Source organism: Nocardioides ochotonae, from assembly GCF_011420305.2.
GTDB classification, from domain to species: domain Bacteria; phylum Actinomycetota; class Actinomycetes; order Propionibacteriales; family Nocardioidaceae; genus Nocardioides; species Nocardioides ochotonae.
Genome location: NZ_CP061769.1, coordinates 1,704,227 through 1,760,630, shown reverse-complemented (window position 1 = coordinate 1,760,630; position 56,404 = coordinate 1,704,227). Strand labels below are relative to the sequence as shown.

The following is a 56,404-nucleotide window of genomic DNA, read 5'->3' as shown; positions in this document are numbered from 1 at the left end:
AGCGGGATCCCGACCGGTCACCGCCCGCACCCGATGCCATGAATCAAACGGCTGCGGAGGAATCGACTGATACCTTCTCGACCATGAGCAACGGGGCGGCGCTCGCCGATGAACAGCGCCGTTTCGGCGTCGCCGTGGTCGTGGCGGTGCTGCTCGCGGCGACCTTCGGCGCCCTGCTCCTGCCCGGTCTGCCGGAGTCGGTCCGTACGGGCGCGAGCTCGGCCGGCCTGATCACCTCGGCCCTGGTGGGCACGGTCAGCTTCGTCCCCCGCATCCGGAGCACCCGCGGTCGTCGGCAGGGCTCCTGGCTGCTCATCGCCGCGGCCGGGCTCACCGCCGCCTTCGGCAACACCTGGGCCGCCTTCGTCGGCTCGACCTCGTTCGTCTCCGAGCGCACGGTGAGCGACCTGACGATCGCGACCGCCCTGGTGCTGTCGACCGCCGCGCTGCTGGGCTTCCCGACGCCGCGGCGCCGCGGCATCGACCGGTCCCTCCTGGTGCTGGACTGCATCGTGATCACCGGCGGCGTGCTCGTGATGGCGTCGGGCATGGTCTACGAGCGGATCCTCAGCGCCGGCGAGCCCGCCGGCCTGCCGACCCTGGTCATCCCGGCCCTGGACCTGCTGCTCGCGACCGTCGCGCTGCTGCTCTTCCTGCGCAGCAGCCCCGCGGACCGCCGCCAGTTCGGGCTCATCGCCGCCGGCTTCGTCATGTACACGATGTCGGACCTGGCCTTCGCCGTGCTCACCGTCGAGGGGACCTTCGCCTTCGGCACGCCGCTCGACCTCGGCTGGATCGCCGGATACCTGCTGATCGGGCTCGCCGCCTGGTACCCGCGCGTCGAGCGGGCCCCGGACCCCGGTGCCCTGGAGACCTCCGATGCCCGCGACGTGATCTTCGTGTACGCCGTGGTCCTGCTCGCCGGCGTGGTCCAGCTCGTCCAGCCCGTGGAGCACCGCTTCGGCCAGGCCCAAGGGATCTTGTGGTGCGTGCTCATGCTCGCCGTCGGCGCGCGCCAGGTGCTGCTGACCCTCGACAACACCCGGCTGCGCCGCGGTCTCGAGCGCCGGGTCCGCGAGCAGACCGCGGACCTGCGCCGGATGGCGCGGCAGAACCAGGTCCTGGTCTCCTCGGTCGGCGACGGGATCTACGGCGTCGACGAGCACGGCGCGCTCACCTTCCTCAACCCCTCGGGCGCCCGGGCACTGGGCTACCGACCCGACGACCTGCTCGGCCGTGACGCCCACCAGCTCTTCCACGCACCGGCCCTCGACGGCGCGGCGTACCCGTGGAGCGGCTGCTACGTCGCAGAGGCGATCAGCGAGGGCAAGGTGGCCGTGGCCGAGAACGACACCTACGTGCGCGCCGACGGCCACACCTTCCCCGTCGAGATCACCGCCAGTCCGCTGGTGGACCGCGACGACGACCGCGAGGGCGACGAGGTGGTCCGTGGCGCGGTGGTGGTCTTCCGTGACATGACGCAGCGCCGCGAGGTCGACCGGATGAAGAACGAGTTCGTCTCGGTGGTCAGCCACGAGCTGCGCACCCCGCTGACCTCGATCCGCGGCTCGCTCGGCCTGCTCGCGGGCGGCGCGCTCGGCCCCCTGGAGCCCGCGGCGCAGTCGATGGCGAACGTGGCGCTGGAGAGCACCGAGCGCCTCACCCGGCTGATCAACGACATCCTCGACCTCGAGCGCATCGAGTCCGAGAACGTGCCGCTCGACCTGTCGACCCACGACGCGCTCGACCTGATCACCGCCTCCGCCGTCGAGCTCGCGGCCATGGCCCAGGACGTGGGCGTGACCATCGAGATCGGCGAGGCCTCCGGACGGGTGGTCGCCGACCGCGACCGGGTCGCCCAGGCGCTGACGAACCTGATCGGCAACGCGGTCAAGTTCTCCGATCCCGGCAGTCGCGTCACCCTGTGCGCCGAGCCCTCGACCGACGAGGTCACCTTCCGCGTCGTCGACACCGGCCGCGGGATCCCCCCCGACCGCCTCGAGGCGGTCTTCGAGCGCTTCCAGCAGGTCGACTCCACCGACGCACGGGAGAAGGGCGGCACCGGGCTCGGGCTCACCATCAGCCGCGGCATCATCGAGCGTCACGGCGGGCGCATCTGGGCCGAGAGCGCGGTGGGCGCAGGCACCACCGTCTCCTTCACCCTGCCCACCCCGCACGTGAACCGCCCCGGACCGCGGACCCTGCCGACGATCTCCCTGCTCGGCGGCGACCCGGTGACGGTCGCCCGGCTCCGCGCGAGCCTCGAGGACGGCGGGCACGCCTGTGTCCTCGACGGAGGGGCCGGCGCCTCCACCGCGGCGCTCACGGTGCTCCTCGACCCGGTCGACGACTCCGACCCGGTACGCCTGCCCGAGGCCATCGGGACCGCCGTGTCCCGCGCGGGCGGCGCCCACCCGCTCGACGCCGGCCTGGTGGCCCTGGACGACGCCGCCACCCCGGACCCCCGCACGGGGCCCGTCCTGGCCTACCGCCGCGTCGGCACCAGCTCACCCGTGCACGAGCTCCTCGGCACGATCCAGGCCCTCGCGGCCGCAACCCGACACACGAACGGAGAGCCCTCTTGAGCACCACCCCTCCACCGGCGGCCTACCTTCCGAGCACCGGCGGCGTGGACATCACGTTGCGCAAGGCGGTCGGCCTCGGCCGCACCCGCCTGGCGGCGTTCGACCACGCTCTGCTCGGTGCCGGCATCGCCGACCGCAACCTGATCGTCCTGTCCTCGGTGATCCCGCCCGGCAGCCAGATCCGCCTGGTCGAGGACGTCGAGGCGGAGCCGATCGGCGGCGGCCACGGCGACCGGCTGTTCTGCGTGCTCGCCGCGGCGTACGCCGAGGCGCCGGGCCAGGAGGCCTGGGCGGGCATCGGCTGGGTCGTCGACGACGCGACCGGCGCCGGCCTGTTCGTCGAGCACGTCGCCACCTCCGAGGCCGAGCTGGAGCACCTGATCCACGCCACCCTCGGCGACATGGTGGTCAACCGCGGCGGCGGCTACGGCCCCGTGCAGACGCTGACCACCTCGGCCACCTTCGTGGACCGTCCCACCGCCGCGCTCACGGTGGCGGCGTACACCACCATCCCCTGGAGCACCGATGTCCGCTGAGTCCCTGCGCGTGATCGTCGCGACCGACGTCGACGAGGAGACCTCGGCGAACTACTTCAAGCTCTACCGGGAGACCTTCGGTGAGCTGGAGACCCGCGCCGCAGCCCGCCAGGTGCTCCACGAGGATGAGTTCCTCGAGGAGATGCACGACCCGCGGGTGATGAAGTACCTCGCCCTCGACGCCGACGACGAGGTGATCGGGATGACCACCCTGACCCGCGACCTCGCCACGGTGCCGTGGATCAGCCCGGCGTACTTCGCCCACCACTACCCCGAGCAGACCGAGCGCAACGCGGTCTACTACCTCGGTTTCACGCTGGTGCGTCACGCGCGCCGCCAGCAGCACGTCTTTGCCTCGATGATCGCGGTGATGACCGAGCTGATCATCTCCGAGCGGGCCGTCTGCGCGTGGGACATGTGCCACTACAACGACGAGGTCCTCGGCCTCGGGCCGGCGATCTCGCAGATGCTGGCCAGCCGCACGGAGCTCGACGTCCACCCGATCGATCGGCAGACCTACTTCGCCGCGGTCTGCACCGGTGGCGGAAGCGCCGGCCCGAACCTCCTGGGCTGACCTGCCCGCACCTCGTGGCCCGGCGCGCTGGCTAGAATGTCGCAGCCGGATGCGCCGGCGCCACAAGGAGGAAACGGCCATCAACACGCGTGGTGCGCCGCAGGGGATTCCCTGCGTGCTCGTCGTCGACGACGACGACTCGATCCGGGAGATCACCCGGATCGCCCTCGAGATGGTCGGCGGCTGGCGAGTGGTCGTCGCCACCGGCGGCTGCGAGGCCCTGAGCCTGGCGAAGGAGCACCCGGTCGACGCCGTGCTCCTCGACGTGATGATGCCGGAGATGGACGGCCCGACGACGTTCCGGCACCTGCGCGCGGAGCCCGAGACCGCCGATCTCCCGGTGGTGCTGCTCACCGCGAAGGTGCAGACCGGCGACCACCAGGTGTGGGACGGCATGGACGTCGCCGGCGTGATCTCGAAGCCCTTCGACCCGATGACCCTCGCCGGCGACGTCGCCGCGCTCCTGGGCTGGAGCGCTCAGGCGTCGTAGCCGCGCTTGACCCGCTTGAGGGTCTGCGCGGTGAGCAGCGCGGCCGCGGTGGCCTCGTAGCCCTTGTCCTCGCGCGAGCCGGCCAGCCCGGCGCGGTCCAGCGCCTGCAGGTCGTCGTCGCAGGTGAGCACGCCGAAGCCGATTGCGACCGTGTGGTCGAGCGCGACCCGGGTCAGCCCGTCGGTGGCCGCGCTGCAGACGTACTCGAAGTGCGGCGTGCCGCCGCGGATGACCACACCCAGCGCGATCACCGCGTCGTGCCCCTGGGCGGCGAGCGCCGAGGCCACGACGGGCAGCTCGAAGGTGCCCGGCACCCGAACCACCACGGGCGCCTCCACCTTGTAGTCGGCGAAGGCCCGCTCCGCGCCGGCGAGCAGGCCGTCCATGACCTGCTCGTGCCACGTGGCCGCGACCACCGCGACCCGCAGGTCGTGGCAGTCGACGGGGTGCTGGGTGGGTGCTCCGGCGCCGCTCATCGCGGTCCTCCGTTCAGGTCGGACGGTTCTTCGTGGGTCAGGACGGGCGCCCCGGCTGCGTCGGCGAGCCCGGCGACATCATGCCCGGCCAGGTCGGGCAGGACGTGACCCATCCGGTCCCGCTTGGCCAGCAGGTAGGCCAGGTTGTGGTCGTTGGGGTGCGGGGTGAGCGGTACCCGCTCCGCGACCGCGATCCCGTAGTCCTCCAGGTCACCGACCTTGCCGGGGTTGTTGGTGAGCAGCCGGACCGTCGAGACGCCGAGGTCCTTGAGGATCTGCGTGGCGGTGCCGTAGTGCCGCGCGTCGGCTGGCAGACCCAGGTCGAGGTTGGCGTCGACCGTGTCGCGGCCGCCGTCCTGGAGCTGGTAGGCCTGCAGCTTGGCGACCAGGCCGATCCCCCGGCCCTCGTGGCCGCGCAGGTAGACGATGATGCCGCGGCCCTCCGCGACGACGCGCTCCATGGCCTCGTCGAGCTGGGGCCCGCAGTCGCAGCGACGGCTGCCGAAGACGTCGCCGGTGAGGCACTCGGAGTGCACCCGGGTCAGCACGGGCTCGGTCCCGGAGACGTCGCCGTGCACCAGCGCGACGTGCTCGGAGCCGTCCACGGTGATCCGGTAGCCGTAGGCGGTGAAGTCGCCGTGGCGGGTGGGCAGCCGGGTCTCGGCGACCCGGTCGACGTGGTTCTCGTGGCGGCGGCGGTACTTCACCAGGTCCTCGATGGAGATCATCGCCAGCCCGTGCTCGTCGGCGAACTCGCGCAGCTCGGGGGCGCGCTTCATCGTGCCGTCGTCGTTGACGACCTCAACCAGCACCCCGGCGGGGGTCAGCCCGGCGAGCATCGCCAGGTCGACCGCGGCCTCGGTGTGGCCGCGGCGCACCAGCACGCCGCCGTCGCGGTAGCGCAGCGGGAACACGTGGCCGGGGCGGGTGAGCTCCCACGGCTCGGTCGCCGAGTCGGCCAGCACCCGGGCCGTGTGGGCGCGGTCGGCCGCGGAGATCCCGGTGCTGACGCCGTCGCGGGCGTCGACCGAGATCGTGTACGCCGTGCGCAGCTTGTCCTTGTTGTGCGGGGTCATCAGCGGGATCTCGAGACGGTCCAGCATCGCCCCCGGCATCGGCACGCAGATCACGCCGCTGGAGTGGCGGATCGTGAACGCCATCAGCTCCGGGGTGGCCTTGCTGGCCGCGAAGATGATGTCGCCCTCGTTCTCGCGGCCCTCGTCGTCGACGACCACCACCGCCTTGCCGGCGGCGATGTCGGCGACGGCCCGCTCGACGGGGTCGAGGCGGACTCCGCCGTGCTGCGGACGGTCGGACGGCATGCTCATGTGATGACTCCTTCGGGGACACGGTCGGCGAGGGGTGCGACCGGGGTGGTGCGAGAGCTGCGCTCGATGCGCCACCAGCTGATGAAGCCGGCGACGCAGAAGGCGCCGTAGAAGAGGTACATGCCGGCGGTCGGGTAGTAGCCGGCGCGGATCAGCGAGGTGACGCCGACGACGTCGACGGCGACCCAGAGCAGCCAGAACTCGACCCAGCCGCGGGCCATGCCCCAGGTCGCCAGCAGTGAGCCGGTGAGGATCCAGGCCTCGGTGGCCGGACCCCACGACCCGAGCTCGCGCAGCGCGACGTACGCCACGGCGTACCCGACGACGGCGGCGAGGAGCAGCTGGAGGCGCTCGGTGCGCCCCGCCCAGCGGGGTACGACGGCGACGCCGCCCGGGACCACGCCGCGGGTGCGGCGCCAGCACCACCAGCCGTAGAGCGACATCGCCGCGAACACCACCTGGCGACCGGCCTGGCCCCACAGCGGCTCCGCGACGGCGTTGCTGAGCGAGCCGCTGACGAAGACGGTGAACAGCAGGATGTTGCCGAGCAGGCCGACCGGCCAGGCCCAGACCAGGCGGCGCATGCCCAGCAGCGCGCTACCCAGGCCGAAGACGTTGCCGACGACCTCGGGGACGGAGAGGTAGCCGCCGCCGACCGCGATCTCACCGGTGAGCAGCCACTCGAGCATCAGGCCTCCCCGGGCAGGTGGGCGGCGAGCAGCTTCTCGACGTGCTTGGCGATGATGTCGACCTCGATGTTGACCGGGGCGCCGACCGGCTTGGCGCCCAGGACCGTGCGCGCGAGGGTCTCGGGGATCAGGCTGACCGTGAGCCGGTCCGCGCCGGCCTCGACGACGGTGAGGCTGACGCCGTCGATGGTGATCGAGCCCTTGTCCACGACGTAGCGGGTGAGCCCGGCCGGGACGGAGACCTCGACCAGCTCCCAGTGCTCGCTGGGGGTGCGGGAGAGGATCGTGCCCACGCCGTCGACGTGGCCCTGGACGATGTGGCCGCCCAGGCGCTTCTCGGCGGTGACCGCGCGCTCGAGGTTGACCCGGTCACCGGGCCCGATCCCCTCCAGCGAGGTCTTGTCGAGGGTCTCCTGCATGACGTCGGCGACCCAGGTGTCCGTGCCGCGCTCGGCGACGGTGAGGCAGCAGCCGTTGACGGCGATCGAGTCGCCGAGCCCGGTGCCCTCCAGCACGGTGGTGGCGCGGATCGTGAGCCTGATCGCGTCGCCCAGGTCCTCCACCCCCGCGACGGTGCCGAGCTCTTCGACGATTCCGGTGAACATCAGGACTCCTGTCCGGGGGTCGCGCAGCTCAGGGTGAGGCGCACGTTGGGCGGGTCGCCGGCCTCGGCGGGCAGCACCGTCACGTCGGTGACGGTGGGCCGCAGGGCGGCGGAGATGGTGGTGATGCCGAGGTCGGCGACCGCGCTGGTCCCGGCGCCGAGCAGCATCGGGGCGACGTAGGCGACGATCTCGTCGACCAGTCCGGCGCGCAGGAACGCCGCGGCGAGGGTGGGCCCGCCCTCGAGGAAGACGTGCTGACGGTCGCGTGCCGCGAGCGCGGCGAGGGCCACGTGCGGGTCGCGGGTGCGCAGGCGCACGGTCTCGGCCTCGTCGTTGAGGACCCGCCGCGCGGGATCGAGGTCGCGCTCCCCCATCACCGCGCGCAGCGGCTGGTGGGGCAGCGCCACGCCGTCGTCGTCGCGCACGGTGAGCAGCGGGTCGTCGACCGCGACCGTGCCGGTGCCGACCAGCATCGTGTCGCACAGCGCGCGCAGCCGGTGGGTGTCGCGGCGCGCGGCCACCGAGCTGACCCAGCGGCTGGTGCCGTCGACGGCGGCGCTGCGGCCGTCGAGGCTGGCGGCGAACTTCCAGGTCACGAACGGACGGCCGTGCTCCACCGAGAAGCTCCACCCCCGGTTGAGGGCGGCGGCCCGGTCGGCCAGCAGCCCGCCCTCGACCTCGACGCCGGCCACGCGCAGCGTCTGCGCCCCGCCCGCCGCGACCGGGTTGGGGTCGCGCTGGGCGAAGACCACGCGTCGTACGCCGGCCGCCAGCAGCGCCTGGGCGCACGGCCCGGTGCGCCCGGTGTGGTTGCAGGGCTCCAGGGTGACCACCGCCGTGGTGCCGCGGGCGGCTGCGCCGGCGCGGGTCAGCGCGTCCACCTCCGCGTGGGCGGTGCCGGCGCCGCGGTGGTACCCCTCGGCCACGACCGAGCCGTCTTCGGCCAGCAGGACGCAGCCGACGCGCGGGTTGGGTCCCAGCGGGACGCCCGGGGTCGTGGCCAGCTCGAGGGCGCGCAGCATCGCGTCGCGCTCGGCGGCGGAGAACGTCATCGGGTGGCCTGTCGTCCGGTCGCGGACTCCGGGGCCGGACAGGGTGCCCCGGGCTCGCCCACGAGGGGCGAGCGGGGTCACCTGCGTGCGTCTTCCCATCCGGACTTTAACCGTCGGTCCAGGAGTTACACCTGGTCAGCCGGTCACTGGATGTGACCGGGTCGCGGACTTTCACCGCCGGCTCGGAATTGCACCGACCCCAGAGCACGCGAGTTGTGAACTCGTCTGCCCAAAGTCTGCCACAGTCGTTCCGAGGCGCCACGCCGGTTCCGACAAGCGGGAACTCACCGCCGCCGGCGGGCGCCCGGCGGCCTCAGCCGCGGGCTGCCTCCGCCGCGGCACGCAGCTCGGAGACCATGCGGTCGGGGTCCTCGGCGGAGTACACGGCGGAGCCGGCCACGAACACGTCGGCCCCCGCCTCGGCGCAGCGCTCGATGGTCTCCAGCGAGACCCCGCCGTCGACCTGGAGCCAGGTCTCGACGCCGTGCTTGTCCATCAGCGCCCGGGCCCGGCGGATCTTCGGCAGGCACAGGTCGAGGAACTTCTGGCCGCCGAAGCCCGGCTCGACGGTCATGATCAGCAGCATGTCGAGCTCGGGCAGCAGGTCCTCGTAGGGCTCGATCGGGGTGGCCGGCTTGAGCGCCATGCTGGCGCGGCCGCCCGCCTTGCGGATCTCCCGAGCCAGTCGCACGGGCGCCTTCGCGGCCTCGACGTGGAAGGTGACCGAGGAGCAGCCCGCCTCGACGTAGGTGACCGCGTGGCGGTCGGGGTCCTCGATCATCAGGTGGGCGTCGAGCGGGATGTCGGTGCTCCGCGCGAGCGCCTCGACCATCGTGGGCCCGAACGTCAGGTTCGGCACGAAGTGGTTGTCCATGACGTCGACGTGCACCCAGTCGGCGCTGCCGATCCGTCCCACCTCCGCCCCCAGCTGTGCGAAGTCGGCGTTGAGGATGCTCGGCGTGATCTGGATGTGGCCCACGGGTCCGCAGTCTAGTGACCGGACCCGGTCTCCCCCGCCGCGGGCTCGACCCGGCGCGGCACCGCCAGCAGCGGTGCCAGCGCGTCGAGCAGTGCCCCGACGTAGCTCGGTGGGGTGCGCGGGTCGTCCGCGCTCTCCAGCTCGCCCACCTCGATGCCGACCAGCTCGGACTCGGCGAGCACGACTGCGGTGGCGTGGAGGTCGGCGAGGGTCATGCCGTCGGGAACGAGGTAGTCGGTGGGCACGGTACCGGCATCCAGGACGTCGCAGTCGATGTGGACGTAGACCGGGCGGCCGTCGACGAGGGCGCGGAGCTCCTCGGCCATGTTCGGTCCGACCTCGACGAGCGCGATGGTGCCGGCGTCGACGAGGGCTTGCTCGGCGGGATCGAGGTCCCGTGATCCCACCAGGACGGCGTTGTCGGTGCTCAGGCCGTCACCGAGGCCGGAGTCCCACATGCCCAGTGCGCCGCTGTACGCAAGACCGCCGAGGTATCCGGTGGTGGAGGTCTCCGGGGTGTTCAGGTCGGCGTGGGCGTCGAACCAGACCACCACGGCGTCGGGGCGGTGCCTGGCCACGACGGGGAGCGTCGCCAAAGCCACCGCACACCTGCTGGACGCGCTCACCGGCGTGCGGCCGGACCGGAGGACCTGGTCGAGGTGGTCAGCCATCTGGTGAAGGGTGGGAAACGCTGCGTCGAGCTCCTCGCGCCATCCGACGGACAGGCACGGCTCCGGTGAGCCGACGGCCGTGGCCTCGACGCCCAGCAGTGCCGCGAGTCCCTCCGCGAGCTCCCGGGAGCCGACCATCGCCAGGTCGTTGTGGTCGCCGGCGCGGCCCGCGAAATGGGTCAGCGCAAGGCCTGCGGGCACTGCGCCAGCACCCGGTCCAGCGGACGGGGTCGGGGTCGAGGCGGGGTATGCGGTCGACATCAGGCGTCTCCTCCAGTCGAGCGGTGACGATCTTCGCGACAGACGCTAGGAGGCGGCGAGGTGGTGCCGCAATCGCCAACATGTGGGCAATCTGCGCACCGCTACGACGATCTGCTTGGCATGACTAGGCTGCCTGCATGTTGGACGACCTGGACCATCGGCTCATCGCCCTCCTCCGTGCGAACAGTCGCACGCCCGTTGCCGCCCTGTCCCGCGAGCTCGGCGTGAACCGGTCCACCGTGACGTCTCGCATCGATCGGCTCGTGGACAGTGGCGTCATCGAGGGCTTCACCCTCAGGGTCGGCAACGACGTGGACCGCGACGCGATCCGCGGAGTCACCACCGTCGTGACCACACCCAATGAGGGACAAGACGTGGTCCGCGAGATCCGCGGCTACCCCGAGGTCGAGCACCTGCACTCCACCACCGGCGCCTGGGACCTCGTGGTGCAGCTGCGATGCCGCAGCCTGTCGGAGTTCGACCTCGTCCTGGAACGGATCAGGGCGCTGCCCGGCGTCCGCGACACCCAGACGAGCCTGCTGTTCAACTCGCTGACGAGGTAGACGACCTCGAGCCGCCCCACGAGGTCTGCCGGGTCAGGTGCCCCGTCGGTCGGCCCTGTGCAGGGCCAGGCAGCAGCCTGGCCCCGCCGACGTGGGCCGACGGGATCCGGAGCGGGTCAACCTACTCGTCCGGCGGGTGCGCGGTGACGAGGCGGGTGGTGCCCTGGTCCTTGACGAGGTGCAATCCGTGGGGCGATCGCCAGAGGTAGGTCGCGGCGTCGGTCTTGTCGTAGGTCCAGCCCGCATGGGTCTTCGCTCGATGATGTCGCCGGCACAGCGGGGCGAGGTTGCAACCGCACGTCGGGCCACCGTCACCGTGGGCGGTGACGTGGTCGGTGTCGCAGCGTCGGGCGGGGCGTTCGCACCACGGGAACGCGCACACCGGCTGGGCCAGACGGGTCTGCTCGGCGAGCCGGTCAGGGATCGCGTAGGCGTCGGTGTGGTGGTGGGCCTCGAGGTCGATCACCGGCTTGATCGTCACCTGTGCGTCAGTGCCGCACCATTCGCGGACCTGGTCGGTCGAGACGATGGACCGGGTCTCCTCGACGTGCGCGATGCCGGCCTCGTCGCGGGAGATCGCGGCGTGGGAGAGGTGGACGTGGATGACGACCTGCCGCGGCTTCACCACCGACGCGGCGCCGTCGCCGGCTTCGGTGCGCAGGTCGAAGGCGAGCTGGCGCCGGGCGAGCTCACCGGCGGCCATCGAGCGGCGTACGTCGAGGGACTCGGTGCTGCCGAGTGCGGAGAGCTCCTCAGCGCCGTGGCGGATCGCGGCGTCGAGGTCGATCGCGTCGGCCAGGTCGAGGACACCTTCGACGTGGACGATGCCGTCGTGACTGGCTTCGCGGGTGTGCACGTCGAAGCGGCGTCCGTCAGCGGCGGCGAGGCGGTCCTTCTCCGCGCCCTCCGGGTCGAACGCGACGCGGGCCTGGTCAACCAGCCGCTCGATCCCGGCCCAGCTGATCTTGCCCACGAAGCCGGCGAGCTGGCGGTCCACGAAGTCGGCGCCCTCCAGCGGCAGCGTCATGGTCAGCTGCGCGAGTCGCCGGGCCTTCCACAGCGGGACCTTGCCGGCCCGGACCAGCTTCCAGGTGAACTTCAACCGGTGCGCGAGCTCGAGCGCGTCCCCGACCAGCGCTCGGGCGGAGTCGGTCGACATGCCGAGCGCGGCGCCGAACTCGATCGGTGCGAACTCCGCCACCAGCGGGGCACCTTCGCCGGCCAGCGGGACGGCCAGCTCCCCGAACACCAGCCCGTTAGCTGAGCCGGCCCCGTTGGTCGAGCTTGTCGAAACCGACTCCTCCGGGTGCATCGACGCCCACACCAACGCGGCTTCTAAGACGTCGATCTCCGCCCGCTGGGCTGCGGCCCGGCGGCGCTGCGCGAACGCCAGCACGGCGGCTGGGGTGTCGCAGTCGGGGAGCTCGTGGTCGGCCATGCCTCATCCTACTCGAACGTGCGTTCGACGACAAGACCTTTATCGCCGTTGGTCTCGACAGGCTCGACCGACGGGGCCGCCGGGTCCCGGGCACCGCGGGTCCGACCGGTTCAGGCCTCCGCGCCGGCGTCCGGTTCCTCCACGGGGTCCTCGCCGTCGCGCTCGTCGCGGTCGGCCCACTCCAGCAGCGGCGCGGGGTCGAAGACGTGGTCGTCGATGTCCGCGTGCAGGTCGCCGAGCTCGGCGAAGCGCTGCGGCACCGTGAAGATCGTGAGGTCACGGGGGTCGACGTCAGGGACCTCGTCCCAGCGCAGCGGGGTGGAGACCCGGGCGTCGGGCACGCCGCGCACCGAGTACGCCGCGGCGATGGTGTGGTCGCGGGTGTTCTGGTTGTAGTCGACGAAGAGCTGGGCGGGATCGCGGTCCTTGGTCCACCACGCGGTGGTGACGTCCTCGGGCGCACGCCGCTCGACCTCGCGGGCGAACGCGCGGGCCGCGCGGCGCACGTCGGCGAACCCGTGCTCGGGCGGGATCCGCACGTAGACGTGCATCCCCTTGCTGCCGCTGGTCTTGGGGTAGCCGACCGCCCCGAGCTCGTCGAGGACCTCGTGAACCACACCGGCCACCCGGCGTACCGTCGCGAAGTCGCAGGCCGGACCGGGGTCGAGGTCGATGCGCCACTCGTCGGGCTTCTCGGTGTCGCCGCGGCGGCTGTTCCACGGGTGGAACTCCACCGTCGACATCTGCACCGCCCAGATCACGCTGGCCAGCTCGGTGACGCACAGCTCGTCGGCGGTGCGGTTCCACCGCGGGAAGTGCAGCTGCACGGTCTCCACCCACGGCGGCGCGCCGGCCGGGAGCCGCTTCTGGTGCACCTTCTCCCCCGCCAGCCCCTTCGGGAAGCGGTGCAGCATGCACGGCCGCTCCCACAGCGCGTTGACGATGCCCGGGCCGACCGCGAGGTAGTACTCGACCAGGTCGAGCTTGGTGGCACCGCTCTCGGGGAAGTACACCCGGTCGGGGTTGCTCACCCGAACGACGCGGTCGTCGACCTCGATCTCGACCGCGGGCGGCTTCGACGCTGGCATGGGGCCAACCTAGCCGGAGGCAGGCCCTACGGTGTCGACGTGGAATTCGACCAGCCGCCCGTCGTACGCGTCGACGTCGAGCCGGGTGAGGGCCTCGACGAGGAGAGCTGGCCGATGACGATCCCGGCCGTGGCCCAGCTGGCGCGCGAGGGGCTGGACCTGCCGCGCGGGGTGACGTTCCTGGTCGGCGAGAACGGCTCGGGCAAGTCGACGCTGGTCGAGGCGATCGCCGCGGCGTACGGCCTGAACCCGGAGGGCGGCTCCACCGGCGCCCGGCACCGCACCCGGGCCAGCGAGTCACCGCTGGGACAGCACCTGCGGCTACGCCGCGGGATCGGGGCGGGACGCTGGGGATACTTCCTGCGCGCCGAGACCATGCACGGCCTCTACTCCTACCTCGAGGACAACCCCACCGGCCTCGAGCAGCGCCCCTCCGGCCGCGAGGCCGCCCTGCACGAGATGAGCCACGGCGAGTCGTTCCTCGAGGTGCTGCGCACCCGCTTCGACTCCCCCGGCTTCTACTGCCTCGACGAGCCGGAGGCCGCGCTGTCCTTCTCCTCGACCCTGGGCCTGATCGACACCCTGCACCGCGTGGCCCAGGAGGGCGGGCAGGTGCTCTGCGCGACCCACTCGCCGGTGCTGGCGGCCCTGCCCGGCGCGACGGTCCTCGAGGTCGGCGAGTGGGGCTACCAACAGGTCCGCTGGGAGGACCTCGAGCTCGTCCAGCACTGGCGCGCCTACCTCGAGGCCCCGCAGCGCTACCTGCGCCACGTGCTGGACGACTGACCCCGAGCGGCCCAGCGACCGGCCCCGCAACCGCCCAGCGACAGGCTCAGCCCCGGCGCAGCAGCGCCAGGAACATCGCGTCGGTGCCGTGGCGGTGCGGCCACAGCTGGAGCGTGCCCGGCAGCGGGCCCGCGGCGTCCGGCACCTGCGGCAGCAGCGGCGCGGCGTCCTCGAGGGTCACGTCGTCGCGCCCGGCCAGCACCGAGCGCACCACCCCCTCGGTCTCGGCCAGCACCGGCGAGCAGGTCGCGTAGAGCACCACGCCGCCCGGACGGACCAGGTCGAGCGCGCTGCCGACCAGCGCGCGCTGGAGCAGCACGAGCTCGAGCAGGTCGTCGGGCTTGCGCCGCCAGCGCGCCTCGGGGCGGCGCCGCAGCGCGCCCAGCCCGGTGCACGGAGCGTCCACCAGCACCCGGTCGAAGGACCCCGGGCGGTACGGCGGGCGGACGCCGTCGGCGGCCACCACCCCGAGCACGCCGTCAGAGCCCCGCAGGGCGCGTGCTACCAGGCGGGCCCGGTGCGGCTGGCGCTCGGAGGCGACCAGACCGGCGCCGCCCTCGGCGGCGATCGCGGCGAGCAGGGACGCCTTGCCGCCGGGACCGGCGCACAGGTCCAGCCAGGTGCGGTCCGGACCCTCGAGCGGCGCGGCGGCCAGGGCGACGGCGACCAGCTGGGAGCCCTCGTCCTGCACCCCCGCGCGGCCCTCGGCGACGGCGTCCACCCCGCCGGGGTCGCCGCCGTCGAGCACCACGCCGTACGGCGAGTACGCCGTGGGCTCGCCGGGCAGCTCCGCGGTCGTGGCGCGCCCGGGGCGGGCCACCAGCGTCACCCGCGGCGCCTGGTTGTCGGCGGCGAGCAGGTCCTCGAGCTGGTCGGGGCCGACGGCCTTGCGCAGCTCATCGACCACCCAGCGCGGGTGCGAGTGGGCGATCGCGGCGTGGCCGGAGGGGTCCTTCGCGCGGTCCGGGGCCACCTTGTCGACCCACGTCTCGAGGTCGTGCTCGGAGACCCGGCGCAGGACCGCGTTGGTGAAGGCAGCGGCGCCCGCTCCCACCCGGGCGCGGGCCAGGTCGACGGTGGTGCTGATGGCGGCGTGCGGCGGCACCCGCATCGACAGCAGCTGGTGGGCGCCCAGGCGCAGCGCGTCCAGGACCTTGGCCTCGACCTTGTTCAGCGAGCGGTCCACGCAGGCGCCCAGCACGGCGTCGTACGTGCCCCGCATCCGCAGAGTCCCGGAGACCAGCTCGGTGGCGAAGGCCGCGTCGCGCCCGCTCAGGTCGTGCTCGCGCAGGGCGGTGGGCAGGGCGAGGTTGGCGTAGGCGTTGTCGACCCGCACGGCCTGCAGCACCGCGAGCGCGGCGGTGCGGGCCGGGTCGGTCGCGATCTTGGCCTTGCCCGCGGGCCGCTGCCCCGGCCCCTGGCCGGGTCGCTGTCCGGAACGCTGACCGGGTCGCTGGCCGGGTCGCTGGCCGCGTCCGCGGCGGCGGGGCTCAGCCATCGTCGGCTCCCAGGTGCTCGCGCACGAGCCGCTTCGGGGCACGTGCGGCCCACGCGTCGGTGATCACCTCGGCGAGCTCGCGGCGCGAGATCTCGCCCAGACGGGACTGCTGCACGAGCACGGCGTTGGTGCGGGCGAAGTGGTCGATGGTGAAGAACGGCAGCCGCGGGTCCTCGACCAGCGCGGCCTTCTCGCCGGGCCCGGGAGTCACGACCACCAGCAGATCGTCGTAGGGCTCGCCGGTCGCCGGGTCCAGCGCCGAGGAGTGAGGCTTGCGGAAGAGCACGAAGCCGCGTCCTCCGACGAGATACGTCGGCACGTCGCCCCAGGACGTGCCGAGCTCCACCTGCGGCAGGCCCAGGCAGATCTCGTCGACGTCCGCCGGACGCGCCGGCCGGTCGTCACTCGGCACCGAGGACGGCACCGGTCTGCACCCGCGTGCCGCGCGCCCAGTCGGCGGCCTGCATCTGCTTCTTGCCGAACGCCTTGACCTCGCCGAGGCGCACCGGGACGGTGCCGGTGCCGACGAGCACGGCATTCTTGCGCACCTCGAGCGTGCCCGGCGCCAGCGCGGGGGCTTCGGTCGCCTCGCCGGCGGGATCCTCGATGCTCACCGGTCCGATCTTGAACCGCTCGCCCTCGAAGGTCGACCAGGCGCCGGGGCCGGGGGTGCAGGCCCGCACCTGACGGTCGATCAGCGCGGCCGGCTGGGTCCAGTCGATGCGGGCGTCCTCGACCAGGATCTTCGGGGCGAAGCTGACGCCGTCCTCGGGCTGCTCGCGTGCGACCAGCGAGCCGTCCTCGATGCCGTCGAGGGTCGCGACCAGCAGGCCGGCGCCGCCCTCGGCGAGGCGGCCGAGCAGGTCGCCGGCGGTGTCGGTGGGGCGGATCCGCTCGGTCATCACGCCGAACGTCGGGCCGGCGTCGAGCGCCTTCACGATGCGGAACGTGGTCGCGCCGGTGACCTCGTCACCGGCCCACAGCGAGTGCTGCACGGGCGCGGCGCCGCGCCACGCCGGCAGGCAGGAGAAGTGCAGGTTGACCCAGCCGTGCTCGGGGATGTCGAGCGCGGACTGCGGCAGCAGCGCGCCGTACGCGACCACCGGGCAGCAGTCCGGCTCGAGCGCCTTGAGCTGTGCCTGGAACTCCGGGTCGCGCGGGTGCTCCGGCTTGAGCACCGGGACGCCGAGCTCCTCGGCGCGCTGGGCGACCGGGCTGGCGACCAGCTTGCGGCCGCGGCCGGCCGGCGCGTCCGGGCGGGTGACGACACCGACGAGCTCGTGACGCGACTCGGCCAGGGCGTTCAGGGCGGGGATGGCGACCTCGGGGGTCCCCGCGAAGACGATGCGCATGTGGGTTCTCAGACTCCGAATCCGTGGGTGGGGTGCGGGCTGACCTTGACGGTGGGCGTGCCGAGGCCGAACCACTCCGCCTCGCGAATCTCGCGCATGGCGGCCTTGCGTGCCTCGGGGTCGAGGCGGTCGATGAACAGGACCCCGTCGAGGTGGTCGGTCTCGTGCTGGATCGCCCGGGCCAGCAGGTCCGAGCCCTCGATCACCACCGGTTCGCCGTGCATGTCGAACCCGCGCGCGACCACCGAGCGCGCACGCCGGCAGTCGAAGGTCAGGTCCGGCAGCGACAGGCAGCCCTCGGGGCCGTCCTGGGTCTCCTCCGACAGCGACAGGTCGGGGTTGACCAGGTGGCCGACCTCCCCGTCGACCCACCAGGTGAAGACCCGCAGGCCGACCCCGATCTGCGGTGCGGCGAGACCGGCGCCCGGCGCGTTGCGCATGGTGTCGGTGAGGTCCTGCACGAGCGTGCGCAGCTCACGGTCGAAGTCGACGACCTCGATCGCGGGGCGACGCAGGACCGGGTCGCCGAAGAGTCGGATGGGCTGGATCGCCACAGGTGGGTGTGCTCCTCGTGCGGTGCGGGGTGTGGAGGGGTCGCAGGACAGTCTAGGACCGCGACTCAGAGCGCCGGCGGGTCCACCTGGATCCGTACGGCGTCGAGCTTGCGCGCCGAGCGGACCCGCTGCAGCTCCCCGAGGGCGCGCGACAGCGCCGCGCCGTGCACGCGGGGCGCCCGGAGCACGATCCGGCACTCCTCCTCGCCGGCCGGCACCGGCCCGAGCACGTCGGTGGCCGGGGGCAGGTCGAGCAGCGTCACCGCGTCGTCCACGGCGCCGGGCTCACCGGTGATGGTCGCCATCCGGGAGGCCGGCGGCAGGTGCGCCTCGACCCGCTCGCTGGTCTCGCGCTCGGCGAAGCCCGCGTGGTCCCAGCGCACCAGCGCCTGCACCGAGGGGTGCCCGGGATCACCCACGATCAGGGCCCGCCCGCCGGGACGCACCAGCGCGACCGCGTTGGACCAGCGGCGCAGGGCCTCCTCGTCGGTGCGAAGGTCGGTGCGGCCCAGCACCAGCCACGCGTCCAGCAGCACCACGACCGCGTAGCCGCCCGCGGCCACCGGCTCGGCGCCCGGCGTCGCGACCACGATGCCCGGCCGCTCGTCGACCTCGGCGAGCACCCGGTCGCCGGCGGAGGTCAGCACCCGGGCGCCCGGGAAGGCGCGCCCGAGCTCCTCGGCGGTGCGCTCCTGGCCCACCACCGGGGCGCGCAGCCCGTGGTGCCCGCAGGTGGGGCACGCCCACTGCGGGTCCTCGACCCCGCACCAGCGGCAGGCCGGGGGCAGGGTGGCGCCGCGCAGCGCGAGCGGCCCGGCGCACGCGCCGCAGCGCGCGGGCGTGCGGCAACGCTCGCAGGCCAGCGAGGGCACGTAGCCCGAGCGCGGGGTCTGCACCAGCACCGGCCCCTCGGCCAGCCCGATGCGCACCGCGTCGTGGACCTGACGCGGCATCCGCGCGGAGCGGGCCATCGGGTCGCGCATCAGGTCGAAGTCGGTCGCCCCGGCCACCGCGACGCGCACCCGCTCGCGCACCAGCGGGCGTGGTGGCTGGAGGTCCTCGGCCCAGCCGGTGCGGACGAGGTAGGAGGCCTCCACGGTGCGCGCGAAGCCGCCGACCAGCACCGCGGTGCCCTCCCGCTCGGCGCGCAGCAGGAGCGTCTCGCGGGTGTGGGGGTACGGCGCGCGCGGCTCGGCGTGCAGGTCGTCGCCGTCGTCCCAGATGGCGACCAGCCCGAGGTCGTGCACGGGCGCGAACGCCGCGGAGCGGGTGCCGACCACGATCCGGCGCTCCCCCCGCGCCACGGCGAGAAAGTCGCGGTAGCGCGCGGCCGGGCCGGCGTCGGCGCGCAGCACGACGTGGTGCCCCTCGCCGAGCAGGCCGCGCAGCGCGGCGTCGAGCCGGTCGACGTCACGGCCGTCGGGCACGCACACGATGCTGCCGCGCCCGGCGAGCCGGGTCACCGCGGCGGCGAGCGCCACCAGGCCCGCCCAGTCCTCCCCCGGCGCTGGTCCCCAGACCACCCGCGGCACCCGGCCCTCGCGCAGCGCGCGCAGGAAGGGCTCGATGTGCGCGGCGCCCGGGGACAGTGCGGTGACCGCCCGGCGAACGGCCTCGCCCAGCGCGTCGAGCGGCGGCTCGGGCGGGGTCGGGGTCTTCTCCACCGTCGCGTGCCGCGGCGGCACCGCGAGGCGCAGCACGTCGGAGCGGGTGCCGGCGTAGCGCTCGGCGACGTCGCCGCACAGCGCCGCCACCGCCGGGCTCAGCACCGGCTCGGCGCCCACCACCCGGCGCAGCGGCGCCAGCCGGCCGGCGTGCTCCGAGCGCGCGGCGCGGGCCACGACGTAGCCGTCGACGTCCTGGCCGGCGAAGCGCACCTTGACCCGCACGCCCGGCTGCGCGGCCTCGGCCATCGCGACCGGGACCGCGTAGTCGAAGGGCCGGTCGAGGTGGGCGAGCGGCACGTCGACCAGCACCCGGGCGACCGGGTCGACCTCGGTGATCTCGGCCTCCGCGGCCTTGCGGGCCCTGGTCGCGCGCGCCTTGGCCTGCGACTCCGCGACCGTCGCGCGCACCATCCCCGGCAGCTCGGGGTGCTCCAGCGGCGCGGTCATGGACAGATGTCTACCAGCGCCCACCCCCACCCCCTGGCGGAGGTGGGGGCCGTCGGATCAGGCGCTCAGCGCGGCCTTGAGGGCGTCGACCCGGTCGGTGCGCTCCCAGGTGAACTCGGGGAGCTCGCGGCCGAAGTGACCGTAGGCAGCGGTCTTGGCGTAGATGGGGCGCAGCAGGTCGAGGTCGCGGATGATCGCGGCCGGGCGCAGGTCGAAGACCTCGAGGACCGCCTGCTGGATTCGCTCGTCGGAGACCGTGCCGGTGCCGAAGGTCTCGATGAACACGCCGACCGGCTTCGCCTTGCCGATCGCGTAGGCGACCTGGGCCTCGCAGCGGGTCGCCAGACCGGCCGCGACGACGTTCTTGGCCACCCAGCGCATGGCGTACGCCGCGGAGCGGTCCACCTTCGAGGGGTCCTTGCCGGAGAACGCGCCACCGCCGTGACGGGCCATGCCGCCGTAGGTGTCGACGATGATCTTGCGGCCGGTGAGCCCGGCGTCGCCCATCGGGCCGCCGACCACGAAGCGTCCGGTCGGGTTGACCAGCAGCCGGTAGCCCTCGGAGTCGATGTCGAAGCTGGCCAGCACCGGGTCGATGACGTGCTTCTTGATGTCCGGCTGGAGGGTCGACTCGAGGTCGATCTCCTCGGCGTGCTGGGTCGAGAGCACCACGGTGTCGATGCGGACCGGGCGGTTGTCCTCGTCGTACTCGATCGTGACCTGGGTCTTGCCGTCGGGACGCAGGTAGTCCAGCGTGCCGTCCTTGCGGACCTGGGAGAGCCGCTCGGAGAGGGTCTGCGCGATCTTGATCGGCAGCGGCATCAGCTCGGGGGTGTCGTCGCAGGCGTAGCCGAACATCAGGCCCTGGTCGCCCGCGCCCTGGCGGTCCAGCGCGTCGGCGGAGGAGTCGACGCGGCTCTCGTGGCCCTCGTCGACGCCCTGGGCGATGTCGCCGGACTGCCCGCCGATCGCGACCATGACGCCGCAGGAGTGGCCGTCGAAGCCCTTCTCGGAGGAGTCGTAGCCGATCTCGAGGATCCGCTCGCGCACCTTCTCCTTGATGTCGACGTAGCCGGAGGTGGTGACCTCACCGGCGACGACGACGAGACCGGTGGTCAGCAGCGTCTCCACGGCCACCCGGCTCGTGGGGTCCTGCGCGAGCATCGCGTCGAGGACGCAGTCGCTGATCTGGTCGGCGATCTTGTCAGGGTGACCCTCGGTCACCGACTCAGAGGTGAAGAGTCGTCCAGCCACAGTCGTGCTCGCTCCCGTTCGGTCCCGGTCGGTCATCGTGTCGGTCATCGTGTCGGTCGTCGTGTCGGTCGTCATGCCAGTGATCGTGTCGTTCGTCGTGTCATTCATGGTGATGTCGCCGGTGCCCCCGGCGCGCTCCCCAGAATCCTCAATCCTGCTTCAGCGTAGCCGCAGGTCCGCCATCCGAGACGTCCTTGCGGCGGGCGGCATACACCGTTCAGGTGAGCCGCGGCGCGACCTGGTCCCAGATCGCGTGGGCCAGCGCGGCCTTCGAGCCGCGCGGTACGTCGACCATGCCTCCGTCGGCGGCCAGGATGACGGCCTCGTTGTCGGGCTGGCCGAAGACCGCTCCCCCGCTCACGTCGTTGACGACGAGCAGGTCGCAGCCCTTGCGGGCCAGCTTGGCCCGGGCGAGGTCGAGCACCGAGCCGGTCGCATCGCCGGTCTCGGCCGCGAAGCCGACCACGACGCTGTCGGGGCGCACCCGCTGGGTGCTGATCTCGTGGAGGATGTCGGGGTTCTGCACCAGCTCCAGCGGGGCGGCGCTGCCGTCGGCGGCCTTCTTGATCTTGGCCTCGCTCACGCTCGCCGGGCGGAAGTCGGCGGGGGCCGCGGCCATCACGACCGCGTCGGCACCGGCGGCCGCGCTCACCACGGCGTCGCGCAGCTCGGCGGTCGTCTCGACCCGCACCACCTTCATGCCGGCAGGGTCGGGCAGCGCGACGTTGGCGGCGATCAGCGTCACCTCGGCACCGCGCGCGGCGGCGGCGCGGGCCAGGGCCACGCCCTGGAGGCCCGAGGAGCGGTTGCCCAGGAACCGGACGGGGTCGAGGTACTCCCGCGTCCCTCCTGCGGAGACCACCACCTGGCGACCGGCGAGGTCGTCGACCGGGCCGTCGGCGCCGGTGCGGGTCAGCACGTCGCGCGCCAGCTCGAAGATCTCCCCGGGCTCGGGCAGCCGGCCCTTGCCGGTGTCCTTGCCGGTGAGGCGGCCCTCGGCGGGCTCGATCACGATCGCGCCGCGGCGGCGCAGGGTGGCGACGTTGTCGCGCGTCGCGGGGTGCTCCCACATCTCGGTGTGCATCGCCGGTGCGAAGACCACCGGGCAGCGCGCCGTCAGCAGGGTGTTGGTGAGCAGGTCGTCGGCCTGGCCGTGGGCGGCCTTGGCCATCAGGTCGGCGGTCGCCGGGGCGATCACGACCAGGTCGGCCGCCTGGCCGATGCGGACGTGCGGCACCTCGTGCACGCCGTCCCAGACCTCGGTGGCCACCGGGCGGCCCGAGAGGGCGGCCCAGGTGGGCGCGCCGACGAACCGCAGGGCGGACTCCGTCGGCACGACCGTCACGTCGTGGCCGGACTCGGTGAACCGGCGCAGCAGCTCGCAGGCCTTGTACGCCGCGATGCCGCCGGAGACCCCGAGGACGACCTGGGGACGCGCAACGGGCCGTGCCCCCTCAGGGGACACGGCCTCGGAGCCGGGGTCGCTGGTGGTGTTCACCGGCGAAGCACGGGGTGGGTCACGCCTGGGCGTTGAAGCCGGCGTCGGCAGCGGCAGCCTGCGCCGCAGCCTCGGCGGCCAGCTCGGCCGGGTCGACGTCCTCGCAGGTCAGGAGGTCCTCGCTGATCTCGCGGAGCGCGATCGAGAGGGGCTTCTCCTGCACGTGGGTGTCCACGAGCGGGCCGACGTACTCCAGCAGGCCCTCGCCGAGCTGGGAGTAGTAGGCGTTGATCTGCCGGGCACGCTTGGCGCTGTAGAGCACCAGCTTGTACTTGCTGTCGGTCTTGGTGAGCAGGTCGTCGATCGGAGGGTTGGTGACACCCTGAGCGTCGATGATGGGTCCAGGCACGCTAAAACGCCTCACAGATCTGTCGGTGGTTGCTTCAGCAAGGCTACCAACTGCTCGGCTGCCTCGTGAACTTCATGGTTGACGATGGTGATGTCGAACTCCGCCTCGGCCGCCAGCTCGACCCGCGCGGTCTCCAATCGGCGCTCGCGTTCCGCGGCCGTCTCGGTCCCGCGGCCGACCAGCCGGCGTACGAGCTCGTCCCACGACGGGGGGCCCAGGAAGACGAAAAGCGCGTCGGGCATGGTGCGGCGGACCTGGCGCGCGCCCTGCAGGTCGATCTCCAGCATCGCCGGCTGGCCGCTGGCCAGCGCGAGCTCGACCGGCTGGCGGGGAGTGCCGTAGCGGGCCGCCTTGTGCACGACCGCCCACTCCAGCAGGTCGTCGTCGGCGATCATCCGGTCGAACTCCGCGTCGGAGACGAACCAGTAGTGGACGCCGTTCTCCTCGCCGGGGCGCGGGGGGCGCGTCGTGGCGGAGACGGAGATCCAGACCTCGGGGTGTGCCTCGCGGACGGCGGCGGCCACCGTGCCCTTGCCGACGGCTGTCGGCCCGGCGAGGACGACGAGTCGGGAGCGACGCTCGGGGGTGCTCACGCGTCGCGCGAGGCGAACTCGGCCTCGAGGGCCGCGACCTGCTTGGCACCGAGGCCGCGCACGCGGCGGCTCTCGGCGATGCCCAGGCGCTCCATGGTCTGACGGGCGCGGACCTTGCCGAGGCCGGGCATCGACTGCAGCAGGTCGACGACCTTCATCTTGCCGACGACCTCGTTGACCTGGCCCTCGCGCAGCACGTCGACGATCGAGGCACCGGAGTTCTTCAGGCGGTTCTTCACCTCGGCCCGCTCGCGGCGGGACGCAGCCGCCTTCTGGAGCGCTGCCTGGCGCTGTTCGGGGGTGAGCGGGGGCAGAGCCACGGGCGTCCTTCTCATCGGTGTCGGGGGCGGCCGCACAATCACCGGCGGCACCCACTGGCCTGGTGCTGCTCAATGTAGTCAGAACCGGGAGGCGGCGGCAATCGGCCGGCCCCGGTGGACGCCGGGGTGCGCGCCCTGTCACACGCGGCTAGGGAACCAACGGCGTCTTGCAGACGTCGCGCGCCTGCTGCTCCAGCCCCGCCATCGCGGTGGTGGTGCGCTCGGAGACCAGCTCGCGGGCCGCGCCGTCGATGGCGCTGCGCTGCTCGGTGCTCACCTCGGCCGGCGGCTCCGCGCGGTCGTACGTCGCGGGGTCCACGCCTGCCTCGCGGAGCGCGGCGTCCAGGGCCCGCAGCCGCCCGACGACCTGCTGCCACTCGTCGTCGAGGTCGCCGGGCGCCTCGGCACGCAGGTCCTCCAGCACCGGCAGGGCCCGCAGCAGCGCGTCCGGGCCGCCGTCGTCGAGCAGCCCGGCGAGCTCGTCCTGGCGCGCGGAGACCTCCTCGCAGTAGGACTGGACCGGGTCGCCGCCGCACGCGGTCAGTGCCAGGAGCACCGCGGCGGGGCCGAGCCAGCAGGCTCGACCCCGCCGACTGGGCCGCATGCGGCGAACGCTGTCCGACCTCAGCAATCGCGGTCCGAGTCCTCGGTGCAGTCCCCGTGCTCGTACTCGCTGTCGGCGTCGTCGGGGAGGTCCCGCCAGCCGTTCACGGACTTCGGCGGCTGATGCCCAGTGTTCCACGACCAGTTCTTGATCTTCTTGCGCCAGTTCCGGGGGCCGCCGCAACCGACCTTGCTGCCGTCACAGGTACCGAGTCGGTACTCGACCCGCTTGCCTTCCGGGACGTTGAGGATGCAGAGCTGCTTCTGCGAACGCTTGCTGGTCCCGCTCTTGCCGCCGGACACGACACAGAGACCCCTGATCGTGCGGTCTGCGGTCCGCCAGTGGACGCCCACCCGCTGGCCGTCGGCCCTGTCGTCGCGGATCAGCAGCAGCTGCTGGTCGGCGTAGATCGACAGGCTGTCGGGGACCATCCAGGCCGTGGCCGCGAGGAAGCCGTCGGGGTTGTACTTGTACATCGTCCCCTTGCGCCGGGCCATGAAGTTCGCGGAGTCGTCGATCTCCAGGCCGTTCGCGGCCTCCTCGTACTGGTTGGCGGCGGCCGCGGAGGCGGGCTGGACCGCCGGACCGAGCCCGACGAGGGCGCACACGACCAGGACGAACGCGGTCGCCACGGCCACGTGAAGGCCGCCGCGACGCTGAATCGGTGCGGCGGTCGGTTGGTAGGTCATCCCAAGCTCCCCGTGTCGGCCGACCGCGCCATGCGGCCGGTCCGACACTCCTACCCGCTCCAGGCTGACCTACACGCCCTAAGCCAGATCGGCGGTGAGTTCGTCGTTCGCGCGTCGTACCGCGTCCCGCATGGCGGCGGCGTCGGGGCCCAGGCGCAGCACGTCGCGCGAGGAGCTGGGCAGCACGTGGCGCGCGGCCGCTCCGAAGATCCGGCGCAGGTCCTCGCGGGTGCCGCCCTGGGCGCCGTACCCGGGGGCGAGCAGCGGGCCGGCGATGTCGAGGTCCTCGGCACTCTCTCCGATCGTCGCCCCGACCACCGCGCCGAAGCTGCCGGCGGGCGCGCCCGCGGCGACCTCCGCGGCGTTGAGGGCACGCAGCGAGTCGAGCACCGTGCCGGCCACCGTGCGCCCGTCGGCGGCCCGGGCGTGCTGCACCTCGGGGCCCTCCGGGTTGGAGGTCAGCGCCAGCACGAAGACGCCACCGCCGTGGCGCTGCGCGGTGCTCACCATCGGGCCCAGCGAGCCGAAGCCGAGGAAGGGGCTGGCGGTGATCGCGTCGACGGCCAGCGGCGAGGCCGGGTCGAGGTAGGCGTCGGCGTAGGCCTGCGAGGTGGACCCGATGTCGCCGCGCTTGACGTCGAGCAGCACCAGGGCGCCGGCGGCCCGCGACTCAGCGATCACCCGCTCCAGCACCGCGATCCCGCGGCTGCCGAAGCGCTCGTAGAACGCCGACTGCGGCTTGATGACCGACGCGTGCGGGGCGACCGCCTCCACGACGCCCAGCGCGAAGCGCTCCAGGCCGGCGACGTCGTCGCCGAGGCCCCAGGCCTCGAGCAGGGCGGCGTGCGGGTCGATCCCCACGCAGAGCGGGCCGCGCTCCGCGACGGCCGCGTGCAGACGGGTGCCGAACGGGACGGCGGTGCTGGTCATCGGGGCTGCTCCTGGCTGGGGTCGGTGTTGATCTGGACCGGCCGGGAGGGCCGGACGGGAGGTGACGGCTCCGCCGGCGCGGTCCCGGCGAGCGCGGCGTCGTCGGAGGCGAGCTCGGCGACCAGCCGGGCGGCGGCGGTCGGGTCGTGCAGCAGCGCGGTGCCGACCTGGACGGCGGTGGCACCGGCGCGCAGGAAGTCACGGGCGTCCGCGGCGGTGCCGATGCCGCCGGCACCGATCACCGGCAGCGAGGGCAGCGCGGCGCGCACCTCGGTGACGCAACGCAGCGCGAGCGGACGGACCGCCGGCCCGCTGAGCCCGGCGGCACGGCCGTCCGGGAGGGCCGCGGGCTGGGGACCGCCCACGACGACGGCGACCGCGCCGGACTCGACGGCGGTCCGGGCCGCCTCCACGACGCGCAGCACGTCGGGGCGCAGCTTGGCCAGCACCGGGATGCCGGCGGGCAGCTCGCGCAGCACGGCGGTGAGCACGCTGGTCATGTGGAACGGCTCGCGCACGTCGAACAGCCCGTGAGCGGCGGCGTCCGGGGCGGAGAGGTTGACCTCGACCGCGGCGATGCCCGGCGCGCGGCCGAGGCGGCGCACCAGCTCGGCGTACTCCTGCACGGAGGCGGCGGCCACCGAGACCACGACCCGGGCGCCGGCCTGCACCAGCGGCGGCAGCTCGGTGGCCAGGAACCCCTCGAGCCCGGGGTTGGGGCACCCGGTGGAGTGCACCAGTCCCGACGGTGTCTCCACCACGCGGGGCGCGGGCCCACCGGGGCGGGGGTTGAGGGTGATCGTGCGGGTGGTGAACGCGCCGAGCGCGTCCAGGGGCGAGTACGCCGCGAGCTCGCGACCGGTCCCACCGCACCCGGCGGCGATGATGACCGGGTTGCGCAGCGCCAGCCCGGGGATCTGCGGGCCGCTCATCGGACCAGCTCGGTCCAGCGCACCCGGTCCCCACGGAAGACCGGCCCGTCGACGCACGCCCGCACCGTGCGGGCCACGCCGTCCTCGCCGACGACCGGCACCGGACAGCCGTGGCACAGCCCGGTCGCGCAGGCCAGCGGCTGCTCGACGGCGCACTGGCTCCAGGCGCCGTGGGCCTCGGCCGCGGCCGCCACGGCGTGCAGCATCGGCTCGGGCCCGGCGGCGTACACGACCGCGGCCTCGGCACGGCGCAGCACCTCGGTCACGGCGTCGGCGATCTCGCCGCGCTGGCCGACCGAGCCGTCCCGGGTCACGACGGTCACGGCCCGCGCGGAGCGACGCGCCTCCAGCGCGGAGAGCAGGCGGGACTCGTCGGGGGCGCCGAGGAGCAGGGTCACCGGGCAGCCGCGCTCGCGCAGCCGCTCGGCGAGCGGGAAGAGCGGGGCGGCGGAGTAGCCCTCCCCCACCAGCACGCAGGCCACCGGCTCCTTGGGGAGCGCGAACGGCCGCCCGAGCGGCCCGGTGACCGCCAGCCGGGCGCCGACCGGCTGCTCGGCGAGCCACCGGGTGCCGGCCCCCCGGACCTCGAGCACCAGCTGGAGCGCCAGGCCGTGGCCGCCGACCGGGCGGACCCGGTGGATCCACAGCGGCCGGGGCGCAAGGGTCGCGGAGGTCCCGGGTGTGCCGACCGTGACCGCGACGAACGTCCCGGGCCGGAACTCCTCGGCAACGCCGCGGGCGACGACGCTGAGGTGGTGGTACGCGCCGACCTTGCGGCTGGCCAGCAGCTCGCCGGTCGCGTGCACGGGACTCACCTCGGCATCATGCCCGACGGCTCTCGAGACCCGCGACGACCCGCCGTGCCCACAGCGGCCCCTCGTAGATGAACGCGGAGTAGGCCTGGAGCAGGTCGGCGCCGGCGTCGAGGCGCGCACGTGCGTCCTCGACGGTCGTGATGCCGCCGACCGAGACCAGGGCGAGGTCGTCGCCGACCTGGGCCCGCAGCAGCCGCAGCACCTCCAGCGACCGCGCGGTCAGCGGCCGGCCCGAGAGCCCGCCGGCACCGATCGCCGCGACCTTCTCGGGCGAGGAGCGCAGCCCCTCGCGCGAGATCGTGGTGTTCGTGGCGATGATGCCGTCCAGCCCGGTGGCGGTGGCCAGGTCGGCCACCTCGCGCACGTCCTCGTCGGCCAGGTCCGGGGCGATCTTGACCAGCAGCGGCACCCGGCGCCCGGGGACGGCCGCGTCGGCGGTCTCGCGTACCGCCGCCAGCAGCGGCGCGAGCCGCTCGACGGCCTGCAGGTTGCGCAGGCCCGGGGTGTTGGGCGAGCTGACGTTGACCACCAGGTAGTCGGCGTACGGCGCCAGCAGGCCCGCGCTCTTGCGGTAGTCGGCCAGCACCGCGGCCTCGTCGTCCTCGGGCACGACCTTGGTCTTGCCGATGTTGACGCCGAGCACCGGGCCGGGACCGCCGCCGCGCAGGGTCCGGCGACGGCGCCGCTCGGCCAGCCGCACCGCGACCGCCTCGGCGCCGTCGTTGTTGAACCCCATCCGGTTGATGATCGCGCCGTCCTCGGGCAGCCGGAACAGCCGCGGGCGGGGGTTGCCCGGCTGGGCCTCCCCCGTGACCGTGCCGATCTCGACGTGGCCGAAGCCCAGCGCGCCGAGCGCGTCGATGCCCACGGCGTTCTTGTCGAAGCCCGCCGCGAGGCCCAGCACGTGCGGGAACCGCAGCCCCATGACCTCCACCGGGCGCCCCGGCGCCCGGCCGGCGGCGCGGTCCAGCCGGGCGAGGCCGGCCAGCGCCGGCCCGCCCGCCCGGAGCGCGCGGAACGCGACGTGGTGCGCCTGCTCGGGGTCCGTGCGGACCAGCACGTGGTCGAAGAGACTGCGGTAGATCACGAGCCGATCACCGCGCCCGTCGCACGATCGCTGCCCAGTCCTGCAGGCTGCGCACGCCGATGTCGCCGCGGCGCGAGGCCTCGATGCCCTGCACCGCCGCGCCGAGCCCCTGCACCGTGGTGATGCACGGGACGTTGGCGCGGACCGCCGCGGTGCGGATCTCGTAGCCGTCGTAGCGGGCGTGGCCGGTGCCGTCGGAGCCGTCGGGGGTGTTGACGATCAGCCGCACCTCGCCGCTGTCGATCAGCTGCACCGACGTGGGCTCGCCGTGCTCGCCCGCACCCTCGAAGTGCTTGCGCACGATCTGGGCGGTGACGCCGTTGCGGCGCAGCACCTCCGCGGTGCCCTGGGTGGCCAGGATCTCGAAGCCGAGGTCGGCGAGCACCTTGATCGGGAAGATCATGTGCCGCTTGTCGCGGTTGGCCATCGAGACGAACACCTTGCCGGCCGTGGGCAGCGGGCCGTACGCCGCGGCCTGGCTCTTGGCGAACGCGGTGCCGAAGTCGGCGTCGAAACCCATCACCTCGCCGGTCGACTTCATCTCCGGGCCGAGCACCGTGTCGACGTTCTGCCCGTCGGGGGTCTTGAACCGGTTGAAGGGCATCACCGCCTCCTTGACCGCGATCGGCTGGTCGGCGGGCAGGTCGCCGCCGTCGCCGTGCGCGGGCAGCAGGCCCGCGGCGCGCAGGTCGGCGATCGACTCGCCGAGCATGACGCGGGCCGCGGCCTTGGCCAGCGGCGTGGCGGTCGCCTTGGAGACGAACGGCACCGTGCGGCTGGCGCGCGGGTTGGCCTCGAGGACGTAGAGGATGTCGGCGCTCAGCGCGAACTGGATGTTGATCAGGCCGCGCACCCCGACCCCGCGGGCGATCCCCTCGGTGGCCCGGCGGATGTCGGCGATCTCGCGGGCGCCGAGCGTGATCGGCGGCAGCGCGCAGGAGGAGTCGCCGGAGTGGATGCCGGCCTCCTCGATGTGCTCCATGACGCCGCCGAGGAACAGCTCCTCGCCGTCGAACAGCGCGTCCACGTCGATCTCGACCGCGTCGTCGAGGAACCGGTCGACCAGGACCGGCGCCTCGGCGGAGATCAGCCCGGCGGCGACGTACTTGTCGAGATAGGCGCGCAGCGCGTCCTCGCCGTACACGATCTCCATGCCGCGCCCGCCCAGGACGTACGACGGGCGCACCAGCACCGGGTAGCCGATCTCGGCGGCGATCTGCTGCGCCTCCGGGAACGACGTGGCCGTGCCGTGCTTGGGCGCGGTCAGGCCGGCCTGGGCCAGCACCCGACCGAAGGAGCCGCGGTCCTCGGCGAGGTGGATCGCCTCGGGCGAGGTGCCGACGATCGGCACGTCGTTGGCCTTGAGCCCGGCGGCCAGGCCGAGCGGCGTCTGCCCGCCCAGCTGCACCAGGACGCCCGCGACGGGGCCGGCCTGCTGCTCGGCGTGCACGATCTCCAGGACGTCCTCGAGGGTGAGCGGCTCGAAGTAGAGCCGGTCGGAGGTGTCGTAGTCGGTGGAGACCGTCTCGGGGTTGCAGTTGACCATCACGGTCTCGTAGCCGGCCTCGGAGAGCGCGAGGGAGGCGTGCACGCAGGAGTAGTCGAACTCGATGCCCTGGCCGATCCGGTTCGGGCCGGAGCCCAGGATGATCACCGCGGGACGCTCGCGGGGCGCGACCTCGGTCTCCTCGTCGTAGGAGGAGTAGTGGTACGGCGTCTGGGCGGCGAACTCCGCCGCGCAGGTGTCGACGGTCTTGTAGACAGGGCGGATCCCCAGCGCGTGGCGCACCCCGCGCACGACGTCGGCGGACATCCCGCGGATCCGGCCGATCTGCTCGTCGGAGAAGCCGTGGCGCTTGGCCCTGCGCAGCACCGCCGGGCTGAGCTCGGGGGCCTCGGTGACCTCCACGGCGATCTCGTTGATCAGCGCGAGCTGGTCGACGAACCACGGGTCGATCGCGGTGGCCTCGAAGATCTCCTCGGCCGTGGCACCGGCGCGCAGCGCGTCCATGACCCGCTTGAGGCGGCCGTCGGTCGGGGTCTTGATCTCCTCCAGCAGCGCCGCCTTGTCCAGGTCGACGTACTCCTTGCGCCAGTCGAAGACCGCGTCCTTGCTCTCCAGGGAGCGCAGCGCCTTCTGCAGCGCCTCGGTGAAGTTGCGGCCGAAGGCCATCGCCTCGCCGACCGACTTCATGTGCGTGGTCAGCGTGCGGTCGGCGCCGGGGAACTTCTCGAAGGCGAAGCGCGGGACCTTGACGACCACGTAGTCCAGCGCCGGCTCGAAGCTCGCCGGGGTGGTCTGGCCACCGGGGCGGGTGGTGATGTCGTTGGGGATCTCGTCGAGGGTGTAGCCGATGGCCACCTTCGCCGCGATCTTGGCGATCGGGAAGCCGGTCGCCTTGGAGGCCAGCGCGCTGGAGCGGGAGACGCGCGGGTTCATCTCGATGACGATCAGGCGGCCGTCGACGGGGTTCACGGCGTACTGGATGTTGCAGCCGCCGGTGTCGACGCCGACGGCGCGGATGATGCCGATCGCCAGGTCGCGCATCTTCTGGTACTCGCGGTCGGTGAGCGTCATCGCCGGCGCGACGGTGATCGAGTCGCCGGTGTGGGTGCCCATCGGGTCGAGGTTCTCGATCGAGCAGATGATCACGACGTTGTCGGCCTTGTCGCGCATCACCTCCAGCTCGTACTCCTTCCAGCCGAGGATCGACTCCTCCAGAAGCACCTCGGTGGTGGGGCTGGCGGCCAGGCCGGCGCCGGCGATGCGGCGCAGGTCGGTCTCGTTGTAGGCCATGCCCGAGCCGGTGCCGCCCATGGTGAAGGAGGGCCGCACCACCATCGGGTAGCCGAGCTCGTCGACGGCGGCCAGGCAGTCCTCCATGGTGTGGCAGATGACCGACTTCGCGGACTCGCCGCCCAGCTCCTCGACGATCTTCTTGAACACCTGGCGGTTCTCGCCGCGGTCGATCGCCTCGATGCTGGCGCCGATCAGCTCCACGCCGTACTTCTCGAGCACGCCGTTCGCGGCGAGCGCCATGGCGGCGTTGAGCGCCGTCTGGCCGCCGAGGGTCGCCAGCAGCGCGTCGGGGCGCTCCTTGGCGATGACCTTCTCGACGAACTCCGGGGTGATCGGCTCGACGTAGGTCGCGTCGGCGAACTCCGGGTCGGTCATGATCGTGGCGGGGTTGGAGTTCACGAGGATGACCCGCAGGCCCTCCTCCTTCAGCACCCGGCATGCCTGGGTGCCGGAGTAGTCGAACTCGGCGGCCTGGCCGATGATGATCGGCCCGGAGCCGATCACCATGATCGACGTGATGTCTTCGCGCTTCGGCACGGGGTTCAGGCCTTCCGGTCGGTCAGGAGCTGGACGAAACGATCGAAGAGGTACGCGGCGTCGTGGGGGCCGGCCGCGGCCTCGGGGTGGTACTGCACCGAGAAGCCGAGCAGGTCGCCCTCGCCCGAGCGCAGCTCGAGTCCCTCGACGACGTCGTCGTTGAGGCAGACGTGGCTGACGCTGGCGGTGCCGTACGGCGTCTCGGTCGCGCGGTCCAGCGGCGCGTCCACGGCGAAGCCGTGGTTGTGCGCGGTCACCTCGACCTTGCCGGTGGTGCGGTCCATCACCGGCTGGTTGATGCCGCGGTGGCCGTACTTGAGCTTGTAGGTGCCGAACCCGAGCGCGCGGCCGAAGAGCTGGTTGCCGAAGCAGATGCCGAAGTACGGCACCCCCCGCTCGAGGGCGCCCTGGAGCACCTCGACCTGCTGGGTGGTGGCCGACGGGTCACCGGGGCCGTTGGAGTAGAAGAGCCCGTCGGGCTGCACCGCGAGGACGTCCTCGAGCGACGCGGTCGCGGGCAGCACGTGCACCTCGATGCCGCGCTCGGCCATCCGGGCCGGCGTCATGGCCTTGATGCCGAGGTCGAGGGCGACCACGGTGAACCGCTTCTCCCCCTGGGCCGGGACGACGTACGCCTCGGCGGTGGTGACCTCGTCGGCGAGCTCGAGCCCGGCCATCTCCGCGGAGCCGCGGACCCGGGAGAGCAGCGCCTCGGGGTCGGTCTCGGTGGTGGAGATGCCGACGCGCATGGCGCCGCGGTCGCGCAGGTGGCGGGTCAGCGCGCGGGTGTCGACGCCGGAGATCCCGACGACGCCCTGCTCGCGCAGCTCGTCGTCGAGGGTGCGCTGGGCGCGCCAGTTCGAGGAGACCCGGGCGGGGTCGCGCACGACGTAGCCGGCGACCCAGATCCGCTTGCTCTCGGGGTCCTCGTCGTTGACGCCGGTGTTGCCGACGTGCGGGGCGGTCATCACGACGACCTGGCGGTGGTAGGAGGGGTCGGTGAGGGTCTCCTGGTAGCCGGTCATGCCGGTGTTGAAGACCGCCTCGCCGAAGGTCTCGCCCTCGGCGCCGAACGCCTCGCCGCGGAAGGTGCGCCCGTCCTCCAGGACGAGCAGGGCCTCGCTCATGCCAGCTTTCCTTCCAGCACGGTGGGGACACCGCGCAGCAGAGTGGTGTGCACGGCCGCGGAGAGGGTGCGGCCGTGCCAGGGGTTGTTGCGGGACAGCGACGCCGAGGCCTCGCGGTCCACGGTGACCGAGGCAGCCGGGTCGATCAGCGTCAGGTGGGCGGGCTCGCCGACCTCGATCGGGCGGCCGTGGCCGCCGAGCCCGGCGATCCGGGCGGGGTTGTGCGACATGACGCGGGCCACGCCGGCCCAGTCCAGACGACCGGAGTCGACCATCACGCTCGCGACCACGCCGAGCGCGGTCTCGAGGCCGAGCATGCCGAACGCCGCGTCGCCGAAGGCGTGCTGCTTGTCGTGGCGGGCGTGCGGGGCGTGGTCGGTGGCGACCGCGTCGATGGTGCCGTCGGCGAGCGCGTCGCGCAGCGCCTCGACGTCCTCGGCGGGACGCAGCGGCGGGTTGACCTTGTACGTCGGGTCGTAGCCGAGCAGCTCCTCGGTGGTGAGCAGCAGGTGGTGCGGGGTGACCTCGGCGGTCACCGCGATCCCCTGGCTGCGCGCCCAGCGCAGCACCTCGACGGTGCCGGCGGTCGAGGCGTGGGCGACGTGGACCCGGCTGCCGGTGTGGCGCGCGAGCATCACGTCGCGCGCGACGATGACCTCCTCCGCGACCCCGGGCCAGCCGGTCAGGCCGAGGCGGCCCGAGATCTCGCCCTCGTGGCAGCAGGCCTCGGGGCCGGCCAGCGAGGAGTCCTGGGAGTGCTGGCTGATCACGCCGCCGAAGGCCTTGACGTACTCCAGCGCGCGGCGCATCACCCGGGCGTCCTGGACGCAGCGGCCGTCGTCGGAGAAGACGCGGACCCCGGCGCGGGAGCGGGCCATCAGGCCGAGCTCGGCGAGCTCCTCGCCCGCCAGGCCCTTGGTGACCGCGCCGACCGGCTGCACGTCGACGACGCCGACCTGGCGGCCGAGCTCGTGGACGCGCTCGGCGGCCTCGGCGGTGTCGGTGACCGGGTTGGTGTTGGCCATCGCGAGCACCGCGGTGTAGCCGCCGAGGGCGGCGGCGTGCGAGCCGGTGCGGATGGTCTCGGCGTCCTCGCGGCCGGGCTCGCGCAGGTGGGTGTGCAGGTCCACCAGGCCGGGCAGCACGACCAGGCCGTCGGCGTCGATGACGCGGACGCCGGTGGTCTCGAGCGCACCGGGGGTGGTGGACACGGCGGCGATGACGCCGTCCGCGACGAGCACGTCAGCGGCGCCGCCCCCGAGCAGCGATCCGCCCTGGATCAGGATCGGGTCGGTCATGCGGAGGCTCCTTCGCCGGCAAGCAGGTGGTAGAGGACGGACATGCGCACCGCGACGCCGGAGGAGACCTGCTCCAGGATCAGCGACTGCGCGGCGTCGGCGGCGTCGGCGGCGATCTCCAGGCCGCGGTTCATCGGGCCGGGGTGGCAGATCGGCACCTCCTCGCCCAGCACGGCCAGCCGGTCGCGGGTGAGGCCGTAGCCGACGGTGTACTCCCGCGCGGTGGGGAAGAACCCGCCGCTCATCCGCTCGCGCTGCACGCGCAGCATCATCACGGCGTCGGCCTTGGGCAGGACCTCGTCGAGGTCGTAGGAGGTCTCGAAGCCGGCCGAGGCCGACCATGCCTCGACGCCGCTGGGCATCAGGGTGGGCGGCGCCACCACGGTGACCCGGGCCCCGAGGCGGCCGAGCAGGCCCACGTTGCTGCGGAACACGCGGCTGTGGGTCAGGTCGCCGACGAGCACGATGTGCTTGTCCTCGAGGGTGCCGAGACGGCGTACGAGCGTGTAGGCGTCGAGCAGGGCCTGGGTCGGGTGCTCGTGGGTGCCGTCGCCGGCGTTGACCACCGAGCAGTCCACCCACTCGGCCACCTGGTGGCAGGCACCGGAGGCGGAGTGGCGGATCACCAGCGCGTCGACGCCCATCGAGGCGATGGTGAGCACGGTGTCGCGCAGGCTCTCGCCCTTGGAGGCCGAGGAGCCCTTGCCGGCGAGGTTGATGGTGTCCGCCGAGAGCCACTTGCCGGCGAGCTCGAAGCTCGACCGGGTGCGGGTGGAGTCCTCGAAGAACAGGTTGATCACGGTGCGCCCGCGCAGGGCGGGCAGCTTCTTGACCTCGCGGCGCTGCACGTCGTGCATCTCCGCGGCGGTCGTGAACAGGGTGTTGACGTCGTCGATGGTGAGGTCGTCGACGCTCAGCAGGTGCTTGTTCACGCGTCCTCCCCCTTCGGCGCGGTGGCCGGCTCGGGTCGGTCCGCGATGCGCACCTCGTCGTGGCCGTCGGTCTCCGCAAGGCGCACCATCACGCGCTCGCTGCGCGCACTCGGGAGGTTCTTGCCGACGTGGTCGGCGCGGACGGGCAGCTCGCGGTGGCCGCGGTCGACGAGCACCGCGAGGCGCACGGCGTCGGGTCGGCCGAGGTCGGCGAGAGCGTCCAGGGCCGCCCGCACGGTGCGCCCGGAGTAGAGCACGTCGTCGACCAGCACCACGGTGGTGCCGTCGATGCCGCCGGGCGGCACCTCGGTGTGCTGCGGGCCGCGCGCCGGGTGGCGGCGCAGGTCATCGCGGTAGAGGGTGATGTCGAGGCTGCCGACCGGCACCGCGACGCCCTCGGTCTCCGCGATGCGCTCGGCGATGCGGTGGGCGAGGCCGACGCCGCGGGTCGGGATCCCGAGCAGCACGAGGTTGTCGGCGCCCTTGTTGCGCTCGAGGATCTCGTGGCTGATCCGGGTCAGCGCCCGGGCGATGTCACGGGCGTCGAGGACCACGCGGCCAATGGGATCGGCGGATTGATCAGGGACAGGCGCAGGCTGGGCACACATCAGTGTGCTGACCTCCTTCTCCGCCTCACGGGACGGCTCGTTAAAGGATGTCGAACGGCTCCCACCTTACCGGTCCCGGAGCGACCCGGTGACCACGCCGCGTGCCAGTCCCGCGTTTCGGACGTCGTGCACGTCACGTCCTGCGGAGGGCAGCCCGGCGGCGGCGCTCAGTCCACCGCGATGTCGAGCAGCGCCTTGCCGACCAGCCCGTCCTGCACGGCGTCGTGGGCGGCGGCTGTCTCCTCCAGTGCGAAGTGGTGCACGGGCAGGCCGGCGTCCTCCCCTACCCGCAGCGCCCCGACCTCGACCGCGGCGTACACGTCCTCCGCGGCGGCGGCGAGCAGCCCTCGGTCGAGGGTGTAGAGGATGATGAACTGGAAGCGCAGGTTCTTGGAGAACGCCGCACGCAGCGGCACCGTCATGTCCTCGCCGCCGTTGTTGGCGTAGATCGCGAGGGTGCCGTGCACCTTGAGCACCTCGATGTCGAGGTCGACGTTGACCGCCGGCGCGACCTCGACGACGTGGTCGACACCGTCGGGCGCGAGCTCGAGGATCCGGGCGGCGGTGTCGCCGGCGGTGTAGTCGATCGCGTGGTCGGCGCCGGCGGCGCGCGCGAGCTCCGCCTTCTCCTGGCTGCTGACCGTGGTGATCACGGTGGCGTCGGACCAGCGGGCCAGCTGGATGGCGGCGTTGCCCACCGCGCCCGCTCCCCCGGCGATGAGGACCGTGCGCCCGGCGAGGGCGCCCGGGCCCAGGCGGCGGGGCCCGATCCAGCCGCAGGTCAGCGCGCGGTGCGCGGTCACCGCGGGCACGCCGAGGCTGGCACCGAGGTCGTAGGAGGCATCGCCGGGCAGGTGCACGACGTGCTCGACCGGCTGCACGGTGTGCTCCGCCGCGGTGCCGTGGGCACGCCCGTGCTGGGCGAGCATCGTCCACACCCGGTCGCCGACGCCGAAGCCCTCGACGTCGGGCCCGACCGCGTCGACGACGCCGGCGCCGTCCTGGCCCGGCGTCACCTCGTCGTGGCCGTTCATCGTGCCGGTGCGGAACTTCCAGTCGGTCGGGTTGACCCCGGCCCGCATCAGGCGGATCCGGACCTCTCCCGGGCCGGGCTCGGGGAGCTCGCGCTCCACGAGGGTGAGGACTGACGACGGACCGGTCTCCCGGTAGACCACTGCGCGCATGGGGATGACGCTACCGATCCACACCAGCGGGACGGTGGCAGTCCAGGCCCGCGCTCACAGCCAGCCCAGGTCGTCGAGCGCCGACTCGATCGTGCGGTGGAAGGTCGGGTAGGCGAAGTGCATGCCGCGCAGCGTCGAGACCGGCACCTCGGCGTGGATCGCGGTGGCCAGCAGGCCGATGACCTCACCGCCCGCCGGGGAGACCACGGTGGCGCCGACGAGGATCCCGCGGTCGGCGTCGGCGACGACCTTGACGATCCCGTCGTTGCCGGCCTGGTGGATCCAGCCGCGGCTGGACTCGGGGATGTCGGCGCGTCCCACCCGTACCTCGATGCCGGCGTCGCGCGCCTGCTGCTCGGTCATCCCGACCGCCGCGACCTCGGGGTCGGTGAACGTCACCCAGGACAGCGCCCGGTAGTCCGCGCGGCGTCCGTCGCGCCCGAGCACGTCGTCGACGACGACCTCGCCCTGATACATCGAGACGTGGGTGAACTGGCCCTTGCCGGTGATGTCGCCGACCGCCCAGAGCCGGTCTCCGGCGCGCTGCCGGTCGTCGGTGGCCACCGCGCGGACGTCGGGGTCCAGCCCGACGCTCTCCAGCCCGAGGCCGTGCAGCTGCAGCCGGCGCCCGGCGGCGACCAGCAGCCGGTCGGCCTCGACGGCGCCGGCGTCGGTCTCGATGTGGAAGGTGTCCTCGGCGTGGCTGACCCGGGTGACCTGCACGCCGGTGAGCACCCGGATGCCCTCGCGCTCGAAGACCTCGGTGATCACCGCGCTGGCCTCGGGCTCGGCGGGCCCCAGGATCCGCGGTCCCAGCTCGAGGATCGTGACCTCGACGCCGAAGCGGGCCAGCGCCTGCGCCAGCTCGGCGCCGATCGGGCCGCCACCGAGGACGGCGAGACGGCGCGGCAGCTCGGTGAGGTGCATGACCTCGCGGTTGGTCCAGTACGGCGTGTCCGCCAGCCCCTCGACCGGCGGCACGGCGGGCGCGGTGCCGGCGTTGAGCACGACCCCGCGGGCGGCGACGTAGGTGTGGCTCTCCCCGTCGGACTCGACCACCACCCGGCCGGGCCCGTCGAGGCGGCCTTGGCCGCGCACGACCCGCACCCCGGCGGCCTCGAGGCGCTCGACGTGGGAGGAGTCGTCCCAGTGGCTGGTGGCCTGCCGGTCCAGCCGCTCGGCCACCAGGCTCCAGTCGGGGGTGACCTCGACCTCGCCGGCCAGCGTCGTGGCGCGCCGGGCCTCGGCGAGGGCGTCAGCGGCGCGGATCATCATCTTCGACGGGATGCACCCGTGGAAGGGGCACTCGCCGCCGACCAGGTCCCGCTCGACGCCGACCACGGTGAGGCCGGCCTCGGCGAGCTTCTGTGCGGCGTACTCCCCGCCGGGACCCAGCCCGACGACGACGACGTCGACGTGTTCCTCGCTCATCGCCTCAGCCTGCCAGAGCCGGCGGGTTCGGTCACCGGGACAGGTGACGGGCGCGGGCGAAGGCGAACAGTCCGTAGCAGCCGATGCCGACGCCGATCACGCCGAGCAGGAAGGGACCGAAGGGCTGCTCGAGCACCTCCTGCAGCGCCTGGTCCAGGCCTCCGGTGCGCGACGCCTCGTGGGTCGCGGCCGCATAGACGGTCAGCGCGCCGACCAGCCCGACCGCCAGCCCCTTGGCGGCGTAGCCGATCCTGCCGAACCAGATGTACGCCGTGCCGGTCTCGCCGCTCTGGCCCTCGGCGTCGAGCTCCTCGCGGAAGCCGTCGGTCCAGGCGCGCCACAGGTGGTGCACGCCGTAGCCGATGATGCCGAGGCCGATCGCGCCGATCAGCAGCTGGCCGCCGGGCCACTCCATGACCTGGGCGGTGAGCGAGGTGGTGTCGGAGCCGGAGCCCTTGCCGCCCTTGCCGCCGCCCGAGCCGCCGGAGCCGCTGTCGCCCGAGCTGGTCGCGACGCGCACCGCGGTGACGGCCAGGGCGGCGTAGATGATCGCCTTGACGACCGAGGACGCCTGCTTCTTCCAGCGGTCGTCGTCGTCCTCGTCGCGGTGGCCGGCGAACGCCTCGAGCAGGCGCCACACCACCAGGAGCGCGAGGCCGAGGGCGACCAGCCAGACCAGGACGCTGCCGAACGGCTGCTGGGCGAGCTCCTGCATGGCGCCGGTGCTGGAGGTCTTGCCCTCGCGCTCGCCGAACGCGAGCTGCAGGGCCAGCCAGCCGATCATCAGGTGCACGACGCCGTAGGCCACCAGGCCCGCGCGCACCGCGTGATCGAGCCAGTCGCTGCGGTGTGCCTGCTCGCCGAGCTGCTCGGCCTTGTCCGTGATCCGCGTCATGATCCGGCATTACCCGATCTGTCGGTGATGCACCCACACCGTGGGGGAGGGCACACTTGTCCCTGATGGACATCCACGACGCGCGCCCCTGGCTGACCCACTACCCCGCGGGGGTACCGGCAGTACTGGACATCCCCGACGAACCGGTGACCGCCGCGCTCGAGCGCGCCGCGCAGCGCTGGCCCGAGCGGATCGCCGTCGACTTCCTCGGGGCGACCACGACGTACGCCGAGCTGGACGCCGCCATCCGCCGGGCGATGACCGTCCTCGCGGACCTCGGTGTCGGCCCGGGCGAGCGGGTCGCCCTGGTGCTGCCCAACTGCACCGCGCACGTGATCGCCTTCCACGCCGCGCTGCGCCTGGGTGCGGTGGTCGTGGAGCTCAACCCGACCTACACCGCCGCCGAGCTTCAGGGGCTGCTGGCCGACAGTGGCGCCGGGGTCGCACTGGTCTTCCGCCACGCGCTGGTCAACGTCGCCACCGCACGCGCCGACACCCCGTTGCGCACGGTCGTCAGCGTCGACGTCGCGCGCGACCTGCCGGCGCTGTCGCGGTTCCTGCTGCGGCTGCCCGTGCGCGCCGCGCGCGCGAAGGCGCACGCCCTCGGCGGCCCGGTCCCCGCCGGTGTCGCGGACTGGCACGACCTGATGGCCCGCGCGGCGGAGCACACCGGCACCGAGCGCCCGCGTGGCGACTCCCTCGCCCTGCTGCTCTACACCGGAGGCACCACCGGCACCCCGAAGGCCGCGCGCCTGACGCACCGCAACCTGGTCGCCAACATCGTGCACGGCCAGGCCTGGTCGCGCTTCGGCGAGGGCACCGAGACCGTGTACGGCGTGCTGCCGTTCTTCCACGCCTTCGGCCTCACCTTCGGCCTCACCCTGCCCGGCTACCTCGGCGCGACGCTGGTGGCGTTCCCGAACTTCGACCCCGAGGCCGTCATCGAGGCGCAGCGCCGCCGGCCCGGCACCTTCCTGGGCGGCGTCGCGCCGATGTTCGACCGGATCGTCGACGCGCTGGAGTCCGCGAAGCGCCCTCCTGTCGACGGGCTCCGCTCGTTCCGGCTCGCGTTCGCCGGCGCGATGCCGATCCCGCAGCGCACCGTCGACCGCTGGGAGGCGGCCACCGGCGGCCTGCTGATCGAGGGCTACGGCATGACCGAGTGCGCCCCCATCGTGCTGGGCAACCCGGTCTCGCACGCCCGTCGCCCCGGCACCCTCGGCGTACCGTTCCCCAACACCGAGATGCGCGTGGTCGACCAGGACGACCCGCTGCGCGAGGCCGAGGTCGCCGAGGACGGCAGCCGCCGCGGCGAGCTGCTCGTGCGCGGCCCGCAGATCTTCGACGGCTACTGGAACCGACCCGAGGAGACCGCCGACCAACTGATGGACGACGGCTGGCTGCGCACCGGCGACGTCGTCCGGGTCGACCCGGACGGCTGGGTGAGCCTGGTCGACCGGGTCAAGGAGATGATCATCGTCGGCGGCTTCAAGGTCTATCCCTCCCAGGTCGAGGAGCACCTGCGCGGGATGCACGGCGTCCTCGACGTCGCCACGGTCGGCCTGCCGCACGGCGAGGGCGAGGAGGAGCGGGTGGCGGTCGCCCTCGTGCTCGAGCCCGGCGCCACCGCCCCCACGATCGAGGAGCTGCGCGCCTACGCCGAGGAGCGGCTCCCCCGCTACGCGCTCCCCCACTCCGTGCACGTCCTCGAGGAGCTCCCGCGCTCCCAGATCGGCAAGGTCATGCGCCGCCTGGTCCGCGACAACATCCTCCGCGACCGGGCCTGACGTCTCGGGTCGAGCAGCGCCCCAGCGCTGGTCGAGCTCGCCGAGACGATGGCGGAAGAGCCCTTGTCGTCGAACGTGCGTTCGAGTAGGATGAGGCATGGCCGACTCCGAGCTCCCCGACTGCGACACCCCAGCCGCCGTGCTGGCGTTCGCGCAGGAGCAGCGGGCTGCGGTGCAGCGGGGCGAGGTGCTGATCCTGGAGGCCGCCCTGGTGTGGGCGGCGATGCACCCGGAGGAGACGGTCGCCGAGGCTGAGCCCGCCGCCGGGCTGGTCTTCGGCGAGCTGGCGGTGCCGCTGGCAGGTGAGGGGACGCCGCTGGTCGCGGAGTTCGCTCCCATGGAGTTCGGTGCCGCGCTCGGCATGTCCACCGATGCCGCCCGGGCGCTCGTCGGCGATGCCCTCGAGCTCGCGCACCGCCTCCCGCGGATCTTCAAGCGCGTCCGCGCCGGCGAGGTCCCCGCTTGGAAGGCCCGCCGCATCGCACAGCTCACCACCACGCTCCCCCTCGACGGTGCCGAGTTCGTGGACCGCCAGCTCGCCGCGTCCGTCGACAAGATCGGGTGGGCCGCGATCGGGCGCCTCGTCGACCGAGCCAAGGTCATGTTCGACCCCGAAGGCGCAGAGCAGGACCGCCGCGAGGCGGCCGACGGCCGACGCTTCGACGTGCACACCCGCGAGGCCGCCCACGAGGGCACCGTCCACGTCGAAGGGGTCCTCGACCTCGCCGACGCGATCGACCTGGACACCGCGATCCGCCAGGGCGCCGAGGAGTTGGCCGCCCTCGGGTCGCCGGAGTCGCTCGACGTACGTCGCTCGATGGCCGCCGGCGAGCTCGCCCGACGCCAGCTGACCCTGGGCCTTCGCGCCGAGGCCGGGGAGGGCGCCGCGTCAGTGGTGAAGCAACGGCAGGTCATCATCCACGTGCACCTCTCCCACGCGGCGATCTCCCGTGATGAGGCAGGTATCGCACACGTTGAGGAGACCCGGTCGATCGTGTCGACCGAGCAAGTCCGTGGATGGTGCGCCAACCCCGACGCGGCGGTGGTGATCAAGCCGGTCATCGACCTCGAGGCCCACCACCACACCCACGCCTACGCCGTCCCCGACCGGCTGGCCGAGCAGACCCGGCTCGCCCAACCGGTGTGCGCCTTCCCGTGGTGTGAGCGCCCTGCCCGGCGCTGCGACACCGACCACGTCACCGCCCACGGCGACGCTGGCCCGACGTGCTCGTGCAACCTCGCGCCGCTGTGCCGGCGACATCACCGGGCCAAGACCCACACGGGTTGGATCTACGACAAGACCGACGCCGCGACCTACCTCTGGCGATCCCCGCATGGGCTCCACCTGGTCAAACGGTGCGGCGAGACCCGACTAGTCACCGCACACCCACCGGACGAGTAGCCCGTCGCCCGACCCCCGCTGGTCGACCTCATGCACCGCGGGGCCAGACCAACTACGCACAGCCCGCCGCCTGGCACAGCCGGATGACGCACTGATGGGTGCAGTCATCCACCTAGCGCCTCCGGCACCCGCGCCGGCGCACGCCGGGGTCCCGGCCGGACGACACAGGGCAGCAGCAGGCGGCGCGTGCCGGTGCCCGGATCTGCGAGGTGCCGATCTCCCTGGCAGGGTGCAGCACTGTGCGACGCCCCTCAACATGGCGTCGCGGACGTTGATCTGCCTGCGCAGCGCTGCCGGCCCGAACACCCCAGTCCTGGCGTCAAGATCCACACCGCGCGGACCTCCGACCAGCTCATCCGGCCCGCCGGACGTTCCGCGCTACCTCACCGGCTGCTGCATCGCCGTCAGTGCTGCCGCGATGAGGAACGCGAGCGTTCCTCCGAGCCACGGCGAGGTCCGTTCGGTCGGGCGAGCCCGAGCAGCGGGCCCACCGCAAGCGAGGTAGGCCAGGGCGAAGGGGACGGGCGCGGCGACGAGGAGCCAGAACCACGCCCACCGGCTGGCCCACCGCGGGCGCTCGGCGACGACCAGCACGCGCACGGTCATCACCAACAACGCCAGCGAGAGGTACAACGGCCACCCGAAGACGTGCCACCCCCAGGGCACGTAGCTCACGAAGCTCGGAGCCGTGGTCCGCAGGTCGGGTCGGATCTGCAGGTCGGTGCCACCCTGCGCCAGCTGCGCATCCAGATCACCGATCACGACGTCGGGAGCGTCGACAGCGTCGTGCGGCGCACGTCGTTCCGCCGCTCGGCCGCGGTACTGCGTCACGGTGGCGAAGTAGCGCAGACCCCCCTCGCGCCACGCCAGCTGGACCTCGGCGGTACCCCGTTCCCCGCCGAGGAGCGCTCCGCGTTCCCCGACCTGGGTCACCTCGCCACGGTCGATCGCGGACTGGAGGTCCTCGAGGCTCGAGCGTCGCTCCCCCGTGACGACGACCGCCGCCGCGGCGACCAGCCAGCCGACGATCAGCAGCACGACCACGAGGCGCGGGACCCGGCCGTGCCGTCCGCGGAGCGCGCCGCCCCGGCCAGGCCCGCTCGACCCGGTCGGGAGAGGCTCGGATCCAGGCCGTCGCCGGGTGCTGAGGAACGCCGCGGCGACCACCATGGCCAGCGACGTCGCGAGCAGCTCGCCGGGCAGGTCGCCGTAGCGGCTCAGCCGCGCCTGTCCCGGGTCGTCGGGCTCGTAGTACACCTGGGCCGGTCCCAGCCAGTGCAGTGCGCACCAGCGGGTGTCCTTGTCGGCGTGCAGCACGTGGTCGCGACCCTCGACCGCATAGGCCACCGTGGGATAGCAACCGCTGCCGCCCCAGCCACCGCCCTCGACCGTCCCCTCGACCGAGGTGTCGGACGCCGCGAGGGCGACCGCCCATGCCGCGAGCGCCAGGCCGACGGCCGCCAGGCACAGGACTGCGACCAGCAGGTCCAGCAGCCGGCGGGAGCGAGCAGACGATGGCGTCGCGTCAGCGTCAGCCGCGGCAGGAACCTCGACGTCGGTCACGGCCGACATGCTGGCAGCCGCCGAGGTGTGCGCCGGCACCCGCTCCACGATGGTCTGGACCCCTGACACAAAGACGCCCCCGGCTCCGAGGAGCCGGGGGCGTCGAGATGAGGGGCGAGCTCTCAGAGCTCGGACTTCTTGCGCATCAGGTTGCCGAGCACGCCGTTGACGAACTGCGGCGACTCGTCGGTGGAGAGGTCGCGCACCAGCGCCATCGCCTCGGAGACCGCGACCGCGTCGGGGACGTCGTCGGCGTACAGCAGCTCGAAGAGGCCCAGGCGCAGCACGTTGCGGTCGACGGCCGGCATCCGGGCGAGCGTCCAGCCCTCGGAGTACTCCGAGAGCAGCTCGTCGATGCGCTCCTGGTGCTCCACCACGCCCCGCACCAGCGTCACGGTGTAGGGGTTCGTCGGGATCTCGCCGTCCGCGATGGCGCGGTCGAGGGCGTCGTTGGGCGACTCGCCGCGCATGTCGGAGGCGTAGAGGATGTCGAGCGCCCGCTTGCGGGCCTTGGACCGAGCAGCCATCAGCTGGTGACACGCCCCAGGTAGGAGGAGTCGCGGGTGTCGACCTTGATCTTCTCGCCGGTGGTGATGAACAGCGGGACCTGCACGGTCGCGCCGGTCTCGACCGTGGCGGGCTTGGTGCCGCCGGTGGAGCGGTCGCCCTGCATGCCCGGCTCGGTGTAGGTGACCTCGAGCTCGACCGAGGCCGGGAGCTCGACGTACAGCACGCGGCCGTCGTTGGTGGCGACGATCGCCTCCTGGTTCTCCAGGAGGAAGTCGCTGGCCTTGCCGACGACCTCGGGGGAGATCTCGAGCTGGTCGTAGCTCTGGATGTCCATGAAGACGTACGACGTGCCGTCGTTGTAGAGGTACTGCATCGTGCGCTTGTCGACGTTGGCGGTCTCGACCTTGGTGCCCGCGTTGAACGTCTTGTCGACGGTCTTGCCGGACTCCACGTTCTTCAGCTTGGTGCGCACGAACGCGGGGCCCTTGCCGGGCTTGACGTGCTGGAACTCCACGACGGCCCAGAGCTGCCCGTCGATGTTGAGAACCATGCCGTTCTTCAGGTCGTTGGTCGTAGCCATGCGCGCGTTGTCAGCCTTCGTCTCGCCGGATCGGGATGTCTCTCGGCCAGTGGCCGGGCAACAGCCCGTCATTCTACGGGGCGTCGGCGCGTGGGTGTGAGCCCGCGCCCCTCACACGTCCCAGAGCGCTGCGACGTGGCTGGTGTCGGTGCCGCAGCACCCGCCCAGCACCCGCAACGCGGGCAGCGCCGGCACCAGCTCCGCGCAGCTGCGCACCAGCAGGTCCAGGTCCCCCGCGTCCAGCGTCTCGGCCTCGTCGAGCTCGGCGTGGGTCTGGGTGGAGGCGTTCGGGTTGAGCTGCACCACCCGGGCCAGCCAGTCGCCGCCGGCGTCCAGCGCCGGCGCGACGTGCGTCGGGTGCGCGCAGTTGAGCAGGTAGCCGTCCGGTGCGTCCGCGGCGTCGGTACGCCGTACCGCCTCCCCGAGCGGCGTGCCGTCCGGGAGCCGCCCGTCGGTCTCGACGGTGAAGCCGACGAGCACCGGTACGCCGACCTGCCGGGCCGCACGCACCACCCCCAGCGACTCCTCCACCGTCGTGAACGTGAACGACGCGACCACGTCGACCCCCGACTCGGCCAGCGCCGCCACCTGCGGCCGGTGGTACGCCGTGGCATCGCCAGGAGCCGGGACCTCGCCCGCGACGTAGCCGTCACCGCGCGGGCCGACCACCCCGATGATCCGCACGTCGGGCAGGTCCGCCTGCTCGCCGCGCAGCTGCTGGAGCAGCCCCACGCACGCGCGGTTGGCCCGGTCCAGGCCCGCGGCGTCGTACCCCACCCGCGCGCCCCAGTCGGGGTTGGCCCGCCAGGTCGGGGTCTCCAGGGTCAGCCCGACCCCCGCCCGGCGGGCGATGGCGGCATAGCCGGTGAAGTAGTCGCGCAGCAGCGCGCGTCCCCCCTCGGTGTCGACCAGCGGGAAACTGGCGAACTCGGGCAGGTCGAGACCGTGGTGGAAGATCAGGTCGGTCTCCAGGCCGCCGTCGCTGACGTAGCGGGCCCCCGGCAGACCGCCGGGTGCGGGACCGGCCGGGCCGCCGGGACCCGCCGGACCGAACGTGCTGTGGCTGGACATCGTGGACCTCCGACGAACGTCGCGGACCCGAGTCCTGGGTGACGTTCCTGCCTAGCACGATCCGCGCCCGGTCTCCAGGGGTGCGCGGCCCGGGCTCAGTCCTTCGTCGTCTCCGTGCTCGTCGTCTCCGTGCTCGTCGTCTCCGCCTCGCGCGCGGCCGCCTCCCGCTGGCCCAGCCGGCTGTGACGACGGCCGTAGACGAAGTACATGACCACGCCGATCGCCATCCAGACCCCGAACCGCACCCAGGTCTCGCCGTGCAGGTTGAGCATCAGGTAGAAGCACAGCAGGGTGGCCAGCACCGCGACCAGGGGCGCGACCGGCGTGCGGAAGGCCCGCGGCAGGTCCGGGCGCGTGCGGCGCAGGATGACCACGCCGATGCTGACCAGGATGAAGGCGAACAGGGTGCCGATGTTGACCAGCGAGGCCAGGGTCGCCAGGTCGACGAAACCGGCGATGGCGGCGACCGCGAGGCCGGTGATCAGCGTGATCCGGTGCGGGGTGCCGTACTTGGGGTGCACCTGGGCGAGCTTGCGCGGCAGCAGGCCGTCGCGAGCCATGGCGAAGGCGATCCGGCTCTGGCCGAGCATCAGGATCATGGCGACCACGATCAGTCCGATGCAGGCGCCCACCGAGATCAGGTCGCCCATCCAGGAGACCCCCGCGGCGTCGAAGGCCGTCGCCAGGGGCGCGGTGTCGTCGGGGTCGATCTCGCGGTAGTCCTGCACGCCGGTGACGACCAGCGCGACCGCGGCGTACAGCACCGCGACGATGACCAGGGAGCCCAGGATGCCGATCGGGACGTCGCGCTTGGGGTTGCGCGCCTCCTCCGCGGTCGTCGCGACCACGTCGAAGCCGATGAACGCGAAGAACACGATCGAGGCGCCGGCGATCACGCCGCCGATGCCGAAGACCGCCGGCTCGATCCCGAGCAGGCTCGTGATCAGCGGGAGCTGCAGGAAGCCGCCCTCCGACGCCGGCGTCGGCTCCGACGGCGGGATGAACGGGATCCAGTTGTCCACGTCGACCAGCGAGATGCCGACGACGATGACGACCGCGACGACGGCGATCTTGATCGCCACGACGATCTGGTTGACCCGGCTGGACAGCTTGGTGCCGCGCATCAGCAGCCCCATCACCAGCAGGGCGAGCACGATCGCGGGGAGGTCGACCCACCCCTCGGCCGCGGAGCCCAGCTCGCGCGGCACCTCGAACGGTGTGCCGTCCAGGATGTTCTGGAGGTAGCCCGAGAAGCTCACCGACAGCGCGGAGGCGCCGATGGTGAACTCCAGCGCCAGGTCCCAGCCGATGATCCAGGCGATGAACTCCCCGAACGTCGCATAGCTGAACGTGTAGGCGCTGCCGGCCACCGGGACGGTGGAGGCGAACTCGGCGTAGCACAGCGCCGCCAGGCCGCAGGCGACCGCGGCGATGAGGAACGACAGCGCGAGGGCCGGACCGGAGTTGGTCGCGGCGACCTGTCCGGTCAGCACGAAGATGCCGGCACCGACGACCACGCCGACGCCGAAGACGACGAGGTCGAGCGCGCCCAGGTCTTTTCGCAGCTTGGTGTCGGGGTCGTCAGTGTCCTGGATCGACTGCTCGATCGACTTCGTCCGGAAGAGGCTCACCCGTCTTTGATACCCCGCATCGTCCGCGGCCACCACACCTGGCCCCCGACGATCGTTCACGAGTACGTCGACACGATCAGCCGGGCGGCGTCCGCGGCGAGCTCGCGAGGGCGGGTCCCGAACATGCGCGAGAGCAGCCGCGGGGTGTCTGCGGGACCCGCTGCGGCGGCGTCGAGCAGCGCGAACGGGGCGTCCTCGCCGAACCTGCGCGCCAGCGACTCCACCGCCCACCACGACACCGCGTAGTTCACCTCGGAGTCCGCGCCGTTGAAGTCCTCATCGGCCGGCAGGCCGCGGAAGCCCGCGCCGGCGGCACCGACGGCGGAGGTCACCAGGCGGCGCTCGCCGGGCGGGATGGGCTGCACGGAGACGTACTCGGCGATCCCCTCGCTGAGCCACACCGGCGCCCGGTCGTCGCGCTCCCCCACGGCGACGTGCGCGATCTCGTGACGCACCAGCCGGTCCCGCTCGGCCCCGGCGACGTCGAGCATGCGCGGGTGCAGCACGAACCGGGTCCCCGCGAGGGTCGGGTCGTCGGGGGCCGCTGCGACCGGGAACGCCAGCCCGTCGAGGTCGCCGGGCGCGCCACCGGACGGCGCGGGCAGGGCGCGGAGGAACTCATCGCCGGAGAGCGCGTAGACGACCACCGAGCGCGACCACCCGTAGGGCACGACCGCGGCGACGTCCTCGATGCCGTCCTCCACCGCGGCGATCAGCGACGGTGCCGCCGCGACGCTGTCGGCGTCGAAGATGCCGAGCACGCCGCGCCCCGAGCGCACCACCACCGGCCCGGTGTCCCAGGGCTGCGGGCGCACCCCGGCCTCCTTCTCCCAGGCGGGGTCGGTGACCGAGTCGAGCCGGAAGGCGCCCGGGCGCCGCGCCGGGACGAACCGGAACCGGTCACGGGTGATGACCGGCACCGCGTCGTACCCCTCGAGCTGGAGGTGCAGCGCGACCGTGAGCCAGTAGCCGTCGTCCTCGCGCACCAGGTCGGAGCGATCGAAGGTGTAGCGGTAGTCGGCGAGCGGGAGCTGGCGCAGGTTCTCGAAGTGGGTGGTCTGCTGCTCGCGCAGCCGCGGGCGCGGCGCGAGCTGGCGCAGGAAGGCCTGCCGGTCCCCGCGTCGTACGGCGCCCGCGCGGCGCTCCAGAACCTGCGAGAGCCCCGCCACCACGTCGGCGGGGACCGGGCCGCGCCCGGCGGGCCCCTCGGGGTCGTCGCCGCCCAAGGAGCAGCCCGACAGCAGCCCCCCGGTCAGGAGGAGCGGCAGCAGGAGGTGAGCGAGGCGCTGGAGTCGCTCAGCTGGGACGATCGGCATCTACCGGTGAACGATCCGCGACCCCCGAGGTCATGGTGTCACCGGTGGTCCCGGTCTGGGTCGACATGTCCTCGACGATGCCGCGGGCGATCGCCTGGGCGGTGAGGCCGATCCGCTCGAGGATCGCCGCCCGCTTGGCGTGGGCGAGGAACTCCTGGGGGATGCCGTGGAGGCGGAACGGCGTGCTCACGCCGGCGTCGTTGAGGGTCTGCAGGATCGTGGCGCCGACGCCGCCGACGCGGCCGTTGTCCTCGATGCTGACCACGAGGCGGTGCTCGCGGGCCAGGTCGACGATCGCGGGGTCGACGGGCTTGACCCAGCGCGGATCGACGACCGTCACGCCGATGCCCTGCGCGGTGAGGCGCTCGGCGACGTCGACGGCGGTCTCGGCCATCGCCCCGACCGCGACGACCAGGACGTCCTTGGTGCCGGAGCGCACGAGCACGTCGCAGCCGCCGGCCTTGCCGACCGCCTCGATGTCCGCCGGCGGCGGGCCCTTGGGGAAGCGCAGCACGGTGGGCGCGTCGTCGACCTCCACGGCCTCCTCGAGCAGCTCGCGCAGGCGCTGGGCGTCGCGGGGCGCCGCCAGGCGCAGGCCCGGGACGACCTGGAGGAACGACATGTCCCACATGCCGTTGTGGCTCGCGCCGTCGTCGCCGGTCACCCCGGCGCGGTCGAGCACGAACGTGACCCCGCAGCGGTGCAGCGCGACGTCCATCAGCACCTGGTCGAAGGCGCGGTTGAGGAAGGTCGCGTAGACCGCCACGACGGGGTGCAGCCCACCCATCGCGAGGCCGGCCGCCGAGGTCGCAGCGTGCTGCTCGGCGATGCCGACGTCGAAGGTGCGCTCGGGGAAGCGGGCCTGGAACTTGTCGAGCCCGACCGGGTGCATCATCGCCGCGGTGATCGCGACGACGTCCTTGCGGCGCTGGCCGAGGTGGACCATCTCCTCGGCGAAGACGTCGGTCCAGATCCGGCCGCGTGCGCGCTCCTCGCCGGTCTCGATGTCGAAGGGCTGGGGGCTGTGGAACTGGTCGGCCTCGTGCCGCTCGGCGGCGTCGTAGCCGAACCCCTTGCGGGTGATCGCGTGCACGATGACCGGCCCGCCGAAGCGCTTGGCCTGGGTCAGCGCCTGCTCCATGGCCGCCCGGTCGTGGCCGTCGACGGGCCCGACGTACTTGAGCCCGAGGTCCTCGAAGAGGCCCTGCGGGGCGAGCGCGTCCTTGAGGCCCTTCTTCATCGCGTGCAGCGCGTCGTACGTCGCGGGGCCGACGCCGGGAACGGCGTTGAGGCGCTTCTTCACCGCGTCGAGCACCTGCTCGTAGCGCGGGTTGGTGCGCAGCGTGGTGAGCGCGTTGGCGAGGCCGCCGATGGTGGGGGTGTAGGAACGGCCGTTGTCGTTGACGACGATCACCAGACGCGAGTCGCGGGCGATCGCGATGTTGTTGAGCGCCTCCCAGGCCATGCCGCCGGTGAGGGCGCCGTCGCCGATGACCGCGACGACGTGGCGGTCCTCGCCGCGGATCGCGTAGGCCTTGGCGATGCCGTCGGCATAGCTGAGGGCCGTGGAGGCATGGGAGTTCTCGACCAGGTCGTGCTCGGACTCCGCCTGGCTCGGGTAGCCCGACATCCCGCCCTCGGTGCGCAGGCTGGCGAACTCACCGGCGCGGCCGGTCAGCAGCTTGTGCACGTAGGACTGGTGGCCGGTGTCGAGCACCACCCGGTCGTGCGGGGAGTCGAAGACCCGGTGGATCGCGAGCGTCAGCTCGACGACGCCCAGGTTGGGGCCGAGGTGGCCGCCGCTGAGCGAGGTGGTGCGCACCATGAGGTCGCGGACCTCCGTGGCGAGTGCCGCGAGCTGGTCGTCGGAGAGGCCACGCAGATCGCGCGGACCCGTGATCGACTGGAGGAGACCCATGCCCGTCACAATAGATGGTGCCCACGAGCGGGCCGTGATCGCTGGGCGGGATCCTTGGCGGGATCAGGCACGCAGGGCGGCGTACTCCGGGGAGTCCAAGAACTCCGGCACGATCCGGCTCGCCGACGCGGTGAGCGGCAGCGCGCGAGCCCGGTCCGGCTCCACGAACACGATCTGGCGGCCCTCGCCGAGCACGACGTCGACGTCCTCCGCCTCCGTCGCGCCGGCGTAGACGTGCACGGCGTCCACGGAGTCGTAGGCGCGGTGGTAGACCTCGAACGTGCGCCAGGCGCGCAGGCCCGGGGGTGCCAGGACGATCCCCGTCTCCTCGGCCAGCTCGCGGTACGCCGCCGCCTCGACCTCCTCCCCCGGGTCGACGTGCCCGCCGGGCAGCCCCCACCGCTCGGGATCGATCAGCGCGTGCTCGTCCCGCTCCTGCATCAGCAGCCGGCCCGCAGGGTCGACCAGGAGGACACAGGCGAAACGGCGCATGGCGCCGAATGTAGTGGGGCGGTGCCGGCCGGGCCGGTCGAGACCCACTCCCCGTCGGCGCTGCCGCCGTGCTGGCGTTCGCACAGGAGCAACGAGCTGCCGTCCAGCGGGGCGAGGTGCTGATCCTGGAGGCCGCCCTGGGGTGGGCGGCGATGCCCTCGAGCTCGCGCACCGCCTCCCGCGGATCTTCAAGCGCGTCCGCGCCGGCGAGGTCCCCGCTTGGAAGGCCCGCCGCATCGCGCAGCTCACCACCGCGCTGCCGCTGGCCGGCGTCGAGTTCGTGGACCGTCAGCTCGCCGCAGGCGTGGACAAGGTCGGATGGGCCGCGATCGGGCGCCTCGTCGACCGAGCCAAGGTCATGTTCGACCCCGAGGGCGCGGAGAAGCAGCGCCGCGAGGCCGCTGATGGGCGACGCTTCGACGTCCACACCCGCGACGGCACCGTCCACGTCGAAGGGGTCCTCGACCTCGCCGACGCGATCGACCTGGACACCGCGATCCGCCAGGGAGCCGAGGAGCTGGCGACCCTGGGGTCCCCGGAGTCCCTCGACGTGCGTCGCTCGATGGCCGCCGGGGAGCTCGCCCGACGCCAGCTCGCCTTCGACCTCCGTGCCGAGACGGGTGCATGTGGCGACGGCACTGCGTCGGTGGTGAAGCCGCGACAGGTCGTCATCCACGTCCACCTCAGCGACGCCGCGACCTACCTCTGGCGCTCGCCCCACGGGCTGCACCTGGTCAAGAACCGTGGCGGGACAAGGCTCGTCACCGCCCACCCACCCGATGAGTAGGTAGGACGCTCCGGCGACTCAACGGGCGGCACCCGGCTCGGGTGAGGACCGCCATTCGCGCCTGATCAACCCGTAGACCCATGAGTCGGACACCTCACCGTTCACGAGGCAGTCCTCCCGCAGCGTCCCCTCGCGCACGAAGCCGAGCTTCTCCAGCACCCGGGCGGATGCGAGGTTGCGCGTATCGGTCTCGGCCTGGACGCGATTCAGGTCCAGCGTGTCGAACGCCCACCGCAGCAGCTCGCGCGCGGCCTCGGTGGCGAACCCGTGGCCCCAGGCTGCCTCGTTGAAGCAGTAGCCCAGCGAGGTGCTCCGATGCTCCGAGCTCCACGGGTTCAGGCTGCACCACCCGATGAACGCTCCGTCGGAGACCCGCTCGACGACCGGGCGCACCCCGGTTCCCTTCACGGCCATCTGTCGGGAGGTGGTGATGAACCGGTCGGCGCGAACCCGCTCGCTCCACGGCGGGGCGTCCCAGTACCGCAGCGCATGGGCGTTGCTGTGCAGCGTGAAGAGGTCGTCGGCATCCGCGTCGTCGACGGGACGCAGTCGAAGCCGAGCAGTGCGCAAGGTGGGGGTCTGCAGCGACATGGCCGGCAGGTCCTTTCCCGTGAGGCGTGCCTGACCAACCTGACACCGGTGTCGAGCCGGGGCAACCGACGCCGTCGCGCGCGGAGAATCCCGGCACCGGTACGACGCCGTGAGGTCGCCCAGTCCGCGGTGGGTGAGCCGCGGGTCGGTGGCGGCCTCGCCAGCCCCGAGCTCGACGGCGACCTCGGAGGGCCGCTCGTCGGGGAAGTGCCACGTGAAGGCGAGCCGGTGCGGGGCGTCCTGCACGAGGGCGCGGGAGCGGCAGCAAGCGGGTCGCGATCGTCCGAGTGCTCGCCAACGACCTGGCGGTGCTGCTGATGGACGAGCCCTTCGGTGCGCTCGACGCCCTGGAGAAGCGGATCTCCGAGCGGGTGCACACCGGCGTCCACTGAGTCGGCCGTGGCATGCGGCGCCCTGGCGCTGCATGCCACGCTGGCGTGATGTGCCTCCGCCCGGTCAGGGGAGCTGCAGCTCCTTGAGCTGGCGTCGGGAGGTGATGCCGAGCTTGCGGAAGATGTTGCGCAGGTGGGCCTCGATCGTGCGCGGGCTGAGGAACAGCTGCGCGCCGATCTCCCGTGAGGTCGCCCCGGTGGCCACGAACCGCGCGATGTGGAGCTCCTGAGCGGTGAGCGCGTCGGTCGGCTGCTCGGTCCGGCTGCGCGGGTGCTCGCCGGTGGCACGCAGCTCGCGGGCGGCGCGCTCGGCGAACGCGTCCGCGCCCATCGCCTTCAGCATCTCGTGGGCGGTGCGGAGCTGCTCGCGGGCCTCGTGGCGTCGGCGCTCGCGGCGCAGCCACTCGCCGTAGACGAGGTGGGCGCGGGCGAGGTAGGCGGCGATCCGGCAGCCCCGGAGCCGCTCGATCGCCTCGCGATAGTGCTTTTCGGCAGCGGGCCCGGAGCTGACCAGGGCGCGGGCGTATGCCGCCAGCCCCAACCCGTACGGCGTCGCGCTGGCGCGCGCCCGCCGCTCGAGCAGGTCGGCCGCGGCGGCGGCCCGCTCCGGCTGTCCGGCACGCGACGCGGCCTCGACGAGCTCGGGGAGGGCCAGGCTGCTGAACGCCACGTCGTGCTCACACGGCGGCGTCGCCGCGGCGAGGGCGTCCGGGTAGTTGCCCAGGCCGTTGTGGAGCGTTGCAAGCATGGCGTGGGCGAGGTCGATCTTGGTGCTCTCGCCGCGCTCCGTCGCCTCCTCGACCATGGTCGCGTAGAGCTCCACGGTCTCCCGCTCCCGACCGCCCCAGGCGGAGAGCATCAGCCGGGCGTTGAGCAGCGGCGGGGCGCCCGTCGCCTCCGTGATCGTCGCCTCCTCGGCGGCCAGCTCGGCGGCCCGGGCGACCTCCCCGCGCAGCACCAGCACGTAGGTCACCCCGTTGAGCGCGGCGGGGAGGGTGGCCAGGGCGCCGGCCTCGCGGGCGAGGCGGACCCCGCGGCAGGCCACCGAGTAGAGGGCCTCGTCGTCCCACAGCATCGCCGCGACGTGGCAGGCCAGCCAGAGCCAGCGGCGATCGCCGTCGCCCGCTGGGGAGTCCCGGTCGGTGAGCGCCGCGAGGGCTCGCTGCAAGGTCGGGACGCTCGCCTCGAAGCCGTCGGTGAACCTGGTGGCCAGGCCATCCAGCAGCAGGTCCGCAGGCCCCGGCGGACCCGACGGCGGCGGGGCGTGGTGGGCGGCCTTCGCCGCCTCCGGCAACCCGCGTCCGCGAGCCAGCCGACCGGCGTGGATCGCCGCGTCGAGCGCGTGCAGGTAGGTCTCGCGGGCGAGCGCCGGGTCCAGGAGCGCGAGCGTCTCGGCGGCGTCCAGCAGCAACCCCGGTACGTCGCCCCCGCGCGTGGTGTGGAACGCGATCTGGGCGCGCAGCAGCGCCATCCGGGCTGCCTGCAGGTCGTCCACCGGGCCGGTCGCCGCGGCGGCCAGCAGGTCCAGGGCGACGTCGGAGGCACCCGCCTCGTGCTTGGCCTGCGCCGCCTCCAACGCCCGCCGGGCCCGGTCGGCCGGGTCGGGGGTCAGCTCGACCGCCCGCTGCAGGAAGGCCGCAGCGGCGGCCGACCCGCCGCGGGCCCGGGCTCGCGCGGCCGAGCGTTCCAGGTCAGCAGCGGCCGCCTCGTCGACCCCGAGCACCGCCTGCGCACGGTGCCAGGCCCGGCGATCGGGGTCGACCGCTGGATCGGTCGCCCCGGCCAGCGCGCCGTGGGCGCGGCGACGGTCGGCCGCGTGGGCTGCCCGGTACACCGCCGAGCGCACCAGGGGGTGCCGGAACCGCACCTGCGTGCCGAGCTCCAGCAGGCCTGCCGCCTCGGCGGGAGCGTGGGCGTCGCTCGCGATGCCCAGCGACTCCGTCGCTCGGCTCAGCAGGGCCATCTCGCCGGTCGGCTCGGCCGCTGCGACCAGGAGGAACAGCTGCGTCTCCGCCGGGAGGCTGCTGGAACGTCGCTGGAAGCTCGCCTCGATGCGGTGCGGGACGTCGAGCGCGTCGGGCAGCTCGAACCCGCCGGCGAGCCTCGCCGGTTGCGCACTGCGAGGCAGCTCCAGGAGCGCCAGCGGGTTGCCGCGCGCCTCTGCCACGATCCGGTCCCGGACGGCATCGTCGAGGGGTGTCCGCACGGCGGCGGTCAGCAGCGCCCGCGCGTCGGTCTCACCGAGCGGAGCCAGGCGCAGGTCGGGGATCCCGGAGAACGGGAGGAGGTCTCCCTCCTCGCAGTCGCGTACGGCGAACATCAGCGCCAGCCGTTCGGCTGCCACCCGCCGGGACACGAAGGCCAGCACCTGCGCGGACGCCGGGTCCAGCCACTGCGCGTCGTCGACCAGACACAGGAGACCCCGCTCCTCGGCGACCTCGGCCAGCAGGTTGAGGACGGCCAGCCCGACCAGGAACCGGTCCGGCGCGGGGCCGCCCCGGAGACCGAATGCGACCTCCAGGGCCGCCTGCTGCGGCTCGGGCAGCACCTCCACGCGGTCCAGCAGCAGTCCGCACAGCTGGTGCAGGCCAGCGAAGGCGAACTGTGCCTCCGACTGCACCCCGGTCAGGGACCCGACCCGGAACCCCCACCGATCCCCGGTGTCCCGGGCGTGCGCCAGCACCGCGGTCTTGCCGATGCCGGCCTCACCGCGCACGACCAGGGCGCCGCTGCGCCCCTCGCGCGCCCGGGCGAGCAGGTCCTCGACGGCCGCGCTCTCCGCTCGCCGACCCACCAGGTCGGTCATCTCGGCCCCCCTCCGCCGGCCCCCACCCTCCGGACC

At 73.2% G+C, this 56,404-nt stretch carries 52 protein-coding genes and 1 riboswitch; of the genes, 9 read left to right on the top strand and 43 right to left on the bottom strand.

Annotated features, from left to right (window positions below):
• Positions 1 to 83 precede the first annotated feature (83 nt).
• From HBO46_RS08500 to HBO46_RS08485, 4 genes are all read left to right on the top strand, one after another.
• Positions 84 to 2,585: a sensor histidine kinase gene (locus HBO46_RS08500; RefSeq protein ID WP_166139905.1), complete on the top strand. Its 2,502-nt coding sequence runs from the start codon at positions 84 to 86 to the stop codon at positions 2,583 to 2,585.
• Positions 2,582 to 3,121 carry a pyruvoyl-dependent arginine decarboxylase gene (locus tag HBO46_RS08495; RefSeq protein ID WP_207950347.1) on the top strand — a complete coding sequence of 180 codons (540 nt, stop codon included), beginning with the start codon at positions 2,582 to 2,584 and terminating at the stop codon, positions 3,119 to 3,121. Before HBO46_RS08500 ends, HBO46_RS08495 begins: the two co-directional genes overlap by 4 nt.
• Complete coding sequence (locus HBO46_RS08490; RefSeq protein WP_166139904.1) at positions 3,111 to 3,695, top strand: hypothetical protein; 585 nt, start codon at positions 3,111 to 3,113, stop codon at positions 3,693 to 3,695. Before HBO46_RS08495 ends, HBO46_RS08490 begins: the two co-directional genes overlap by 11 nt.
• Before the next feature lie 115 nt (positions 3,696 to 3,810).
• Entirely contained in the window at positions 3,811 to 4,185 is a 375-nt protein-coding gene (locus HBO46_RS08485) for a response regulator (protein WP_224769448.1), read from the top strand.
• Here the strand turns inward: HBO46_RS08485 and ribH are convergent.
• The 7 genes from ribH to HBO46_RS08450 form a co-directional block, all read right to left on the bottom strand.
• Positions 4,173 to 4,661 carry a 6,7-dimethyl-8-ribityllumazine synthase gene (gene ribH / locus HBO46_RS08480; RefSeq protein ID WP_166139902.1) on the bottom strand — a complete coding sequence of 163 codons (489 nt, stop codon included), beginning with the start codon at positions 4,659 to 4,661 and terminating at the stop codon, positions 4,173 to 4,175. The genes HBO46_RS08485 and ribH overlap by 13 nt on opposite strands.
• On the bottom strand, positions 4,658 to 5,989 hold the full coding sequence (locus HBO46_RS08475; protein ID WP_279536350.1) for a bifunctional 3,4-dihydroxy-2-butanone-4-phosphate synthase/GTP cyclohydrolase II: 1,332 nt from the start codon (positions 5,987 to 5,989) through the stop codon (positions 4,658 to 4,660). Before HBO46_RS08475 ends, ribH begins: the two co-directional genes overlap by 4 nt.
• Complete coding sequence (locus tag HBO46_RS08470; protein ID WP_166139901.1) at positions 5,986 to 6,678, bottom strand: nicotinamide mononucleotide transporter family protein; 693 nt, start codon at positions 6,676 to 6,678, stop codon at positions 5,986 to 5,988. Before HBO46_RS08470 ends, HBO46_RS08475 begins: the two co-directional genes overlap by 4 nt.
• Positions 6,678 to 7,283 (bottom strand): riboflavin synthase, encoded by a 606-nt coding sequence (locus tag HBO46_RS08465; protein WP_166139900.1) that lies wholly within the window; start codon positions 7,281 to 7,283, stop codon positions 6,678 to 6,680. Before HBO46_RS08465 ends, HBO46_RS08470 begins: the two co-directional genes overlap by 1 nt.
• Positions 7,283 to 8,335 carry a bifunctional diaminohydroxyphosphoribosylaminopyrimidine deaminase/5-amino-6-(5-phosphoribosylamino)uracil reductase RibD gene (ribD, locus tag HBO46_RS08460; RefSeq protein WP_224769447.1) on the bottom strand — a complete coding sequence of 351 codons (1,053 nt, stop codon included), beginning with the start codon at positions 8,333 to 8,335 and terminating at the stop codon, positions 7,283 to 7,285. Before ribD ends, HBO46_RS08465 begins: the two co-directional genes overlap by 1 nt.
• Positions 8,336 to 8,416: 81 nt before the next feature.
• Positions 8,417 to 8,547, bottom strand: a riboswitch (FMN riboswitch).
• A 101-nt stretch (positions 8,548 to 8,648) separates the two neighbouring features.
• Complete coding sequence (gene rpe, locus HBO46_RS08455) at positions 8,649 to 9,314, bottom strand: ribulose-phosphate 3-epimerase (protein WP_166139899.1); 666 nt, start codon at positions 9,312 to 9,314, stop codon at positions 8,649 to 8,651.
• A gap of 11 nt (positions 9,315 to 9,325) precedes the next feature.
• Positions 9,326 to 10,246, bottom strand: a complete 921-nt coding sequence (locus tag HBO46_RS08450; protein WP_166139898.1) for an arginase family protein — start codon at positions 10,244 to 10,246, stop codon at positions 9,326 to 9,328.
• 137 nt (positions 10,247 to 10,383) lie between these two features.
• Between HBO46_RS08450 and HBO46_RS08445 the strand changes: the two genes are divergently transcribed.
• Positions 10,384 to 10,809, top strand: a complete 426-nt coding sequence (locus HBO46_RS08445; protein ID WP_166139897.1) for an Lrp/AsnC family transcriptional regulator — start codon at positions 10,384 to 10,386, stop codon at positions 10,807 to 10,809.
• 121 nt (positions 10,810 to 10,930) lie between these two features.
• On the opposite strand, the gene HBO46_RS08440 is transcribed toward HBO46_RS08445, so the two are convergent.
• Positions 10,931 to 12,247: an HNH endonuclease signature motif containing protein gene (locus HBO46_RS08440; RefSeq protein WP_166139896.1), complete on the bottom strand. Its 1,317-nt coding sequence runs from the start codon at positions 12,245 to 12,247 to the stop codon at positions 10,931 to 10,933.
• Between the two features lie 110 nt (positions 12,248 to 12,357).
• On the bottom strand, positions 12,358 to 13,335 hold the full coding sequence (gene ligD, locus HBO46_RS08435) for a non-homologous end-joining DNA ligase (RefSeq protein WP_166139895.1): 978 nt from the start codon (positions 13,333 to 13,335) through the stop codon (positions 12,358 to 12,360).
• Between the two features lie 39 nt (positions 13,336 to 13,374).
• On the opposite strand from ligD, the gene HBO46_RS08430 reads away from it, so the two are divergent.
• Positions 13,375 to 14,121: an AAA family ATPase gene (locus HBO46_RS08430; protein WP_224769446.1), complete on the top strand. Its 747-nt coding sequence runs from the start codon at positions 13,375 to 13,377 to the stop codon at positions 14,119 to 14,121.
• Positions 14,122 to 14,167: 46 nt separating this feature from the next.
• Here HBO46_RS08430 and HBO46_RS08425 read toward each other — a convergent pair whose 3' ends face one another.
• From HBO46_RS08425 to HBO46_RS08310, 24 genes are all read right to left on the bottom strand, one after another.
• Entirely contained in the window at positions 14,168 to 15,619 is a 1,452-nt protein-coding gene (locus tag HBO46_RS08425; RefSeq protein ID WP_166139894.1) for an RsmB/NOP family class I SAM-dependent RNA methyltransferase, read from the bottom strand.
• A complete protein-coding gene (locus tag HBO46_RS08420) occupies positions 15,612 to 16,031 on the bottom strand; it encodes an MmcQ/YjbR family DNA-binding protein (RefSeq protein WP_166139893.1) in 420 nt (139 codons plus the stop codon). The genes HBO46_RS08425 and HBO46_RS08420 overlap by 8 nt, the downstream gene beginning before the upstream one ends.
• Positions 16,021 to 16,971, bottom strand: a complete 951-nt coding sequence (gene fmt / locus HBO46_RS08415; protein WP_166139892.1) for a methionyl-tRNA formyltransferase — start codon at positions 16,969 to 16,971, stop codon at positions 16,021 to 16,023. The genes HBO46_RS08420 and fmt overlap by 11 nt, the downstream gene beginning before the upstream one ends.
• 8 nt (positions 16,972 to 16,979) lie before the next feature.
• Positions 16,980 to 17,525, bottom strand: coding sequence for a peptide deformylase (gene def, locus HBO46_RS08410; protein ID WP_166139891.1), 546 nt, complete (start codon positions 17,523 to 17,525; stop codon positions 16,980 to 16,982).
• 65 nt (positions 17,526 to 17,590) lie between these two features.
• On the bottom strand, positions 17,591 to 19,639 hold the full coding sequence (locus tag HBO46_RS08405; protein ID WP_166139890.1) for a primosomal protein N': 2,049 nt from the start codon (positions 19,637 to 19,639) through the stop codon (positions 17,591 to 17,593).
• A 57-nt stretch (positions 19,640 to 19,696) separates the two neighbouring features.
• Positions 19,697 to 20,893 (bottom strand): methionine adenosyltransferase, encoded by a 1,197-nt coding sequence (metK, locus tag HBO46_RS08400; RefSeq protein ID WP_166139953.1) that lies wholly within the window; start codon positions 20,891 to 20,893, stop codon positions 19,697 to 19,699.
• A gap of 217 nt (positions 20,894 to 21,110) precedes the next feature.
• Positions 21,111 to 22,358, bottom strand: a complete 1,248-nt coding sequence (coaBC, locus tag HBO46_RS08395; protein ID WP_224769495.1) for a bifunctional phosphopantothenoylcysteine decarboxylase/phosphopantothenate--cysteine ligase CoaBC — start codon at positions 22,356 to 22,358, stop codon at positions 21,111 to 21,113.
• Positions 22,359 to 22,410: 52 nt separating this feature from the next.
• Entirely contained in the window at positions 22,411 to 22,740 is a 330-nt protein-coding gene (rpoZ, locus tag HBO46_RS08390) for a DNA-directed RNA polymerase subunit omega (RefSeq protein WP_166139888.1), read from the bottom strand.
• Positions 22,741 to 22,751: 11 nt separating this feature from the next.
• Positions 22,752 to 23,333, bottom strand: a complete 582-nt coding sequence (gene gmk / locus HBO46_RS08385; protein ID WP_166139887.1) for a guanylate kinase — start codon at positions 23,331 to 23,333, stop codon at positions 22,752 to 22,754.
• On the bottom strand, positions 23,330 to 23,653 hold the full coding sequence (gene mihF / locus HBO46_RS08380) for an integration host factor, actinobacterial type (RefSeq protein WP_166139886.1): 324 nt from the start codon (positions 23,651 to 23,653) through the stop codon (positions 23,330 to 23,332). Before mihF ends, gmk begins: the two co-directional genes overlap by 4 nt.
• A gap of 148 nt (positions 23,654 to 23,801) precedes the next feature.
• Positions 23,802 to 24,257 (bottom strand): hypothetical protein, encoded by a 456-nt coding sequence (locus HBO46_RS08375; protein ID WP_166139885.1) that lies wholly within the window; start codon positions 24,255 to 24,257, stop codon positions 23,802 to 23,804.
• 20 nt (positions 24,258 to 24,277) lie between these two features.
• Positions 24,278 to 24,946, bottom strand: a complete 669-nt coding sequence (locus HBO46_RS08370; RefSeq protein ID WP_166139884.1) for a hypothetical protein — start codon at positions 24,944 to 24,946, stop codon at positions 24,278 to 24,280.
• Between the two features lie 78 nt (positions 24,947 to 25,024).
• Positions 25,025 to 25,876 (bottom strand): orotidine-5'-phosphate decarboxylase, encoded by an 852-nt coding sequence (gene pyrF / locus HBO46_RS08365; RefSeq protein WP_166139883.1) that lies wholly within the window; start codon positions 25,874 to 25,876, stop codon positions 25,025 to 25,027.
• Complete coding sequence (locus HBO46_RS08360; protein ID WP_166139882.1) at positions 25,873 to 26,808, bottom strand: nitronate monooxygenase; 936 nt, start codon at positions 26,806 to 26,808, stop codon at positions 25,873 to 25,875. The genes pyrF and HBO46_RS08360 overlap by 4 nt, the downstream gene beginning before the upstream one ends.
• Complete coding sequence (locus HBO46_RS20745) at positions 26,805 to 27,623, bottom strand: iron-sulfur cluster-binding protein (RefSeq protein ID WP_166139881.1); 819 nt, start codon at positions 27,621 to 27,623, stop codon at positions 26,805 to 26,807. Before HBO46_RS20745 ends, HBO46_RS08360 begins: the two co-directional genes overlap by 4 nt.
• A 7-nt stretch (positions 27,624 to 27,630) precedes the next feature.
• Positions 27,631 to 28,710 (bottom strand): quinone-dependent dihydroorotate dehydrogenase, encoded by a 1,080-nt coding sequence (locus HBO46_RS08350; protein ID WP_224769445.1) that lies wholly within the window; start codon positions 28,708 to 28,710, stop codon positions 27,631 to 27,633.
• A gap of 7 nt (positions 28,711 to 28,717) precedes the next feature.
• Positions 28,718 to 32,047, bottom strand: a complete 3,330-nt coding sequence (gene carB / locus HBO46_RS08345) for a carbamoyl-phosphate synthase large subunit (RefSeq protein WP_166139880.1) — start codon at positions 32,045 to 32,047, stop codon at positions 28,718 to 28,720.
• A 5-nt stretch (positions 32,048 to 32,052) separates the two neighbouring features.
• Entirely contained in the window at positions 32,053 to 33,174 is a 1,122-nt protein-coding gene (gene carA, locus HBO46_RS08340; protein ID WP_166139879.1) for a glutamine-hydrolyzing carbamoyl-phosphate synthase small subunit, read from the bottom strand.
• The gene (locus tag HBO46_RS08335; RefSeq protein ID WP_166139878.1) at positions 33,171 to 34,472 is read right to left on the bottom strand and encodes a dihydroorotase; all 1,302 of its coding nucleotides are present in this window, start codon (positions 34,470 to 34,472) and stop codon (positions 33,171 to 33,173) included. Before HBO46_RS08335 ends, carA begins: the two co-directional genes overlap by 4 nt.
• The gene (locus HBO46_RS08330; protein ID WP_166139877.1) at positions 34,469 to 35,404 is read right to left on the bottom strand and encodes an aspartate carbamoyltransferase catalytic subunit; all 936 of its coding nucleotides are present in this window, start codon (positions 35,402 to 35,404) and stop codon (positions 34,469 to 34,471) included. Before HBO46_RS08330 ends, HBO46_RS08335 begins: the two co-directional genes overlap by 4 nt.
• Positions 35,401 to 36,012, bottom strand: a complete 612-nt coding sequence (gene pyrR / locus HBO46_RS08325; RefSeq protein ID WP_166139876.1) for a bifunctional pyr operon transcriptional regulator/uracil phosphoribosyltransferase PyrR — start codon at positions 36,010 to 36,012, stop codon at positions 35,401 to 35,403. The genes HBO46_RS08330 and pyrR overlap by 4 nt, the downstream gene beginning before the upstream one ends.
• Before the next feature lie 167 nt (positions 36,013 to 36,179).
• Positions 36,180 to 37,196, bottom strand: a complete 1,017-nt coding sequence (locus HBO46_RS08320; protein ID WP_166139875.1) for an NADPH:quinone reductase — start codon at positions 37,194 to 37,196, stop codon at positions 36,180 to 36,182.
• Positions 37,197 to 37,250: 54 nt separating this feature from the next.
• Positions 37,251 to 38,627, bottom strand: coding sequence for a dihydrolipoyl dehydrogenase family protein (locus tag HBO46_RS08315; protein WP_166139874.1), 1,377 nt, complete (start codon positions 38,625 to 38,627; stop codon positions 37,251 to 37,253).
• A 31-nt stretch (positions 38,628 to 38,658) separates the two neighbouring features.
• On the bottom strand, positions 38,659 to 39,522 hold the full coding sequence (locus HBO46_RS08310; protein ID WP_166139873.1) for a DUF1206 domain-containing protein: 864 nt from the start codon (positions 39,520 to 39,522) through the stop codon (positions 38,659 to 38,661).
• A 65-nt stretch (positions 39,523 to 39,587) separates the two neighbouring features.
• Between HBO46_RS08310 and HBO46_RS08305 the strand changes: the two genes are divergently transcribed.
• Both HBO46_RS08305 and HBO46_RS08300 read left to right on the top strand, forming a co-directional pair.
• Positions 39,588 to 41,309 carry an AMP-binding protein gene (locus tag HBO46_RS08305; RefSeq protein ID WP_166139872.1) on the top strand — a complete coding sequence of 574 codons (1,722 nt, stop codon included), beginning with the start codon at positions 39,588 to 39,590 and terminating at the stop codon, positions 41,307 to 41,309.
• A gap of 97 nt (positions 41,310 to 41,406) precedes the next feature.
• Positions 41,407 to 42,711, top strand: a complete 1,305-nt coding sequence (locus tag HBO46_RS08300) for an HNH endonuclease signature motif containing protein (protein WP_166139871.1) — start codon at positions 41,407 to 41,409, stop codon at positions 42,709 to 42,711.
• Between the two features lie 378 nt (positions 42,712 to 43,089).
• On the opposite strand, the gene HBO46_RS08295 is transcribed toward HBO46_RS08300, so the two are convergent.
• From HBO46_RS08295 to HBO46_RS08260, 8 genes are all read right to left on the bottom strand, one after another.
• A complete protein-coding gene (locus HBO46_RS08295; protein ID WP_166139870.1) occupies positions 43,090 to 44,274 on the bottom strand; it encodes a hypothetical protein in 1,185 nt (394 codons plus the stop codon).
• A gap of 122 nt (positions 44,275 to 44,396) precedes the next feature.
• On the bottom strand, positions 44,397 to 44,801 hold the full coding sequence (nusB, locus tag HBO46_RS08290; RefSeq protein WP_166139869.1) for a transcription antitermination factor NusB: 405 nt from the start codon (positions 44,799 to 44,801) through the stop codon (positions 44,397 to 44,399).
• Positions 44,801 to 45,364, bottom strand: a complete 564-nt coding sequence (gene efp, locus HBO46_RS08285) for an elongation factor P (RefSeq protein ID WP_166139868.1) — start codon at positions 45,362 to 45,364, stop codon at positions 44,801 to 44,803. Before efp ends, nusB begins: the two co-directional genes overlap by 1 nt.
• A gap of 111 nt (positions 45,365 to 45,475) precedes the next feature.
• Complete coding sequence (locus HBO46_RS08280) at positions 45,476 to 46,435, bottom strand: homocysteine S-methyltransferase family protein (protein WP_166139867.1); 960 nt, start codon at positions 46,433 to 46,435, stop codon at positions 45,476 to 45,478.
• Between the two features lie 95 nt (positions 46,436 to 46,530).
• Positions 46,531 to 48,066: an amino acid permease gene (locus tag HBO46_RS08275; protein ID WP_166139866.1), complete on the bottom strand. Its 1,536-nt coding sequence runs from the start codon at positions 48,064 to 48,066 to the stop codon at positions 46,531 to 46,533.
• Between the two features lie 56 nt (positions 48,067 to 48,122).
• Positions 48,123 to 49,382 (bottom strand): gluzincin family metallopeptidase, encoded by a 1,260-nt coding sequence (locus HBO46_RS08270; protein WP_166139865.1) that lies wholly within the window; start codon positions 49,380 to 49,382, stop codon positions 48,123 to 48,125.
• Entirely contained in the window at positions 49,363 to 51,300 is a 1,938-nt protein-coding gene (dxs, locus tag HBO46_RS08265; RefSeq protein WP_166139864.1) for a 1-deoxy-D-xylulose-5-phosphate synthase, read from the bottom strand. The genes HBO46_RS08270 and dxs overlap by 20 nt, the downstream gene beginning before the upstream one ends.
• A gap of 63 nt (positions 51,301 to 51,363) precedes the next feature.
• On the bottom strand, positions 51,364 to 51,792 hold the full coding sequence (locus HBO46_RS08260) for an NUDIX domain-containing protein (RefSeq protein ID WP_166139863.1): 429 nt from the start codon (positions 51,790 to 51,792) through the stop codon (positions 51,364 to 51,366).
• A gap of 142 nt (positions 51,793 to 51,934) precedes the next feature.
• Here HBO46_RS08260 and HBO46_RS08255 point away from each other — a divergent pair, with 142 nt between their 5' ends.
• Positions 51,935 to 52,579 carry a DUF222 domain-containing protein gene (locus tag HBO46_RS08255; protein WP_166139862.1) on the top strand — a complete coding sequence of 215 codons (645 nt, stop codon included), beginning with the start codon at positions 51,935 to 51,937 and terminating at the stop codon, positions 52,577 to 52,579.
• Positions 52,580 to 52,597: 18 nt separating this feature from the next.
• On the opposite strand, the gene HBO46_RS08250 is transcribed toward HBO46_RS08255, so the two are convergent.
• Together HBO46_RS08250 and HBO46_RS08240 are read right to left on the bottom strand one after the other, a co-directional pair.
• Complete coding sequence (locus HBO46_RS08250; RefSeq protein WP_166139861.1) at positions 52,598 to 53,170, bottom strand: GNAT family N-acetyltransferase; 573 nt, start codon at positions 53,168 to 53,170, stop codon at positions 52,598 to 52,600.
• Positions 53,171 to 53,626: 456 nt separating this feature from the next.
• Positions 53,627 to 56,368: an ATP-binding protein gene (locus HBO46_RS08240; protein ID WP_166139860.1), complete on the bottom strand. Its 2,742-nt coding sequence runs from the start codon at positions 56,366 to 56,368 to the stop codon at positions 53,627 to 53,629.
• Positions 56,369 to 56,404: the final 36 nt, after the last annotated feature.

Bases quoted from the DNA above. Each gene is read 5' to 3' on its own strand.
- HBO46_RS08500 (WP_166139905.1), top strand. From the start codon at position 84: ATGAGCAACGGGGCGGCGCTCGCCGATGAACAGCGCCGTTTCGGCGTC.
- HBO46_RS08490 (WP_166139904.1), top strand. From the start codon at position 3,111: ATGTCCGCTGAGTCCCTGCGCGTGATCGTCGCGACCGACGTCGACGAG.
- ribH (WP_166139902.1), bottom strand. From the start codon at position 4,661: ATGAGCGGCGCCGGAGCACCCACCCAGCACCCCGTCGACTGCCACGAC.
- HBO46_RS08475 (WP_279536350.1), bottom strand. From the start codon at position 5,989: ATGAGCATGCCGTCCGACCGTCCGCAGCACGGCGGAGTCCGCCTCGAC.
- HBO46_RS08470 (WP_166139901.1), bottom strand. From the start codon at position 6,678: ATGCTCGAGTGGCTGCTCACCGGTGAGATCGCGGTCGGCGGCGGCTAC.
- HBO46_RS08465 (WP_166139900.1), bottom strand. From the start codon at position 7,283: ATGTTCACCGGAATCGTCGAAGAGCTCGGCACCGTCGCGGGGGTGGAG.
- ribD (WP_224769447.1), bottom strand. From the start codon at position 8,335: ATGACGTTCTCCGCCGCCGAGCGCGACGCGATGCTGCGCGCCCTCGAG.
- HBO46_RS08450 (WP_166139898.1), bottom strand. From the start codon at position 10,246: ATGTCGACCGCATACCCCGCCTCGACCCCGACCCCGTCCGCTGGACCG.
- HBO46_RS08445 (WP_166139897.1), top strand. From the start codon at position 10,384: ATGTTGGACGACCTGGACCATCGGCTCATCGCCCTCCTCCGTGCGAAC.
- HBO46_RS08440 (WP_166139896.1), bottom strand. From the start codon at position 12,247: ATGGCCGACCACGAGCTCCCCGACTGCGACACCCCAGCCGCCGTGCTG.
- ligD (WP_166139895.1), bottom strand. From the start codon at position 13,335: ATGCCAGCGTCGAAGCCGCCCGCGGTCGAGATCGAGGTCGACGACCGC.
- HBO46_RS08425 (WP_166139894.1), bottom strand. From the start codon at position 15,619: ATGGCTGAGCCCCGCCGCCGCGGACGCGGCCAGCGACCCGGCCAGCGA.
- fmt (WP_166139892.1), bottom strand. From the start codon at position 16,971: ATGCGCATCGTCTTCGCGGGGACCCCCGAGGTCGCCATCCCCGCCCTG.
- HBO46_RS08405 (WP_166139890.1), bottom strand. From the start codon at position 19,639: ATGACCGCGCCGCTGGAGCACCCCGAGCTGCCGGGGATGGTGCGCGCG.
- HBO46_RS08375 (WP_166139885.1), bottom strand. From the start codon at position 24,257: ATGCGGCCCAGTCGGCGGGGTCGAGCCTGCTGGCTCGGCCCCGCCGCG.
- HBO46_RS08370 (WP_166139884.1), bottom strand. From the start codon at position 24,946: ATGACCTACCAACCGACCGCCGCACCGATTCAGCGTCGCGGCGGCCTT.
- pyrF (WP_166139883.1), bottom strand. From the start codon at position 25,876: ATGACCAGCACCGCCGTCCCGTTCGGCACCCGTCTGCACGCGGCCGTC.
- HBO46_RS08360 (WP_166139882.1), bottom strand. From the start codon at position 26,808: ATGAGCGGCCCGCAGATCCCCGGGCTGGCGCTGCGCAACCCGGTCATC.
- carA (WP_166139879.1), bottom strand. From the start codon at position 33,174: ATGAGCGAGGCCCTGCTCGTCCTGGAGGACGGGCGCACCTTCCGCGGC.
- HBO46_RS08335 (WP_166139878.1), bottom strand. From the start codon at position 34,472: ATGACCGACCCGATCCTGATCCAGGGCGGATCGCTGCTCGGGGGCGGC.
- pyrR (WP_166139876.1), bottom strand. From the start codon at position 36,012: ATGTGTGCCCAGCCTGCGCCTGTCCCTGATCAATCCGCCGATCCCATT.
- HBO46_RS08320 (WP_166139875.1), bottom strand. From the start codon at position 37,196: ATGCGCGCAGTGGTCTACCGGGAGACCGGTCCGTCGTCAGTCCTCACC.
- HBO46_RS08315 (WP_166139874.1), bottom strand. From the start codon at position 38,627: ATGAGCGAGGAACACGTCGACGTCGTCGTCGTCGGGCTGGGTCCCGGC.
- HBO46_RS08310 (WP_166139873.1), bottom strand. From the start codon at position 39,522: ATGACGCGGATCACGGACAAGGCCGAGCAGCTCGGCGAGCAGGCACAC.
- HBO46_RS08305 (WP_166139872.1), top strand. From the start codon at position 39,588: ATGGACATCCACGACGCGCGCCCCTGGCTGACCCACTACCCCGCGGGG.
- HBO46_RS08300 (WP_166139871.1), top strand. From the start codon at position 41,407: ATGGCCGACTCCGAGCTCCCCGACTGCGACACCCCAGCCGCCGTGCTG.
- nusB (WP_166139869.1), bottom strand. From the start codon at position 44,801: ATGGCTGCTCGGTCCAAGGCCCGCAAGCGGGCGCTCGACATCCTCTAC.
- efp (WP_166139868.1), bottom strand. From the start codon at position 45,364: ATGGCTACGACCAACGACCTGAAGAACGGCATGGTTCTCAACATCGAC.
- HBO46_RS08280 (WP_166139867.1), bottom strand. From the start codon at position 46,435: ATGTCCAGCCACAGCACGTTCGGTCCGGCGGGTCCCGGCGGCCCGGCC.
- HBO46_RS08270 (WP_166139865.1), bottom strand. From the start codon at position 49,382: ATGCCGATCGTCCCAGCTGAGCGACTCCAGCGCCTCGCTCACCTCCTG.
- dxs (WP_166139864.1), bottom strand. From the start codon at position 51,300: ATGGGTCTCCTCCAGTCGATCACGGGTCCGCGCGATCTGCGTGGCCTC.
- HBO46_RS08260 (WP_166139863.1), bottom strand. From the start codon at position 51,792: ATGCGCCGTTTCGCCTGTGTCCTCCTGGTCGACCCTGCGGGCCGGCTG.
- HBO46_RS08250 (WP_166139861.1), bottom strand. From the start codon at position 53,170: ATGTCGCTGCAGACCCCCACCTTGCGCACTGCTCGGCTTCGACTGCGT.
- HBO46_RS08240 (WP_166139860.1), bottom strand. From the start codon at position 56,368: ATGACCGACCTGGTGGGTCGGCGAGCGGAGAGCGCGGCCGTCGAGGAC.